The 57,671-nt window shown below is 38.8% G+C and carries 60 protein-coding genes (1 of these 60 only partly in view); 53 read left to right on the top strand and 7 right to left on the bottom strand.

The features are described 5' to 3' along the window. The 3 genes from MKY70_RS27705 to cls form a co-directional block, all read right to left on the bottom strand. A protein-coding gene (locus MKY70_RS27705; RefSeq protein ID WP_341026250.1) for a DUF4084 domain-containing protein crosses the window boundary here: on the bottom strand, positions 1 to 733 show its 5' end (the start). It extends 1,946 nt beyond the left edge of the window; the window shows 733 of its 2,679 coding nt (coding positions 1-733); the start codon lies at positions 731 to 733; its stop codon lies off the left edge, out of view. A 126-nt stretch (positions 734 to 859) separates the two neighbouring features. Then, complete coding sequence (gene uvsE / locus MKY70_RS27700) at positions 860 to 1,813, bottom strand: UV DNA damage repair endonuclease UvsE (protein ID WP_341026249.1); 954 nt, start codon at positions 1,811 to 1,813, stop codon at positions 860 to 862. Positions 1,814 to 1,846: 33 nt separating this feature from the next. Further along, positions 1,847 to 3,040, bottom strand: a complete 1,194-nt coding sequence (gene cls / locus MKY70_RS27695) for a cardiolipin synthase (protein ID WP_341026246.1) — start codon at positions 3,038 to 3,040, stop codon at positions 1,847 to 1,849. A gap of 331 nt (positions 3,041 to 3,371) precedes the next feature. On the opposite strand from cls, the gene MKY70_RS27690 reads away from it, so the two are divergent. The 8 genes from MKY70_RS27690 (at position 3,372) to pyrG (ending at position 13,294) form a co-directional block, all read left to right on the top strand. Further along, positions 3,372 to 5,483: a heterodisulfide reductase-related iron-sulfur binding cluster gene (locus tag MKY70_RS27690; protein ID WP_002016324.1), complete on the top strand. Its 2,112-nt coding sequence runs from the start codon at positions 3,372 to 3,374 to the stop codon at positions 5,481 to 5,483. A 9-nt stretch (positions 5,484 to 5,492) separates the two neighbouring features. Then, entirely contained in the window at positions 5,493 to 6,776 is a 1,284-nt protein-coding gene (locus MKY70_RS27685; RefSeq protein WP_081085905.1) for an acetyl-CoA C-acetyltransferase, read from the top strand. 49 nt (positions 6,777 to 6,825) lie between these two features. Then, positions 6,826 to 7,677 (top strand): 3-hydroxybutyryl-CoA dehydrogenase, encoded by an 852-nt coding sequence (locus MKY70_RS27680; RefSeq protein ID WP_002016322.1) that lies wholly within the window; start codon positions 6,826 to 6,828, stop codon positions 7,675 to 7,677. Positions 7,678 to 7,749: 72 nt separating this feature from the next. Beyond that, positions 7,750 to 8,880: an acyl-CoA dehydrogenase gene (locus MKY70_RS27675; RefSeq protein ID WP_341026242.1), complete on the top strand. Its 1,131-nt coding sequence runs from the start codon at positions 7,750 to 7,752 to the stop codon at positions 8,878 to 8,880. 22 nt (positions 8,881 to 8,902) lie between these two features. After that, positions 8,903 to 10,042: an acyl-CoA dehydrogenase AcdA gene (gene acdA, locus MKY70_RS27670; protein ID WP_002016320.1), complete on the top strand. Its 1,140-nt coding sequence runs from the start codon at positions 8,903 to 8,905 to the stop codon at positions 10,040 to 10,042. A 64-nt stretch (positions 10,043 to 10,106) separates the two neighbouring features. Continuing rightward, entirely contained in the window at positions 10,107 to 10,736 is a 630-nt protein-coding gene (locus tag MKY70_RS27665; RefSeq protein WP_002034889.1) for a TetR/AcrR family transcriptional regulator, read from the top strand. 165 nt (positions 10,737 to 10,901) lie between these two features. Beyond that, positions 10,902 to 11,429, top strand: coding sequence for a DNA-directed RNA polymerase subunit delta (gene rpoE, locus MKY70_RS27660; RefSeq protein WP_002143883.1), 528 nt, complete (start codon positions 10,902 to 10,904; stop codon positions 11,427 to 11,429). Positions 11,430 to 11,686: 257 nt separating this feature from the next. Then, a complete protein-coding gene (pyrG, locus tag MKY70_RS27655) occupies positions 11,687 to 13,294 on the top strand; it encodes a CTP synthase (protein WP_002016314.1) in 1,608 nt (535 codons plus the stop codon). Positions 13,295 to 13,326: 32 nt separating this feature from the next. Here pyrG and MKY70_RS27650 read toward each other — a convergent pair whose 3' ends face one another. Further along, complete coding sequence (locus tag MKY70_RS27650; RefSeq protein ID WP_002143880.1) at positions 13,327 to 13,851, bottom strand: DUF2529 domain-containing protein; 525 nt, start codon at positions 13,849 to 13,851, stop codon at positions 13,327 to 13,329. A 202-nt stretch (positions 13,852 to 14,053) separates the two neighbouring features. Here MKY70_RS27650 and spo0F point away from each other — a divergent pair, with 202 nt between their 5' ends. The 15 genes from spo0F to MKY70_RS27575 all read left to right on the top strand — a co-directional run bounded on the left by spo0F (position 14,054) and on the right by MKY70_RS27575 (position 27,732). Next, entirely contained in the window at positions 14,054 to 14,422 is a 369-nt protein-coding gene (spo0F, locus tag MKY70_RS27645) for a sporulation initiation phosphotransferase Spo0F (protein ID WP_000398592.1), read from the top strand. A 211-nt stretch (positions 14,423 to 14,633) separates the two neighbouring features. After that, positions 14,634 to 15,491 (top strand): class II fructose-bisphosphate aldolase, encoded by an 858-nt coding sequence (locus MKY70_RS27640; RefSeq protein WP_002016312.1) that lies wholly within the window; start codon positions 14,634 to 14,636, stop codon positions 15,489 to 15,491. A 347-nt stretch (positions 15,492 to 15,838) separates the two neighbouring features. Next, positions 15,839 to 17,128, top strand: coding sequence for a UDP-N-acetylglucosamine 1-carboxyvinyltransferase (gene murA, locus MKY70_RS27635; RefSeq protein ID WP_002034893.1), 1,290 nt, complete (start codon positions 15,839 to 15,841; stop codon positions 17,126 to 17,128). Between the two features lie 183 nt (positions 17,129 to 17,311). After that, entirely contained in the window at positions 17,312 to 18,277 is a 966-nt protein-coding gene (gene glpX, locus MKY70_RS27630; protein ID WP_002016310.1) for a class II fructose-bisphosphatase, read from the top strand. 504 nt (positions 18,278 to 18,781) lie between these two features. Next, a complete protein-coding gene (gene rho, locus MKY70_RS27625; protein WP_002016308.1) occupies positions 18,782 to 20,053 on the top strand; it encodes a transcription termination factor Rho in 1,272 nt (423 codons plus the stop codon). 445 nt (positions 20,054 to 20,498) lie between these two features. Next, positions 20,499 to 20,744 (top strand): type B 50S ribosomal protein L31, encoded by a 246-nt coding sequence (locus MKY70_RS27620; RefSeq protein ID WP_000643447.1) that lies wholly within the window; start codon positions 20,499 to 20,501, stop codon positions 20,742 to 20,744. Between the two features lie 110 nt (positions 20,745 to 20,854). Next, a complete protein-coding gene (locus MKY70_RS27615; protein ID WP_002016305.1) occupies positions 20,855 to 21,439 on the top strand; it encodes a thymidine kinase in 585 nt (194 codons plus the stop codon). Positions 21,440 to 21,914: 475 nt separating this feature from the next. Further along, entirely contained in the window at positions 21,915 to 22,982 is a 1,068-nt protein-coding gene (gene prfA / locus MKY70_RS27610) for a peptide chain release factor 1 (protein ID WP_002113060.1), read from the top strand. Further along, a complete protein-coding gene (gene prmC / locus MKY70_RS27605) occupies positions 22,982 to 23,833 on the top strand; it encodes a peptide chain release factor N(5)-glutamine methyltransferase (protein WP_341026235.1) in 852 nt (283 codons plus the stop codon). The genes prfA and prmC overlap by 1 nt, the downstream gene beginning before the upstream one ends. Positions 23,834 to 24,077: 244 nt before the next feature. After that, entirely contained in the window at positions 24,078 to 24,938 is an 861-nt protein-coding gene (gene spoIIR, locus MKY70_RS27600) for a stage II sporulation protein R (protein ID WP_341026233.1), read from the top strand. A 49-nt stretch (positions 24,939 to 24,987) separates the two neighbouring features. After that, positions 24,988 to 25,446, top strand: coding sequence for a mechanosensitive ion channel protein (locus MKY70_RS27595; RefSeq protein ID WP_002016300.1), 459 nt, complete (start codon positions 24,988 to 24,990; stop codon positions 25,444 to 25,446). 108 nt (positions 25,447 to 25,554) lie between these two features. Then, positions 25,555 to 26,595 (top strand): L-threonylcarbamoyladenylate synthase, encoded by a 1,041-nt coding sequence (locus MKY70_RS27590; protein ID WP_002016299.1) that lies wholly within the window; start codon positions 25,555 to 25,557, stop codon positions 26,593 to 26,595. Between the two features lie 77 nt (positions 26,596 to 26,672). Then, on the top strand, positions 26,673 to 27,221 hold the full coding sequence (locus tag MKY70_RS27585; protein ID WP_002016298.1) for a manganese efflux pump MntP: 549 nt from the start codon (positions 26,673 to 26,675) through the stop codon (positions 27,219 to 27,221). 19 nt (positions 27,222 to 27,240) lie between these two features. Further along, on the top strand, positions 27,241 to 27,372 hold the full coding sequence (locus tag MKY70_RS27580; protein ID WP_341026230.1) for a hypothetical protein: 132 nt from the start codon (positions 27,241 to 27,243) through the stop codon (positions 27,370 to 27,372). 81 nt (positions 27,373 to 27,453) lie between these two features. Beyond that, entirely contained in the window at positions 27,454 to 27,732 is a 279-nt protein-coding gene (locus MKY70_RS27575) for a DUF3935 domain-containing protein (protein ID WP_002130068.1), read from the top strand. A gap of 298 nt (positions 27,733 to 28,030) precedes the next feature. Here the strand turns inward: MKY70_RS27575 and MKY70_RS27570 are convergent, their stop codons facing one another. Continuing rightward, positions 28,031 to 28,642 (bottom strand): flavin reductase family protein, encoded by a 612-nt coding sequence (locus MKY70_RS27570; protein ID WP_088031720.1) that lies wholly within the window; start codon positions 28,640 to 28,642, stop codon positions 28,031 to 28,033. A 161-nt stretch (positions 28,643 to 28,803) separates the two neighbouring features. Further along, entirely contained in the window at positions 28,804 to 29,190 is a 387-nt protein-coding gene (locus MKY70_RS27565) for a DoxX family protein (RefSeq protein ID WP_002113051.1), read from the bottom strand. A gap of 387 nt (positions 29,191 to 29,577) precedes the next feature. On the opposite strand from MKY70_RS27565, the gene MKY70_RS27560 reads away from it, so the two are divergent. The 19 genes from MKY70_RS27560 to MKY70_RS27470 all read left to right on the top strand — a co-directional run bounded on the left by MKY70_RS27560 (position 29,578) and on the right by MKY70_RS27470 (position 44,016). Continuing rightward, a complete protein-coding gene (locus tag MKY70_RS27560) occupies positions 29,578 to 30,075 on the top strand; it encodes a PTS sugar transporter subunit IIA (RefSeq protein WP_002016294.1) in 498 nt (165 codons plus the stop codon). A 313-nt stretch (positions 30,076 to 30,388) separates the two neighbouring features. Beyond that, positions 30,389 to 30,829, top strand: a complete 441-nt coding sequence (locus MKY70_RS27555) for a low molecular weight protein arginine phosphatase (protein WP_088031721.1) — start codon at positions 30,389 to 30,391, stop codon at positions 30,827 to 30,829. A 96-nt stretch (positions 30,830 to 30,925) separates the two neighbouring features. Beyond that, the gene (rpiB, locus tag MKY70_RS27550) at positions 30,926 to 31,369 is read left to right on the top strand and encodes a ribose 5-phosphate isomerase B (protein ID WP_000869917.1); all 444 of its coding nucleotides are present in this window, start codon (positions 30,926 to 30,928) and stop codon (positions 31,367 to 31,369) included. Between the two features lie 66 nt (positions 31,370 to 31,435). Further along, a complete protein-coding gene (locus MKY70_RS27545; protein ID WP_002130064.1) occupies positions 31,436 to 32,008 on the top strand; it encodes a TIGR01440 family protein in 573 nt (190 codons plus the stop codon). A gap of 253 nt (positions 32,009 to 32,261) precedes the next feature. Then, positions 32,262 to 33,503 (top strand): serine hydroxymethyltransferase, encoded by a 1,242-nt coding sequence (glyA, locus tag MKY70_RS27540; RefSeq protein ID WP_002034906.1) that lies wholly within the window; start codon positions 32,262 to 32,264, stop codon positions 33,501 to 33,503. 273 nt (positions 33,504 to 33,776) lie between these two features. Next, on the top strand, positions 33,777 to 34,406 hold the full coding sequence (gene upp, locus MKY70_RS27535) for a uracil phosphoribosyltransferase (RefSeq protein WP_002034907.1): 630 nt from the start codon (positions 33,777 to 33,779) through the stop codon (positions 34,404 to 34,406). Between the two features lie 375 nt (positions 34,407 to 34,781). Beyond that, positions 34,782 to 34,895: a DUF4024 domain-containing protein gene (locus MKY70_RS27530; RefSeq protein WP_000232963.1), complete on the top strand. Its 114-nt coding sequence runs from the start codon at positions 34,782 to 34,784 to the stop codon at positions 34,893 to 34,895. A gap of 26 nt (positions 34,896 to 34,921) precedes the next feature. Beyond that, complete coding sequence (locus tag MKY70_RS27525; RefSeq protein ID WP_002089742.1) at positions 34,922 to 35,146, top strand: AtpZ/AtpI family protein; 225 nt, start codon at positions 34,922 to 34,924, stop codon at positions 35,144 to 35,146. Next, positions 35,146 to 35,538: an ATP synthase subunit I gene (locus MKY70_RS27520; protein WP_002016288.1), complete on the top strand. Its 393-nt coding sequence runs from the start codon at positions 35,146 to 35,148 to the stop codon at positions 35,536 to 35,538. The genes MKY70_RS27525 and MKY70_RS27520 overlap by 1 nt, the downstream gene beginning before the upstream one ends. Positions 35,539 to 35,545: 7 nt before the next feature. Next, a complete protein-coding gene (gene atpB, locus MKY70_RS27515) occupies positions 35,546 to 36,265 on the top strand; it encodes a F0F1 ATP synthase subunit A (RefSeq protein ID WP_000399874.1) in 720 nt (239 codons plus the stop codon). 56 nt (positions 36,266 to 36,321) lie between these two features. Next, positions 36,322 to 36,540 (top strand): F0F1 ATP synthase subunit C, encoded by a 219-nt coding sequence (atpE, locus tag MKY70_RS27510; RefSeq protein ID WP_000052064.1) that lies wholly within the window; start codon positions 36,322 to 36,324, stop codon positions 36,538 to 36,540. 129 nt (positions 36,541 to 36,669) lie between these two features. Further along, positions 36,670 to 37,176: a F0F1 ATP synthase subunit B gene (gene atpF / locus MKY70_RS27505; RefSeq protein WP_002016287.1), complete on the top strand. Its 507-nt coding sequence runs from the start codon at positions 36,670 to 36,672 to the stop codon at positions 37,174 to 37,176. Then, a complete protein-coding gene (gene atpH / locus MKY70_RS27500) occupies positions 37,173 to 37,715 on the top strand; it encodes a F0F1 ATP synthase subunit delta (RefSeq protein ID WP_002130060.1) in 543 nt (180 codons plus the stop codon). Before atpF ends, atpH begins: the two co-directional genes overlap by 4 nt. 11 nt (positions 37,716 to 37,726) lie before the next feature. Beyond that, positions 37,727 to 39,235, top strand: coding sequence for a F0F1 ATP synthase subunit alpha (atpA, locus tag MKY70_RS27495; protein ID WP_002034911.1), 1,509 nt, complete (start codon positions 37,727 to 37,729; stop codon positions 39,233 to 39,235). Between the two features lie 204 nt (positions 39,236 to 39,439). After that, positions 39,440 to 40,300: a F0F1 ATP synthase subunit gamma gene (gene atpG, locus MKY70_RS27490; RefSeq protein WP_002034912.1), complete on the top strand. Its 861-nt coding sequence runs from the start codon at positions 39,440 to 39,442 to the stop codon at positions 40,298 to 40,300. A gap of 69 nt (positions 40,301 to 40,369) precedes the next feature. Beyond that, the gene (atpD, locus tag MKY70_RS27485) at positions 40,370 to 41,779 is read left to right on the top strand and encodes a F0F1 ATP synthase subunit beta (RefSeq protein WP_002034913.1); all 1,410 of its coding nucleotides are present in this window, start codon (positions 40,370 to 40,372) and stop codon (positions 41,777 to 41,779) included. Positions 41,780 to 41,799: 20 nt separating this feature from the next. Beyond that, entirely contained in the window at positions 41,800 to 42,201 is a 402-nt protein-coding gene (atpC, locus tag MKY70_RS27480) for a F0F1 ATP synthase subunit epsilon (RefSeq protein WP_002016279.1), read from the top strand. 331 nt (positions 42,202 to 42,532) lie between these two features. Then, positions 42,533 to 43,318 (top strand): DUF975 family protein, encoded by a 786-nt coding sequence (locus MKY70_RS27475; protein ID WP_002016277.1) that lies wholly within the window; start codon positions 42,533 to 42,535, stop codon positions 43,316 to 43,318. A 44-nt stretch (positions 43,319 to 43,362) separates the two neighbouring features. Beyond that, positions 43,363 to 44,016, top strand: coding sequence for a DUF975 family protein (locus tag MKY70_RS27470; protein ID WP_002143866.1), 654 nt, complete (start codon positions 43,363 to 43,365; stop codon positions 44,014 to 44,016). Between the two features lie 16 nt (positions 44,017 to 44,032). On the opposite strand, the gene MKY70_RS27465 is transcribed toward MKY70_RS27470, so the two are convergent. After that, positions 44,033 to 46,762 (bottom strand): putative bifunctional diguanylate cyclase/phosphodiesterase, encoded by a 2,730-nt coding sequence (locus MKY70_RS27465; RefSeq protein ID WP_341026220.1) that lies wholly within the window; start codon positions 46,760 to 46,762, stop codon positions 44,033 to 44,035. Positions 46,763 to 47,069: 307 nt separating this feature from the next. On the opposite strand from MKY70_RS27465, the gene nuoA reads away from it, so the two are divergent. The 11 genes from nuoA to nuoN are packed head-to-tail and all read left to right on the top strand — an operon-like array spanning position 47,070 to position 57,590. Then, on the top strand, positions 47,070 to 47,438 hold the full coding sequence (gene nuoA / locus MKY70_RS27460; RefSeq protein ID WP_000179270.1) for an NADH-quinone oxidoreductase subunit NuoA: 369 nt from the start codon (positions 47,070 to 47,072) through the stop codon (positions 47,436 to 47,438). Further along, positions 47,429 to 47,947 carry an NADH-quinone oxidoreductase subunit NuoB gene (nuoB, locus tag MKY70_RS27455; protein WP_002089729.1) on the top strand — a complete coding sequence of 173 codons (519 nt, stop codon included), beginning with the start codon at positions 47,429 to 47,431 and terminating at the stop codon, positions 47,945 to 47,947. The genes nuoA and nuoB overlap by 10 nt, the downstream gene beginning before the upstream one ends. Continuing rightward, a complete protein-coding gene (locus MKY70_RS27450; RefSeq protein ID WP_341026218.1) occupies positions 47,944 to 49,299 on the top strand; it encodes an NADH-quinone oxidoreductase subunit C in 1,356 nt (451 codons plus the stop codon). The genes nuoB and MKY70_RS27450 overlap by 4 nt, the downstream gene beginning before the upstream one ends. Before the next feature lie 3 nt (positions 49,300 to 49,302). Then, a complete protein-coding gene (nuoD, locus tag MKY70_RS27445; RefSeq protein WP_063219445.1) occupies positions 49,303 to 50,403 on the top strand; it encodes an NADH-quinone oxidoreductase subunit NuoD in 1,101 nt (366 codons plus the stop codon). Then, a complete protein-coding gene (gene nuoH, locus MKY70_RS27440; RefSeq protein ID WP_002068471.1) occupies positions 50,403 to 51,404 on the top strand; it encodes an NADH-quinone oxidoreductase subunit NuoH in 1,002 nt (333 codons plus the stop codon). Before nuoD ends, nuoH begins: the two co-directional genes overlap by 1 nt. A 25-nt stretch (positions 51,405 to 51,429) precedes the next feature. Then, positions 51,430 to 51,849, top strand: coding sequence for an NADH-quinone oxidoreductase subunit NuoI (gene nuoI / locus MKY70_RS27435; protein ID WP_002016193.1), 420 nt, complete (start codon positions 51,430 to 51,432; stop codon positions 51,847 to 51,849). Continuing rightward, complete coding sequence (locus tag MKY70_RS27430; protein ID WP_001012819.1) at positions 51,846 to 52,370, top strand: NADH-quinone oxidoreductase subunit J; 525 nt, start codon at positions 51,846 to 51,848, stop codon at positions 52,368 to 52,370. The genes nuoI and MKY70_RS27430 overlap by 4 nt, the downstream gene beginning before the upstream one ends. Further along, complete coding sequence (nuoK, locus tag MKY70_RS27425) at positions 52,363 to 52,677, top strand: NADH-quinone oxidoreductase subunit NuoK (protein WP_000100081.1); 315 nt, start codon at positions 52,363 to 52,365, stop codon at positions 52,675 to 52,677. The genes MKY70_RS27430 and nuoK overlap by 8 nt, the downstream gene beginning before the upstream one ends. Before the next feature lie 29 nt (positions 52,678 to 52,706). Continuing rightward, positions 52,707 to 54,569, top strand: coding sequence for an NADH-quinone oxidoreductase subunit L (gene nuoL, locus MKY70_RS27420; protein ID WP_088031726.1), 1,863 nt, complete (start codon positions 52,707 to 52,709; stop codon positions 54,567 to 54,569). Then, the gene (locus MKY70_RS27415) at positions 54,566 to 56,068 is read left to right on the top strand and encodes an NADH-quinone oxidoreductase subunit M (protein ID WP_078184881.1); all 1,503 of its coding nucleotides are present in this window, start codon (positions 54,566 to 54,568) and stop codon (positions 56,066 to 56,068) included. The genes nuoL and MKY70_RS27415 overlap by 4 nt, the downstream gene beginning before the upstream one ends. 7 nt (positions 56,069 to 56,075) lie before the next feature. Then, the gene (gene nuoN, locus MKY70_RS27410) at positions 56,076 to 57,590 is read left to right on the top strand and encodes an NADH-quinone oxidoreductase subunit NuoN (protein ID WP_085313028.1); all 1,515 of its coding nucleotides are present in this window, start codon (positions 56,076 to 56,078) and stop codon (positions 57,588 to 57,590) included. Positions 57,591 to 57,671: the final 81 nt, after the last annotated feature.

Here is a 57,671-nt window from a genome sequence, read left to right as displayed (position 1 = left end):
AAATGTACAGTATGGACGATAAACCGATTAGTAAAATCGAAGCAGTATGTATTAAATAAGAGACTTCAGAAGAGGTTTCCATCCCTGAGTTTATCTGAAGCAAGTGTATATATCCGTAAACAAGTATGATAGTAAAGCCAATAATTAATGAGATTCTACTAGAAGAATACCGTTCTCTTCTATATAGGCTAATAACGGCGTAAATTACTAATGATTGTGCAATAAAATACCCAATCAAAATCCACGCTTCCTTGGTTAACATACGAAAGCTTGAAATATCTAAAATAAAGGTTAAGGTAAAATAAATATTCATAATAACAATAAAGATGCTATCGAATGAAAATTGGGCAAGACCTCTAATGGAGTAATGTTGTATAAACTTTATAGCAAAGCCAGAAAAGAGCAAAATATATTGTACGATGAAAAAGGGTAGTGCTTTATATGAAAATATGACTTGGTCATAAATAGAAAGAGAATGAAGAAATAAAGTTATTTCCATAGTTAGCCCACATAGGCAAGTACATAGTAGTAAAACCCAAAATAGTTTATCACCGCGCTTCATTTTTTTAATTGCTTTATATAAACAATAGCAAGAAAAGAGTGCAGCAAAACAAAATAAGAAGAGAATTCCAATTTCTTTTATATTCAAGTCCTTAGGGATAAGGAATATCCAAAGAGAAAATATAATAATATACATCATGACAAATTGTACATATTTTTTTTGATTGATCATATAATGGCTCCGTTTCAATAAAGTTGAATCACAGGGGGAAAATGCTAATTTAAATAATAGCATATAAAACAGGAGCTTTTTTACTATAAGAAATACTTTTTGAAAAAAATAGCGCAACGTTACAATTTACCATTGTAATGTTGCGCCTTTTATTCTTTTCACTCCCCTAATAGAAGAGAGCTCTTCTATTAATTGAAGAAGTGCTAAATTCTTTTGTTTACTCTCAATCATAATATCGAAATTATAATCAACTTTTTTTGCGATGTGTAAAAAGGGTTTAATAAACTCTAAATCAATATAATCTGAGTGGGCCCTAAATTCTTTTTCTGATCTAGGAGAAGAAATATGAACTTTAGGAAGGACATTTGTATGTGACCAAGTTTTAAATATCATAGGAAGTAATTCTTCTAGCGGTTCATTACAAAGGTTCGCTATGTGGTGATGATAATCGAACACGAAAGGGATTTTTTCTTTTTGACAAATAGCCAAAGTTTCAGAAGTTGTATATGTTTTATCGTCATTTTCAAGAGTCATTTGTCTTTTTATATGGTAAGGAAGTTTTTGTATGTTTTCATGAAAACGCTCGATTGCCGTCTCCTTATTTCCATATGCGCCACCTACATGGATATTAATGTAGGAAGAATCTGCAATTCCCATAGCATTTAACACGTTATAATGATAGGTCATATCTGTAATTGCATTAGTTGTAATATGTGGTTTGTCGCTTGTAAATAGTGTGAATTGATTGGGATGGAAACTTATGCGCAAATTGTGTTCCTGAATTAATGCCCCTATTTTACGCCAAAGCGGTGCAAATATTTGGATGTAATCAAATTTAACTTCAGGATGTGTTGCAAGCGGGACGATAGAAGATGATAAACGATATAATGGAATTTCGTGTGCAATATTGTAATGAAGGATGCGTATTGTGTGTTCTAGATTTTGCAGTGTAACATTATACAATTTATCTGCACGCTCTTGTTTTTTTAGTTTTTTCCAGCTTGTAAATGTTATTGTTTTGGCAGGCGAACAGTCCCATAATGCCATAGCATGTGAGACATATCCAAATCGAATTATCATATGTGATGCACCTCTTTTGCTCTTGAAATTTCCCTATAAAAAGAACGCGAGTATCGTTCCTATCCATTCCTTTCCTCTACCGATAATGGAGAGAGGGCTGACATCTTCAAAGGAAAGTAATGAGGAGCGTCCCAAATCTTCCTCGAATTTACTTTTTACTTCTTGTATGAAATGTTTATCGTATAAAAGGCAATTGATTTCATGGTTAACATATAAACTTCTCATATCGAAATTAGCAGTTCCAATATCACAAATATGATCGTCTACTATAATAATTTTTGCGTGGAAAAATCCTTGCTGAAAAGCGTAAATATTACAACCAGCTTGTATTAACTTTCGGCAATATGGGAATTTTGCTTCTCGAACGAGGGCGTGATCAGCCTTTTGTGGAACGAGAATGGTTATTTGAACCCCACGTTTTCGCGCTTTTAATAATGCATTCATAATTTTTTTTCCAGGAATAAAATATGGTGTACCGATAAAGAGTTCTTTTTTCGCGCTTTCGATTAAATGTAAAAATGTATTTTGTAAATAGGCACCATCAGTAGGGATGAAACGATGTAGAACGGTCCCTGGTTGTTGCGTAGGAAAATAAAGAGATGAATCTAATAAATTTTGGTCTGTATCGTCGAGCCAATCATGTAAAAATTGTTTTTGTAAATCTTGTATCCCTTCTCCTGTAAGACGTAAATGATAATCTCGCCATAACCCTAACCTTTGATTATGCCCTAAATATTCCTCACCAATGTTAAATCCGCCAATATAACCAATTTCCCCGTCAATAACTGTAATTTTTCTATGGTTTCTTTGATTTGCAGAAAAGAAAGGAAAAGGAAATTTCACTTTGTGACAAAATGAAAAAGAGACACCATGCTTTTGTAGGGAGTACATCGTTTCTTTTGATAAATAATGACTTCCAAACCGGTCGAGTAAAAGTCTTACTTCAATTCCTTCTTGTGCTTTATCGATAAGTAACTTTAAAAACGTACGACTTATGTCATCGTTTTTTACAATGAAAAATAAAACGTGCACATGGTGTTTAGCTTGTCTTATATCAGTAAAGAGAGCATCGTACAGATCATTTCCGTATGTATAAAGGCGAAAATCACTTTGACGTAAAGGGAAAGAACGAGAACGTACACGCTTTAAGTGAACAATTCTCCCATATGAAAGGTCGATTGTAATCCAGAGAGCGCTGCCTAATAACAAGAGAGATAAGAAAAACATAAGTAAATTCCCTCCTTCACGGTCTTTTCACCATCAATTTTTTACAAATCAAAAATTCACTTTATCCCGCTATTTGCAGGCAGCCCGTAAAAGTCCGATTAGTTTGGGTTAATAATCATTGGGTATGAAGAGATCCGCCGATTAAAGTTTCACTTTATAGTTTCACCGAAATAAACAGCTTTATTAAAAAATGTGTTGTTGTATAACAAAAAACTGTTGACTGAATGCTCACTCATTATATAATGGGAATAGGGGATATAATTCAGAAAATTATATATTTTCGAAGATTCTAAAAAAGAAAGAGAGCTTACAAAGAGAGGGGTAGCATAAAATGAATAGCTTACTAATCATTAATTGGCTGGCTGCCATTGCTGTTATTGCTTATGCGGGGTATTTGTTTGTATATCTTATACGAACAAGGATGGCCTACATACAATTAGGAAAAAAGATCGAATTTGACCGTCGTTTTAAAGAGCGTTGGGATCTTCTTAAGGTCAATGTTTTCGGTCAGAAAAAGCTGCTGAAAGATAAAAAGAGCGGCATCATTCACGTTATGTTCTTTTACGGATTTATTCTTGTCCAATTTGGAGCAATTGACTTCGTTTGGAAAGGACTTGCACCAGGATCGCATCTTCCACTTGGACCACTATACCCTGCATTTACATTCTTCCAGGAAATTGTCACACTCGTTATTTTAATTGCAGTCTTTTGGGCTTTTCATAGACGCTATATTGAAAAGCTTGTTCGTTTGAAACGTAATTTTAAATCAGGACTTGTTCTTATCTTTATTGGTGGCTTAATGATTTCTGTGCTACTTGGTAATGGAATGGGAATTATATGGCACGGCGAGGAGCTTTCATGGAGTGAACCGATCGCTTCTGCAATCGCTTACGTTTTCTCGGGATTAAATGAAACCGTAGCCATTTCAGTGTTCTATTTCTCTTGGTGGGTGCATTTACTAATTTTGTTAACGTTTTTAGTTTATGTTCCACAATCAAAACATGCGCATTTAATTGCTGGACCAGTTAACGTGTTTTTTGGTCGTCTTTCAAATCCGGGAAAACTTGAAAAAATTGATTTTGAAGATGAAACACAAGAAACATTCGGTGTTGGTAAAATTGAAGACTTTAGACAAAATCAACTTATCGACTTATATTCCTGCGTCGAATGTGGTCGTTGTACAAATATGTGTCCGGCAACAGGAACAGGGAAAATGTTATCACCGATGGATTTAATTTTAAAACTTCGTGATCATTTAACTGATAAAGGCGCAGCGGTAACATCAAAAGCACCGTGGGTTCCAGTTGTTGCTTTTAATAATACACAAGGAAATCAGTTAGCGATGATGGCAGCTGGAAAAGGACAACAAGAATCAGCGGCTACAGCGCTAGCGTACGACCCAAGTTTAATCGGAGACGTTATTACAGAAGAAGAGATTTGGGCATGTACAACGTGCCGTAACTGTGAGGACCAGTGCCCAGTTATGAATGAGCATGTTGACAAAATTATTGATTTACGCCGCTATCTCGTTTTAACAGAAGGAAAAATGGACGCGGAAGCGCAGCGTGCAATGACAAACATTGAGCGTCAAGGTAATCCGTGGGGACTGAACCGTAAAGAGCGTGAAACATGGCGCCAAGGTGACGATGAAGTAACAGTTCCAACTGTAAAGGAGAAATCAAAAGCTGGCGAAGAGTTTGAATACTTATTCTGGGTTGGATCAATGGGTTCGTATGACAATCGCAGTCAGAAGATTGCGATATCATTTGCGAAGCTAATGAACGAAGCAGGCATTTCATTCGCAATTCTTGGTAATAAGGAAAAGAACTCTGGTGATACACCGCGCCGCCTTGGAAATGAATTTGTATTCCAGGAAATGGCGAATAAAAATATTGAAGAATTTGAAAAAGCAGGAGTGAAGAAAATCGTTACGATCGACCCTCATGCTTATAACACTTTTAAAAATGAGTACCCGGACTTTGGCTTACAAGCAGAAGTCTATCATCATACAGAATTACTAGCCCAGTGGGTGAAGGAAGGTCGTTTAAAACCTGTCCATTCTATTGAAGAGACAGTTACGTACCATGATTCCTGTTACTTAGGAAGATACAACGAAGTATACGAAGCGCCGCGCGATATTCTAAAAGCAATTCCAGGTGTAAACCTTGTAGAAATGGCGCGTAACCGTGAAACGGGAATGTGCTGTGGTGCGGGTGGCGGCCTAATGTGGATGGAAGAAACGACAGGTTCTCGTATTAACGTTGCTCGTACAGAACAAGCGCTAGCTGTACAGCCGTCAATTATCGGTACAGGATGCCCGTATTGCTTAACGATGATTAGTGATGGCACGAAAGCGAAAGAAGTTGAAGAAACAGTTCAAACTTTGGACGTAACAGAGATTTTAGAACGCTCAGTTATCGGACAGAAGAAAGAAGCAATGTAGTTTGTAGGAATGCATTCAAATTTAGAAAGAGGTGCAAAAATTGCACCTCTTCTAGGCGCAAGGATACCGAGCGAGCGCTCGGTGCTAAAAAAAGAAATGGGGGAAAGAAACATGAGTAAAACAGTTATTTTAAGTGCTGCAAGAACACCGGTTGGAAAATTTGGAGGAACTTTAAAAGACGTGAAAGCAACAGAGCTTGGAGGAATCGCAATTAAGGCAGCGCTTGAAAGGGCGAATGTTTCCGCTAGTGATGTTGAAGAAGTTATATTTGGAACGGTTATCCAAGGAGGGCAAGGACAAATTCCATCACGCCAAGCAGCAAGAGCGGCCGGCATTCCTTGGGAAGTGCAGACAGAAACAGTAAATAAAGTTTGTGCATCAGGGCTTCGCGCAGTTACGTTAGCAGATCAAATTATTCGTACTGGTGATCAATCACTGATTGTAGCTGGTGGAATGGAATCGATGAGTAACAGCCCTTACATTTTACGAGGGGCAAGATGGGGATACAGAATGGGTAACAACGAAGTTATCGATTTAAACGTTGCAGACGGTTTAACATGCGCATTTTCAGGTATACACATGGGTGTTTATGGCGGAGAAGTTGCGAAGGAAGATGGAATCTCTCGCGAAGCACAAGATGAATGGGCATATCGTAGCCATCAACGTGCGGTTTCGGCACATAAAGAAGGGCGTTTTGAAGAGGAGATTGTACCAGTAACAATTCAGCAAAGAAAAGGCGATCCTATCATCGTGGCTAAGGATGAGGCGCCACGCGCGGATACAACGATTGAAAAATTAGCGAAATTAAAGCCTGTATTTGATAAGACGTCAGCGGTGACAGCAGGTAATGCTCCGGGACTAAATGATGGCGGTGCTGCACTTGTATTAATGAGCGAGGACAGAGCGAAGCAAGAAGGAAGAAAACCATTAGCGACAATTTTGGCGCATACGGCGATTGCGGTAGAATCGAAGGATTTCCCAAGAACGCCAGGTTATGCAATTAATGAATTGCTGAAAAAGACAGGTAAGACAATTGAAGACATAGATCTATTTGAAATCAATGAGGCATTTGCGGCTGTAGCAATTGCAAGTACAGAAATCGCAGGGATCGATCCGGAAAAATTGAATGTAAATGGCGGTGCTGTGGCAATGGGGCATCCAATTGGAGCGAGCGGAGCACGTATTATCGTTACACTTATCCACGCACTGAAGCAGCGCGGCGGCGGAATTGGAATTGCTTCTATTTGTAGCGGTGGCGGTCAAGGTGATGCAGTGATGATTGAAGTTCACTAATTAAGATTAGAAGATATATAGTTTATTAACAATTAAGGGGGAAGAAAAAATGAGTGTACAAAAGATTGTTGTAATTGGTGCAGGGCAAATGGGTTCAGGTATCGCACAAGTGTGTGCAATGGCAGGCTATGATGTGAAAGTGCAAGATTTAAAGCAAGAGCAATTAGATAGAGGGCTAGCTGTTATTTCAAAAAATTTAGCCCGCCAAGTAGAAAAAGGCCGTATGAAGGAAGAAGAGAAAGATGCGACTTTAAATCGTCTTACATGGACGCTCGATTTAAATAGTGTCAAAGAAGCTGATCTTATTATTGAAGCAGCTGTTGAAAAAATGGATATTAAAAAGAAAATTTTTGCGAATTTAGATGAAATCGCTCCAGAACACGCAATTTTAGCGACGAATACGTCATCGTTACCAATTACGGAAATTGCAGCGGTAACGAAACGTCCTGAGAAAGTAATCGGCATGCACTTTATGAATCCAGTTCCAGTTATGAAACTCGTTGAAATTATTCGTGGTTTAGCTACAGATGATGCAGTGTACGAAACGATTGAGGATATTACGAAAAAAATCGGGAAAGTGCCAGTTGAAGTAAATGATTTCCCAGGGTTTGTATCGAACCGTATTTTATTACCGATGATTAACGAAGCGATTTATACGTTATACGAAGGAGTAGCGACGAAAGAAGCGATTGATGAAGTAATGAAACTTGGTATGAATCATCCGATGGGACCTCTTACGTTAGCTGACTTTATCGGTTTAGATACGTGTTTATACATTATGGAAGTGTTGCATGAAGGATTAGGAGATAGTAAATATCGCCCATGTCCATTATTACGTAAGTATGTGAATGCAGGATGGTTAGGACGTAAAACGGGTCGTGGTTTCTACGTTTACGAATAAAGGCCTCCCTTTATTGAAGTAGTGGTCTTACCAGATTGTTAAAAAGATATATAGCAAACGGAGGCGAAGTACATGAATTTTCACTTTACTGAAGAGCAACAAATGATGAGGAAAATGGTTCGAGATTTTGCACAGAAGGAAATAGCTCCCTTTGTTCCTAGTATGGAACAAGGGGTGTTCCCGAAAGAGATTTTGCAAAAGATGGGTGAGCTTGGACTAATGGGTATTCCAGCGCCTGCAAAATATGGCGGGGCAGAAATGGATTTTATTTCTTACATTCTAGCAATTGAGGAAATTTCAAAGGTAAGTGCAACGGTTGGTGTAATTTTAGCTGTACATACGTCAGTTGGAATGAATCCGATTTTATACTTCGGAACAGAAGAACAGAAGCAGAAATATGTTTCTAAATTGGCGACTGGTGAATATTTAGGCGCATTTGCTCTAACAGAACCGAATGCAGGATCAGATGCAGGTAGTTTGAAATCAAGAGCTGTAAAGAAAGACGATCACTACATCATTAATGGATCGAAAGTCTTTATTACAAATGGTGGTGAAGCAAGTACATACATTGTATTCGCTTCTACAAATCCAGAGGCGGGGAAAAGTGGTATTTCTGCATTTATTGTAGAGAAAGATACACCAGGCTTAATCATCGGAAAAGATGAGCATAAGATGGGGCTTCTTGGTTCTCGTACAGTACAACTTACGTTTGAAGATATGAAAGTACCGGCCGAGAATTTACTTGGTGAAGAAGGACAAGGATTTAAGGTGGCAATGGCGAATTTAGATGTTGGACGAATTGGGATTGGAGCACAGGCATTAGGAATCGCGGAAGCGGCGCTTGCATGTGCGATTGATTATGCGAAAGAGCGCGAGCAATTCGGCAAGCCAATTGCGGCGCAGCAAGGACTCGGATTCAAACTTGCAGATATGGCAACAAGTGTAGAAGCATCGCGATTACTTGTATATAGAGCAGCATCGCTAAGAGCACAAGGATTACCATGCGGTAAAGAAGCTTCTATTGCGAAATTATTTGCTTCTAAGACGGCTGTTGAAGTTGCGATTGAAGCGGTGCAAGTATTTGGTGGTTATGGTTATACGAAAGATTATCCAGTAGAAAGATTTTTCCGTGATGCGAAGATCACGCAAATATATGAAGGAACGAGCGAAATACAAAAGCTTGTAATTAGTCGAGCTTTATAAAAAGGCAGAGGGGGAGACGGGAATGCATTTTAAATTATCAGAAGAACATGAAATGATAAGAAAAATGGTTCGGGATTTTGCAAGGAATGAAGTAGCACCGACAGCAGCAGAGCGTGATGAGGAAGAGCGATTTGATCGCGCTTTATTCGATCAAATGGCAGAGCTTGGTTTAACCGGTATTCCGTGGCCTGAAGAATACGGCGGAATTGGAAGCGATTACTTGGCGTATGTAATTGCCGTTGAAGAATTATCCCGCGTTTGTGCTTCTACAGGTGTAACGTTGTCTGCACATACTTCACTTGCTGGATGGCCAATTTTTAAATTTGGAACGGAAGAGCAAAAACAAAAGTTTTTGCGCCCAATGGCTGAAGGGAAGAAAATTGGTGCATATGGCTTAACAGAACCAAGCTCTGGATCAGATGCTGGTGGAATGAGGACGACTGCAAAACGAGATGGAGACCATTACATTTTAAATGGTTCGAAAATTTTTATTACAAATGGCGGTATTGCTGATATTTATGTTGTTTTTGCATTAACAGATCCTGATTCGAAGCAGCGCGGCACGAGTGCATTTATTGTGGAGAGTGATACGCTAGGATTTTCGGTTGGGAAGAAGGAAAGTAAGCTGGGGATTCGTTCTTCGCCAACAACTGAAATTATATTTGAAGACTGCCGTATTCCTGTAGAGAATTTACTAGGGGAAGAGGGCCAAGGATTTAAAGTTGCGATGCAGACATTAGATGGCGGCCGTAATGGTATTGCGGCACAAGCAGTCGGTATTGCACAATCCGCTTTAGATGCTTCTGTAGAATATGCAAGAGAACGTCATCAGTTTGGGAAGCCAATTGCGGCGCAACAAGGAATTGGCTTTAAACTTGCGGATATGGCAACGGATGTAGAGGCAGCGCGTCTTTTAACATATCAAGCGGCTTGGCTTGAATCTGAAGGGCTTCCGTATGGGAAAGAGTCAGCGATGTCAAAAGTATTTGCAGGTGATACAGCGATGAAGGTAACGACTGAAGCGGTACAAGTATTTGGTGGTTATGGTTATACGAAAGATTATCCAGTAGAGCGTTATATGCGCGATGCAAAGATTACACAAATATATGAGGGAACACAAGAGATTCAAAGGCTTGTAATTTCTCGTATGTTAACGAAGTAGGAACAAAAGCGTAGGTATTTTCCTACGCTTTTTACTTCCAAAAATAATAGAGAGAGGTGAAGGGATGGTTAAACATAATGTACATGCGTCAGTGAAAGATGAAAAATTAGTTGCGTTAAGACGTGAACAAATGATTAAAGGTGCGGTGCAGCTGTTTAAGCAAAAAGGATTCCCGCGTACAACAACGAGAGAAATTGCGAAAGCGGCTGGATTTAGTATCGGAACACTTTATGAGTATATTCGCACAAAAGATGATGTATTATATTTAGTTTGTGATAGTATTTATGAACATGTAAAAGAGCGGTTAGAGGAAGTAGTGTGTACAGAGAAGGGAAGTATAGAAAGCTTAAAGATAGCGATAATGAATTATTTTAAAGTGATGGATGAATTGCAAGAAGAAGTATTAATTATGTATCAAGAGGTACGTTTTTTACCGAAAGAATCACTCCCATATGTATTAGAAAAAGAGTTTCAAATGGTCGGGATGTTTGAGGATATTTTAGAGCAGTGTACGGAAAATGGGACATTTACACTAAATAAAAAGGAAATACAGCTTCTTGCACATAATATTTTCATACAAGGACAAATGTGGGGATTTAGACGTTGGGCCCTGCAAAAACTGTATACTCTCGAAGAATATACAGAAATGCAAATTAGGTATGTACTGCAAGGAGCACATATGTCTCCGAAATAAAGAATGGACAAATTATAATTTTATTGCCCGTAAATAGCGGGATAAAAGTTTCACGTTTTTTTTGTAGCATATTTGTGCGACTTTTGTTTATAATGAATAGTATGGATTTTTTTAAGCAGACCGTTATATATAAGCTTATATTTGAAGAAAGGAAGTGCCGCATAAGTGGGTTTTAAGCAATATTCACCAGAAGAGCTAAAAGAATGTTCAATGATTGAAGTTGTACATAGTGTTTTAGGGAATAAAAGACAAGCAACGACATTCAACGAGTTGGTTCAAGAAATCGCTCAAGTGCTGGGACTATCTCAAGGGCAAGTTAATACGAAACTCGCACAATTTTATACAGATTTAAACATCGATGGACGTTTCATTAATTTAGGAGAAAATCGTTGGGGGCTACGTAGCTGGTACCCATATGAGCAAATTGATGAAGAAATTCTGCCTCAGCCAAAACCGAAGAAGAAACGCAAAGTTGAAGAAGACGGTTTTGACGACTACATTGAAGAAGATGATGTAGAAGAAGTAGAAGAAGAAGTAGAAGAAGATGTAGTAGATTTGGACAAAGTTCTTGAAGACGAAGACGCAGATGATGAAGATGATGATCTTGATGATTTAGAAGAAGATAATGAAGACTTCGCAGAAGAAGAACTTGAGTATGATGAAACTGAAGAAGAAGAAGAGGAAGAGCGGTAGTTCTTGACTTTTCATTATCGTCCATGTAGAATCATTTTTGGGCTCTTTAAAAAAAGACGATAATACTTTTAAAGTGTAAATATAAAAGAAAATTGCTCCCTACTTATTACTTTATGTGATGAGGGGAGCAATTTTCTTTTTTGTTTTTTGTTTAGAAAATAAAAAGAGTCTAACAATAAGATGGATACAGTGTTATCTACATACGTTGCGCTTTGCAACGGTGATTATATAACAGCAAAATAGGAGGGAGCTTTTTCATGACTAAGTATATTTTTGTAACAGGCGGTGTAGTATCGTCTTTAGGTAAAGGTATTACAGCAGCATCTCTTGGAAGACTTTTAAAGAATCGTGGTTTAAACGTAACTATTCAAAAGTTTGATCCATACATTAACGTAGACCCAGGGACTATGAGCCCCTACCAACACGGTGAGGTATTCGTAACAGATGATGGTGCAGAAACGGACTTAGACCTAGGTCACTATGAGCGTTTTATTGACATCAACTTAAATAAATACAGCAACGTAACAACAGGTAAAATTTACTCTTCAGTTCTTCAAAAAGAGCGTCGTGGTGAATATTTAGGAGGAACAGTTCAAGTTATTCCTCACATTACTAACGAAATTAAAGAACGTGTATATCGTTCTGGTCGCGAAACAAATGCCGACGTTGTTATTACAGAAATCGGTGGAACTGTTGGTGATATCGAGTCTCTACCATTCTTAGAAGCAATTCGTCAAATTAAGAGCGACATCGGTCGTGACAATGTAATGTACATTCACTGTACGTTAATCCCGTACTTAAAAGCAGCGGGTGAAATGAAAACAAAACCAACGCAACATAGCGTTAAAGAGCTTCGCAGCTTAGGTATTCAACCAAATATTATCGTTGTTCGTACAGAACTACCTGTTTCTCAGGACATGAAAGACAAGCTTGCATTATTCTGTGACATCGATACAAAAGCAGTTATCGAAGCACGCGATGCAGATACTTTATATGCGGTTCCATTATCTCTTCAAGAACAAAACATGGACCAAATCGTTTGTGATCACTTGAAGTTAGACAATCCAGCTGCAGATATGACAGATTGGACTGCGCTAGTTAATAAAGTACGTAACCTTTCTAAGAAAACAAAAATCGCTCTTGTTGGTAAATACGTAGAGCTTCAAGATGCATACATTTCTGTTGTAGAAGCGCTTCGTCATGCAGGTTATTCATTCGACACAGATGTAGAAGTGAAATGGGTAAATGCTGAGCACGTAACAGCAGAGAACGTAAAAGAATTAGTTGGCGATACAGATGGTATCCTTGTACCAGGTGGCTTCGGCGATCGTGGTGTAGAAGGTAAAATCGTTGCAATTCAATATGCTCGTGAAAACAAAGTTCCATTCTTAGGAATTTGCCTAGGTATGCAACTTGCATCAATCGAATTTGCACGTAACGTATTAGGATTAGAAGGAGCTAACTCTTCTGAAATTAATCCTGACACACCTTATGCAATTATCGATTTATTACCAGAACAAAAAGATGTAGAAGATTTAGGTGGTACACTTCGCCTTGGTCTATACCCATGTAAGCTTGCTGAAGAAACAAATGCTTACAATGCTTACAATGAGCCGGTTGTATATGAGCGTCATCGTCATCGTTATGAGTTCAACAATCAATTCCGTCCAGATATGGAAAAAGCAGGATTTGTATTCTCTGGTACAAGCCCAGACGGTCGTCTAGTGGAGATTATTGAATTACAAGATCACCCTTGGTTCGTGGCAGCACAGTTCCATCCAGAACTTGTATCTCGTCCAAACCGTCCACAACCATTGTTCCATGACTTCGTAAGTGCTTCTATTACGAATAAAGAGAGCAAGTAATAAAAAAAAGCGCCTGAAATAGGGCGCTTTTTTTAATATTCGTTTAACATTTCATCAATTGTAAATTTCAATCCGTGATAAGCAAATAAAGCTATAATTAAACTTGGGAACCCATAGCGGTTACCTTCATCATCTGGAATAAGACCTTTTAACAGCTTTGTATCAATATGTACATCTGTATATTGTTCCAGTGATTCAACACCTTCTTGAATAGCCGAGATTCCAACGATAGATTGGCCTTCTTCATGAAGTTTTTTCGCGGTTTTTATAATTTCTTCATCTGTCGAAAAACGACTAATAAGAAGTACGCGGTCCGCAGAAGTCACTGCCGCCGGTTCACCGTTTTCTATTAAACGTTTTGCTTGTTTCATTGGTTCGGCGCCAAATAATGCTTCTGAAACAATACCTTCCATTTCGTTTGTACCATGCAAGTAAATGAAGCCGTCGCCAACTAACGCCTGGGCAAGTAGACGAGCGCTATCTTCTATATTCATTTCCTCTTTTTGAGAAATTCGGGAGAAATATCCACTTAATTGAGTCGAGAAAATTTTTAACATGTTGTTGCTCCTTTCTTTCGTGTTAGCTGGTTCTCATTATAGCTTATTTTTTTTGGAAAGGGGAAATAGTAGGGTGGCATAACAAAATAGGAAACGGTAAAATAAGAAAGAATAGGAAGGGATTTGGCAAAGAGTAGCGAAAATAAACCGATAAGATATAAGAAGCTTTAAATCTTGTACTTACACAGAAAGGTTGGGAGTTATGGAAGGGAAAATTTTAATCGTTGATGATCAATATGGCATTCGTGTTTTATTGCATGAAGTGTTCCAAAAAGAAGGTTATCAGACGTTCCAAGCAGCGAATGGATTTCAAGCTTTAGATATCGTGAAAAAAGATAATCCGGATTTAGTAGTGTTAGATATGAAAATCCCAGGTATGGATGGTATAGAGATTTTAAAACATGTAAAAGAAATTGATGAGAGTATTAAAGTGATTTTAATGACTGCTTATGGAGAATTGGATATGATTCAAGAAGCGAAAGATTTAGGAGCTTTAATGCACTTTGCTAAACCGTTTGATATTGATGAGATTCGTCAAGCAGTGAGAGATCAGCTTGCTGTAGAGGCGTAAAAAATGAATTTTTTATAAAAAATATGGAAAAAAGCGTTTACATGGACTATTGAGCAGGTGAATACAGTTGAGTTTTTGAGTACAAGTTGTTATCCTATTGAGTGTAGAAAGAAGTCCGGTATGTAAATATACATATTTTACCTTATTCTGGTCATACTACCAGCGATAAGAATTTATCGGATACAAAAAACGTTTTTTAGGAGGATTCACCATGCCTTTAGTTTCTATGAAAGAAATGCTAAACACAGCACTAGAAGGAAAATACGCAGTTGGTCAATTCAACATGAACAACTTAGAGTGGACTCAAGCTATCTTAGCTGCTGCGGAAGAAGAAAAATCTCCTGTAATCTTAGGTGTATCTGAGGGTGCAGCTCGTCATATGACTGGTTTCAAAACAGTTGTAGCTATGGTTAAAGCTTTAATCGAAGAAATGAACATTTCTGTTCCTGTAGCGATTCACCTTGACCATGGTTCAAGCTTCGAAAAATGTAAAGAAGCAATTGATGCAGGTTTCACATCTGTAATGATCGACGCTTCTCACCACCCATTCGATGAAAACGTTGAAACTACTAAAAAAGTGGTAGAATACGCACACGCTCGTAACGTATCTGTTGAAGCTGAGCTTGGAACAGTTGGCGGACAAGAAGACGACATCATCGCTGAAGGCGTAATTTACGCTGATCCAGCAGAGTGTAAGCACCTTGTTGAAGCAACAGGTATCGATTGCCTAGCTCCAGCTTTAGGTTCTGTACACGGTCCTTACAAAGGTGAGCCTAACTTAGGATTCGCTGAAATGGAACAAGTTCGTGACTTCACTGGCGTACCTTTAGTATTACACGGTGGTACTGGTATCCCAACTGCTGATATCGTAAAAGCTATTTCTCTAGGTACTTCAAAAATTAACGTAAACACTGAGAACCAAATTGAGTTTACAAAAGCTGTTCGTGAAGCATTAAACAAAGACCAAGAAGTTTACGATCCTCGTAAATATATTGGACCTGGCCGCGACGCTATCAAAGCAACTGTTGCTGGTAAAATGCGTGAGTTCGGTTCTAACGGTAAAGCGTAAGAATAAAATTCCGTTTTGGAAACCGTCTAGTCTTTTAGACGGTTTCCTTTCGTTGTATAATGAAAGCGTGAACAAGTCTAAAGATTTTATAAAGTGAATTTTTGGTTTGCAAATATAGAAAATAATGTGCATAGTCCTATTAATAAATGTGGTAAGTATCTGAATTGAGTAATTTGATTCGATGAATAGTTAATCTTCATCTATTTGTACAGCAGGGGAGCTACAGGTGATGGTTTTCTACTTATTGAGTTTCGGGATGGAAAGAGTGATTGAGATTCTTAAGGGGGAATCTTCTACTTCTTATAAAGAAGTAGAAGATAAATACATTCACAAGAAGGGAGCTCAATATGGAAAAGTTGCTAATTGAAGGCGGAAGAGCTTTAAATGGAACAATTCGTGTGAGTGGTGCAAAGAACAGTGCTGTTGCACTAATTCCAGCGACAATTTTAGCAGATACTCCAGTAACTATTGGCGGTGTTCCTAATATTTCGGACGTGAAAATGTTAGGAGACTTACTAGAGGAAATTGGAGGGAAAGTAACTTATGGGCAGGAAGAAGAGATGGTAGTCGATCCTTCTAACATGGTTGCGATGCCTTTACCAAATGGAAAAGTGAAAAAATTGCGCGCCTCTTATTATTTAATGGGTGCAATGCTTGGCCGTTTTAAAAAAGCTGTTATTGGGCTTCCAGGTGGATGTCATTTAGGGCCACGACCGATTGATCAGCATATTAAAGGGTTTGAAGCGTTAGGGGCATATGTTACAAATGAACAAGGTGCCATTTATTTAAGAGCAGACGAACTACGTGGGGCACGTATTTATTTAGATGTTGTTAGTGTAGGAGCTACGATTAATATTATGCTAGCGGCTGTACGAGCGAAAGGTAGAACTGTTATTGAAAATGCAGCGAAAGAACCAGAGATTATTGATGTAGCTACATTGTTAACGAGTATGGGAGCACGTATTAAAGGTGCTGGTACAGACGTAATCCGAATTGATGGTGTGGATTCACTGCACGGTTGTCACCACACTATTATTCCAGACCGTATTGAAGCTGGTACGTATATGATTTTAGGGGCTGCGTCAGGAGGAGAAGTAACAGTTGATAATGTTATTCCTCAGCATTTAGAATCCGTTACTGCGAAGCTAAGAGAAGCTGGTGTTCAAATTGAAACGAACGATGACCAAATTACAGTGAACGGCAATAGAAGGTTAAAAGTAGTTGATGTAAAAACGCTTGTATATCCAGGGTTTCCAACGGATTTACAACAGCCGTTTACAACGCTTTTAACAAAAGCGCATGGAACAGGAGTTGTAACTGATACAATTTACAGCGCACGTTTCAAGCATATTGATGAATTGCGCCGTATGAACGCGCAAATTAAAGTAGAAGGCCGTTCAGCAATTGTGACTGGACCGGTTTTATTGCAAGGTGCGAAGGTGAAAGCGAGTGACCTCCGAGCTGGTGCGTCCCTTGTTATTGCGGGTTTAATGGCAGATGGCATTACAGAAGTAACGGGACTTGATCATATTGATCGAGGTTACGAAAATATAGTAGACAAGCTTAAAGGGCTTGGTGCAAACATTTGGCGAGAACAAATGACAAAGCAAGAAATTGAAGAAATGAAGAATGCATAAAGTGAAACTTTAATCAGTATGGGGTATCCCACGCCGATTATTAACCCTCACCAATCGGGATAAGGTGGTGATACTTCCGTTAATGGGGAGCGAAGAATCACTACTAACGGAAGTACACTTTATAGAAAAACAAGGTTCACAAAATACGGCAGAAATATAAAGACTTAAAGGAGAGGGATTATCGTGGAAAGAAGTTTATCTATGGAGTTAGTACGTGTAACAGAGGCTGCAGCATTATCATCAGCGCGTTGGATGGGGCGCGGAAAAAAAGATGAGGCAGATGGTGCAGCAACATCAGCTATGCGTGATGTATTTGATACAATTCCGATGAAAGGTACAGTTGTAATTGGCGAAGGTGAAATGGATGAAGCGCCAATGCTATATATCGGAGAAAAATTGGGTACAGGATATGGACCACGCGTAGACGTTGCAGTTGATCCTTTAGAAGGGACAAATATCGTAGCGGCTGGCGGCTGGAATGCGCTTGCTGTTATTGCAATTGCAGATCACGGCAATTTGTTACATGCTCCTGACATGTACATGGATAAAATAGCGGTTGGTCCAGAAGCAGTTGGTGCAGTTGATATTGACGCACCTATTATCGACAACTTACGTGCAGTTGCGAAAGCGAAAAATAAAGATATCGAAGATGTTGTAGCGACAGTTTTAAACCGTCCACGTCATCAAGCAATTATCGAAGAAATTCGTAAAGCTGGTGCTCGTATTAAATTAATTAACGATGGAGATGTAGCTGGAGCAATCAATACAGCATTTGACCGTACTGGTGTAGATATTCTATTCGGTTCTGGTGGAGCACCTGAAGGTGTATTAGCTGCGGTCGCATTAAAATGCTTAGGTGGAGAAATTCACGGGAAGCTCTTACCTCAAAACGAAGCTGAACTAGCTCGTTGTAAAAGAATGGGTATTGAAGATATCAATCGTATCCTTCGTATGGAAGACTTAGTAAAAGGTGACGATGCAATCTTTGCAGCAACAGGTGTAACAGACGGAGAACTATTACGAGGCGTTCAATTTAAAGGTAGCGTCGGAACAACACAATCCCTTGTTATGCGTGCAAAATCAGGCACAGTACGCTTCGTAGACGGCCGCCATAGCTTAAATAAAAAACCGAATTTGGTTATTAAATAAAAAGCGTAAGCGGCTCATTTAGAATCGCAGGGCATTGGAACTCTCGACCTTGAAGCGTTTTTTGCTTCGAGTGAGAGAGTGAAATGACCGGAGATTCTAGCCGCTGGAACTGGATTAAATAAAAAGCGTAAGCGGCTCGTTCAGAATGGGAGGGGGATGGAGCTCCTGACGAAGAGGCGCTTTTTGCCTCGCAGGAAGAAGCGAAACCACCGACCATTCTAGCTGCTGAAGCTGGCTTAAATAAAAGCAGAAATGCCTTATCTATTCTGCCTTAAAATCAGGTGAGTAGAAAAAAAGAAAGAAATATGAAAAGGCGAAGACAAATTTTCTTGTCTTCGCTTCTTGTATTTGTGTTTCAACGTATTGATTAAAACTAGATAAAAGGGTTACAATAGTGAATATTATCCTACTTGAACTTATTGCCTTTCATTATTATTTATTTGCCTTCCGTATTTTTCCCTTTACCCATGTGAAAAGAGAATAAAGTTAAAGTGTGGTGTCTGAATGAATTTGTCAATTGCAGCATTAGAAAACATGAAATTAAAAGAGTTATACGAGCTTGCGAAGGAATTTAAGATTTCGTATTACAGCAAGTTAACGAAAAAAGAGCTAATCTTCTCTATCTTAAAAGCTCGAGCAGAAAAAGAAGGTTTCTTTTTCATGGAAGGCGTATTAGAAATTATTCAATCAGAAGGATTTGGATTCTTACGTCCTATCAATTATTCTCCAAGCTCAGAAGATATTTATATCTCGGCTTCGCAAATTCGTCGTTTCGATTTACGTAATGGAGATAAGGTTTCTGGTAAAGTACGACCTCCGAAAGAAAATGAGCGCTATTTTGGATTGCTACAAGTTGAAGCTGTAAATGGAGATGATCCAGACTCAGCAAAAGAGCGTGTACATTTCCCTGCATTAACACCGTTATACCCAGATCGCCAAATGAAATTGGAGACGGAAACGAAAAAGTTACCGACACGCATCATGGATTTAATCGCACCAGTTGGATTTGGACAACGTGGTTTAATTGTTGCGCCTCCAAAGGCTGGTAAAACAAGTCTGTTAAAAGAAATTGCACACAGTGTCACAACAAATCATCCGGAAGCAGAATTAATTGTACTTTTAATTGATGAGCGTCCAGAGGAAGTAACAGATATTGAACGTTCTGTTAAAGGTGATGTTGTAAGTTCTACTTTTGATGAAGTGCCAGAGAATCATATTAAAGTAGCGGAGCTTGTATTAGAGCGTGCAATGCGTCTTGTAGAACATAAAAGGGACGTTGTCATTTTAATGGATAGTATTACCCGTTTAGCGCGTGCTTACAACCTTGTTATTCCGCCAAGTGGTAGAACCTTATCGGGTGGTATTGATCCTGCTGCTTTTCATAGACCGAAGCGTTTCTTTGGGGCTGCGCGTAATATCGAAGAGGGCGGTAGCCTAACGATTTTAGCAACAGCGCTTGTTGATACAGGGTCTCGTATGGATGATGTAATTTACGAGGAGTTTAAAGGAACTGGAAATATGGAACTTCACTTAGATCGCTCATTAGCTGAGCGCCGTATCTTCCCAGCGATTGATATTCGTCGCTCTGGTACGCGTAAAGAAGACCTATTAATTCCGAAAGAACATTTAGACAAGCTGTGGGGTATTCGTAAAACAATGCGTGATACACCAGACTTTGTTGAAGGCTTCTTACGTAAACTTCGTCAAACAAAGACAAATGAAGAATTTTTACAAAACATTGTTGCAGACTCAAAAAGGTATGTAACCACTAAGTAAGGGAAAAGATGGGGACTCGCTTATTTCGTAGTAAGCGAGTTTTTTATGTTTTTAAGGGAATATTAGAGAGAGTAATATATGGAAAAAATTGTTTTTTAAGATGGAAATCGTATTTGGATTGAGAGCTTGAAGTGCCCTACGATTCTGGGCGAGCCGCTTGCGCTTTAAGGGGTATCTAGTTCCATCTCCAGCGGCTAGAATGGTCGGTGGCTTCGCTTCTTCCTACGAGGCAAAAAGCGCCTCTACGTCAGAAGCTCCATCCCCCTCTCATTTTGAACGAGCCGCCTCCACTTTTAATTTTAAAAAGACAAAAACAGGTAGTTGCAAAATGGAGTTAGCCTTGTTATAATTTCATCATATGTGTTTCATCAATATAGTTGTGTAAGCAGCTGAAGATGAAAAACTCTGTTTCGAAAATGATTCAGGGCGGAAGGAGATGAAAAGAATGAAAGCAGGAATCCATCCAAATTACAATAAAGTTGTATTTATGGACACGAACACTGGCTTCAAATTCTTAAGCGGGTCTACAAAAGGCTCTAGCGAAACTGTTGAGTGGGAAGATGGTAACACTTATCCATTACTAAAAATTGAGATCAGTTCTGATTCTCACCCATTCTACACTGGACGTCAGAAGTTTGCTACTGCAGACGGACGTGTTGACCGCTTCAATAAGAAATACGGCATCAAGTAATAAAGAACATAAAACAGGCAAGTGTATGTATTCGCTTGTCTGTTTTTTTTGTGAAAATATTAAACCTTTACCCTACTTTGGATTAGGAAAGTAGATGAAAGGAGAGCTCAATGTACTTAATGAATCAAAATGGTTGGATTGAAGTGATTTGCGGGAGTATGTTTTCTGGGAAATCAGAAGAGCTCATCCGCCGTATACGCCGTACACAATTTGCGAAACAACATGCGATTGTATTTAAACCATGTATTGATAATCGTTATAGTGAAGAAGATGTTGTATCACATAATGGATTAAAGGTTAAAGCAGTTCCTGTTTCAGCTTCAAAAGATATATTTAACCATGTAACAGAAGAAATGGATGTTATTGCAATCGATGAGGTACAATTTTTTGATGGGGACATTGTGGAAGTGGTGCAAGTATTGGCAAATCGTGGCTATCGTGTCATTGTAGCTGGATTAGACCAAGATTTCCGTGGTCTACCATTTGGACAAGTTCCTCAGCTGATGGCGATTGCTGAACATGTAACTAAATTGCAGGCAGTTTGTTCTGAATGTGGATCTCCTGCAAGTCGTACGCAACGTTTAATCGATGGAGAACCAGCGGCATTTGATGATCCAATTATTTTAGTTGGGGCTTCAGAATCGTATGAACCACGTTGTCGTCATTGTCATGCAGTACCTACAAAACAAAGATAAGTGAAACTCGCTATGTAGAGCGGGTTTTTTTCGAAAATAGATGAAGATTGGTGGCAAGCTCTTCGTGTCTAAGAACCGCCGCTACTCAAGGTGAAAAGCACCTTTTGTGCGAGAGAACCTTAGCCAGTCAGAGCTTAGCGAGCCGCTTGCGCTTTAAATATTATCTAGCTCCAGCGGCTAGAATGGTCGGTGGTTTCGCTTCTTCCTGCGAGGCAAAGAGCGCCTCTCTGTCAGAAGCTCCAACCTCCTCCCATTCTGAGCGAGCCGCTTGCGCTTTAAATATTATCTAGCTCCAGCGGCTAGAATCTCCGGCCATTTCACTCTCTCGCTCGAAGCAAAAAGCGCTTCAAGGTCGAGAGTTCCAATGTCCTGCGATCCTGAGCAAGCCGCTTACGCTTTTAAATATAATTTGCGTTTTTTTGATTAAGTACCATATACTATTTGTATTAGATACTAGGATGTAGAGGTGAATGGTGTGTTAGATCGTTTGCAAGCTGTAGAAGATCGTTATGAGAAGTTGAATGAATTGTTAAGTGACCCAGAGGTTATTAGTGATACAAATAAGCTTCGTGAGTATTCAAAAGAGCAATCTGATATTCAGGACACGGTAGAGGTGTACCGTGAGTATAAAGATGTTCGTGAGCAATTACGAGATGCAAAAGCAATGTTAGAAGATAAGTTAGACGCTGATATGCGTGATATGGTAAAAGAAGAGGTTTCTGAATTAGAAGGACAAGAGAAAACATTATCAGAACGTCTGAAGATTTTACTTGTTCCAAAAGACCCTAATGATGATAAAAACGTTATCGTTGAGGTTCGTGGCGCTGCTGGTGGTGACGAGGCAGCTTTATTTGCTGGTGATTTATATCGTATGTATAGCCGTTATGCTGAGGTGCAAGGTTGGAAAACTGAAATTATCGAAGCGAGCTATACAGAGTTAGGTGGATATAAAGAGATTATCTTTATGATTAACGGTAAAGGTGCTTTCGCGAAGCTGAAATTCGAGAATGGTGCTCACCGTGTACAACGTGTTCCTGAAACGGAATCTGGCGGACGTATTCATACATCTACAGCAACTGTAGCTGTACTACCAGAGGCAGAAGAAGTAGAAATTAATATTCATGAAAAAGATGTTCGTGTTGATACGTTTGCTTCTAGTGGTCCTGGTGGACAAAGCGTTAATACAACGATGTCAGCGGTACGTTTAACGCATTTACCGACTGGTGTAGTTGTATCTTGTCAGGATGAGAAATCACAAATTAAGAATAAAGAAAAAGCGATGAAAGTATTACGCGCACGTGTTTATGATAAATTTAGACAAGAAGCGCAAGCTGAGTATGATCAAAACCGTAAACAAGCTGTTGGTACCGGAGATCGTTCAGAGCGTATTCGTACGTATAACTTCCCGCAAAACCGTGTTACAGACCATCGAATCGGTTTAACGATTCAAAAGCTAGATCAAATCCTACAAGGTAAGTTAGATGATTTCATCAATGCCTTAGTGATGGAAGATCAGGCGCAAAAGATGGAGGCAGCTGAGTAATGCGTGTCTATGAAGCCCTGAAATGGGCTTCTTCTTTTTTACAGGAAAATGGACGAGATGAAAATGCGGGAGAAATCGTCCTTTGTCATGTATTAAAGACGAACAGAACCGGAATGCTCATGAATATGCGTGAAGAAATAACTGCGGAACAAGAGAAAAGTTTTGCACAATTTATCCACAAGCACGTAGAAGGTACTCCGATCCAATATATGCTCGGTTATGAAATGTTTTATGGCCGAGCATTCTTTGTAAATGAAGAGGTATTGATACCAAGACCGGAAACAGAGGAACTTATAGTTGGGGTGCTAGAGAGAATTGAGCGCCATTTCGGTAATGAGGAGCTTCACATAGCGGATATTGGAACAGGTAGTGGAGCGATTTCTATTACGCTCGCTTTAGAAAATAAAAATCTTCATGTGTATACAGTAGATATCGTGCAGGAGTCGATTGAAGTTGCAAAAGAAAATGCAAAAACTTTAGGGGCGGATGTAACTTTCTATCACGGCGATTTACTGTCTCCGTTTTATGAAACAGGTCAGAAGTTAGATGTTGTTGTTTCCAATCCACCGTACATACCAGAGGAAGATTGGCGTGGTCTTTCTACTGTTGTGAAGGAGCATGAGCCGAAGCGTGCGCTTGTTGGTGGGGAAGATGGACTAGATTTCTATCGTCGTTTTATGGAGGAATTGCCGAATGTATTACAGAACAAGGCGATTGTGGCGTTTGAAATTGGTGTAGGGCAAGGTGAAGATGTGAAAGCATTATTACAGCAAACTTTCCCGCGCGCTCAAGTTGAAGTTGTATTTGATATTAATGGAAAAGATCGCATGGTATTTGCAGAGATGGAGTAAGGCATAAGCCTTACTCTATTTTTTGTATGAAAAATTCGTAACTACTCAGCCATACATTTTATTTAGAATTTTGGTAAGGGGGATTATTTCAGCGAAAATACGCACCTTATTACCTATACATAGCCAGTTCCTCTCGCCAATTAAAAAAATGCTTTTCTATCGGTTTTTTATATAGATTTTGAATTTAATAGTTTAGAAAGATGAAAGTCTGTCCACACTGTTTCTAGAGGGGACGGTGGAGGAAATGAAAAAACAAGTTATTGCTTATTTTCTTTTATTATTAATTGGTGCACAGTTACTTGTGCAGTTTGGATATATGAAAGCTGATGCAAAAGGGCCTACTGTTATTCCGAAAGAGGCCGTTCGATTACGTATTTTAGCTAATAGTGATTCCGATAAAGATCAGGCGTTAAAGCGTAAAGTACGCGATGAAGTAAAAGTGCAAATTGATGGATGGGTAGCGGATTTAACGTCATTTGAAGAAGCTCGAAAAGTAATTCAAAATCATATTCCTGAAATTGAAAAGACAGTGGCAAATACACTGAAAAGAGAAGGAAGTAAAGAGGCGTTTCAAGTGAAATTCGGTAAGAATGTGAAATTTCCTACAAAGGTATATGGGAATTTTATTTATCCAGCAGGAGAATATGAAGCGGTACTTATTACAATTGGAAAAGGTGAAGGTGCAAACTGGTGGTGTGTATTATTTCCACCGATGTGTTTCTTAGATTTTTCAAGTGGTACAGCTGTAAGGAAAGAAGAACATGTTGTGAAAGCTGAATCTCCTGAAGAGGAGCAGGTGAGACAATTAGATGAGGAAGTAGTGGATGTACCGGAGAAGAAAGAGGATAAGGTGAAAGAAAAGAAAGTAGTAAAGCCGGAAAAAGCTGAAAAAGTAACAGCACAGGAAAAGAAAGTAGTAAAACACGAAACACAAGTAGAAGAACAGCCTGTAAAAAAAGTAGAAACAAAAACTGTGGAAAAAGTGGAGAAACCTGTGGAGCAAAAACAAGAAAAGCAAAATGAGTATGTAACAGTAGATGAGGAAGAGAAACCAGAGGTTAAATTATTTATCGTCGAAGCTTTTACATCTTTATTCTCTAAATAGTGCTATTAATAAATCCTTCCTCATATATATCAATGAGGAGGGATTTATTATGAAGAACGTGTATTTTGCTACGAAAGCAGATGTAGAAAGATTACATTCTTTTTTCGGACAAGCTAATAAAAAAGATGATAAAATAAATGAGTTGTACGCACAATTTATGATCTTGGAAGAGGCGGGAGAAATACGAGCGGTAATTGGATATGAACAAAGTGGAGAAAATGCACTTATCCGTTCTTGTTTATTCACACCTAATGTGGATAAACAGACTTTCTTATATTTTTTCGAGATGTTTTTGCAGTATATGAAAGAAAAAGATATTCGACAATTGTACTTACTCACAAATCATCCACAATCTGTGACCATCTTTCAGTTTTTTAACTTTGTCATTATAGAGAAAGAGGAAGTGCCAGAGGAAATTCGACAGTTAGAACACTTTTGTAAAAATATAAAAGAGCTAAATGCAATAATACTAAATTGTCAGCTATTCACAAAGTTATCCACGGATTAACAAGGTTTATCCACATTTTGTGGATAAACCTTGTTTGTCTTTTGGATAAATCTCATAGTAAACTAAAAATAGACAAGTATTTCATGGTAGAAAAGGACGTGGGAAAAAATGCATACAAATATGTGGGTTGTGGATAATGTTGTGGAAAGAAAAAAATATTATCCACAATTAAAAGAAGCAGCGAGATTATTAAGAGAAAATGAAGCGGTGGCCTTCCCAACGGAAACGGTATATGGGTTAGGAGCAAACGCAATGGATGATGAAGCGATAGCGAAAATTTTTGAAGCGAAAGGGAGACCGAGCGATAATCCACTGATTGTCCACATAGGAACAAAATCTCAGTTAGATGGTATCGTAAGAGAAATTCCGCCGGTTGCAGAAAAGTTAATGGAGCATTTTTGGCCAGGACCATTAACAATCATTTTACCGAGAAAAAAAGGGATTTCAGAGAGGGTTACGGCAGGACTTAATACAGTCGGAGTGAGGATGCCGGATCATCCAGTAGCGCTCGCCCTTATTGAAGAGGCAAACGTGCCTGTTGCGGCACCGAGTGCGAATCGTTCAGGACGCCCAAGTCCAACGTTAGCTTCTCATGTGTATGAAGATTTAAATGGGAAAATTGCTGGTATTGTTGATGGCGGGGCAACAGGAGTAGGCGTTGAATCAACTGTAATTGATTGTACGAGCGAGGTTCCGACGATTTTACGTCCAGGTGGGATTACGAAGGAGCAATTAGAGGCCGTGATAGGAAATGTTTCTTTAGATCCAGCTTTAAAGGATGAGAAAGAAAAACCAAAATCACCTGGAATGAAATATACACATTATGCACCGAAAGCGCCACTTAGTATTGTTGAAGGGTCCCGTGAGTTTATTCAACGTATTGTGGATGAGAAAAAGAAAGAAGGGTTTAAAGTAGGTGTATTAACGACAGAAGAGTATCAGCATGTGTATAGTGCAGATGTTGTATTGTCTTGTGGTGTGCGAAGCGATTTAGCCAGCGTTGCGACTAAGTTATATGATGTGCTTAGAACGTTTGATGCAAGTGAAGTAGATGTTATTTTTAGTGAATCATTCCCGAATGAAGGCATAGGAAATGCAATTATGAATCGTTTAACAAAAGCTGCGGGACATCAGATTATTATTGAATGATAATGTACCTTTAGCAAACAGAATATTTCTCCTCGGATAAGCATATTGTGAAGTAGCACGTCCGAGGGGGGATATGAATGACACTTGAACAATTAATACCTTTAATAATTATGGCATTTGCCCTGGGGATGGATGCATTTTCAGTGAGCCTCGGTATGGGGATGGTAACATTAAAGTTAAGACAAATCCTTTATATAGGTATGACGATTGGGATATTTCATATTATTATGCCATTTATCGGAATGGTACTAGGACGTTTTCTATCAGAGAGGTATGGGGATGTCGCAAATTTTGCAGGAGCTATTTTATTAATTGGGCTAGGGTTCTATATCGTATATTCGTCTATTTTAGAAGGGGAAGAGACTAGAACTGCTCCAATTGGAATTAGTTTATTTGTATTTGCATTTGGTGTCAGTATAGATAGTTTTTCAGTAGGTCTTAGTCTTGGAATTTACGGAGCAGAGACAATTATTACGATATTATTGTTCGGACTAATAAGTATGTTACTGGCTTGGATGGGTTTATTGCTTGGTAGCCATGCCAAAAATATACTTGGCACATACGGTGAAATAGTAGGTGGTATTATTCTTGTTGGGTTTGGATTGTATCTCCTTTTTCCTATATAATTTTATGTAGGAGGGAATTATGAACAAGCTATTGGAATGGTATGTTAAGTTTTTAACCTTCTTTCCTCGATGGCTAAGAAGACTTATAATATTGGGTGTTATTTTGCAAATTTCGATGTTAGGTTGGATTAAGTTAATTCGTGAATGGTGAGATAGTTCCTTTCTGTGCATAGTTTCGTTTGTACTATATTGATCACACTAAAAAATTACAAATATAGAAAGGATGAGATGAATGACGAGATTGAAGCAAGTTTTTGGTATTATTATTAGTTTTTTTGTTTTTTGGTTCAGTATGCTCGGTGTACAAATGTTTGCTGAGTTTTTAGATATTGAGTCATTGAAGTTTGTTGCAGGAAAATCGGAGGCGGCGCGTACTTTTTATTCTCCGTACCCGTTTTTAATTGTTTTCCTTATTACGTTACTTTCCTTATATTTCTTTGTAATAAAGCTTAGTAGATCTAAAAAAGAGAAATTCCCGGCATTAGAGGAGAAGAACGAAGAATTACGATAAAAAATCCCCCGCTTTCAGCGGGGGGTTATGTTTGAGTGATGAAGCTGGAGCTTTTCGGTGGTATCCAGCTTCACCTCCCAGGCCCTTGAGTCTAAGAACCTTCCCCACGAGAAGATAAAAAGCATCTTCTGTGAGGAAGAACCTTAGCCACCGGGCCTGGGCAGTCGGTTCCGCTTTTAAATGTATCCAGCTCCAGCGGCTAGAATGGTCGGTGGCTTCGCGCCTTCCTGCGAGGCAAAAAGCGCCTCTACGTCAGGAGCTCCATCCCCCTCTCATTCTGAGCGAGCCGCTTCCGCCTTTAAATGGGCCTCACTAATTCAAATTGTTCTCCTAGTTTTGCGTAGTTGTGTCCTGCTAGGCGGCTTATTGGTTTTAGTTCTTCGGCGTGAATTCGACCGTTTTCGTATAAGTGTTCAGCGACGTGAAAGCGAACGACGCGGCCGATTAGTAGGTCACAAGCTGGCGAGTCTTCGGTTCCGCCGAGTGGGATAGCACGTTCTAATATGCACTCCATTCGAATGTTTGCTTCTTTAACCCCTGGTACTGAAATGACATCACTGTCAATCGGTGTTAGTTTTGCTAATTCGATTTCACTTTCATTAGGAGGTAGGTTCGCTGCTGTTTCGTTGATCGCTTCTACGTAAGATTCATCAGAAATATGTACGACAAATTCCCCTTTTTCTATTGCGTTTCTGGAAGTGTCTTTCGGTTTTCCTTCTTTGCGTTGTACTGAAACTGAGATAAGTGGTGGATTGGCAGCGACGATATTGAAATAACTATATGGCGCACCGTTCAATATGCCATCTTTAGTTACAGAAGTAACGAATGCAACAGGACGTGGAATGATACTTCCTGTTAGTAATTTGTAATTATCTTTTTCGGTTTGTTCGTTTGGATTAATGGATAACATGTTGTAATCCCCTTTCTAAATATGAATACTTATTGTTTGTTTACAAGATATCAATGGGAATCTCCTGCTGAAAATAATATTTTTTTGATGATGTGAAAAAGAGATTACCTCAATTTGAAGTAATCTCTTTTTTGGTAAATATCTCGAAATAGAGATAAATATTAAAGTAAAACGTATGCGCCAGGACCGATTAAAGCTACACCAACTGCAACGGCGATTAAAATTAAATTATATTCAAATCCGTCTTGTGTTACCCAGTAACCATTTTTTCCGTGAACAGTGAAGATTGCCATTAACATTGTTCCAACGATAAATAATGAACCAATTACAGTGAAAATACCTGCTGCAAATAAGAAACCACCTAATAATTCAGTTGCGCCAGCCATAAATGCCATGAATACACCAGGGCGTAACCCGATTGATTCCATCCAGCCACCTGTTCCTTTTAAGCCATAACCGCCGAACCAACCGAATAATTTTTGAGCGCCATGACCCATGAATGTAATACCTATAATAAGACGAATAATAAGAAGACCGATATCCATCATTTAAAAAAACCTCCTAAAAGTTATTAACTTATCTTATGTAAGTAATAATAAAATAGTTACTTACTTTAGTCAAGTGGATTTTGAAAAAAGTTTGAAATTAATTTTACAAATTAACAACAAAAAATAAAATGTAGTAAAGACCTCTAGACAAGTAAGTGAAAAAAAGAGAAAATATAAGTAGAAGTTAACTTCTTATTGTTATTCAGACAATCAGAATTGACTGGAATTTTGTGAGGCGCTACAATAAGAGTCTAGTAGTAATGACATGATTTATTTCGAAAGCGTTTTTACAGTATAACATTCGAAGTATGAAGTCTTACGTGTATTTCGATCTTGAATAGAGATTGCCCTATAAACTTTTAGGTAAATTATAAGGAGGACTATCCTATGTTTAAAAAATTATTCGGTTTTGGTTCAAAAACAAATGAAGAAACAATCGTAGCTCCATTAACTGGAGCAGTGAAAAATATTGAAGAAGTACCAGATCCAGTATTCGCTGGTCGTATGATGGGTGACGGTGTTGCGATCGATCCTACTGAAGGTGTAGTTGTATCTCCAGTTGATGGTGAAATCGTACAATTATTCCACACGAAACATGCTATTGGAATTAAAGCGAAAAACGGTACAGAAATTTTAATCCACGTTGGATTAGAAACTGTAAAAATGGAAGGTGAAGGTTTCGAAGCTCACGTTTCTGAAGGACAAGCTGTAAAAGCTGGAGATAAATTAATCTCATTTGACTTAGAATTAATTCGTGAAAAAGCGAAAAGCACAATTACTCCAATCGTTATTACAAACACAGATGCAGCTGAGTCTATTAAGACAACTGTAGGTGTAACAGCTACAAAAGGTTCAACAGAAGTAATGAAAGTTACAATGAAATAATTATTTGATAGAAGGAATCCGTTTCATATGAAATGGATTCCTTATTTTGTTTCGTAGTGTGTTCGTTATGTATGGTAAAATACTTTGGGCACTTGGAAATAGGGTTTCATATATGTGGATAAGGCGCATTTTTCTTAGAAAAAATATAAGAGAAATGCGCCTTTCGTATATTCACATTTCTTTTGTTCTATTCTAATGTACGCTATGATAAAGTGAAGGCTAATAATCAGCGGAGGGTGTTCATCCCCCGCTGATTATTAGCCTTCACCAATCGGGATAAATGTAGGAAACAGAAAAAAAGGGGTGGGTTTAGATGAAACGGGTGTTATTTGTTTGCACTGGAAATACATGCCGTAGTCCGATGGCTGAGGCTTTGCTTCGTCATTATGGAGAAGGTAAATTTGAAGTGCAATCTGCTGGTGTCTTCGCCTATCCTGGAAGCGATGTGTCGATACATGCAAAGGAAGCTTTAGCTGAAAAAGGAATTGTAATCGATCATGCCGCGCAGCAGGTAAACGATACTTTGGTTGATTGGGCGGATATTGTAGTAACAATGACGGAAAACCATAAGCAAATTGTACTTGGGTATTATCCGAGCGTGGAAAAGAAATTGGATACATTATATGGATTAACTAAGGGTGTAAGTAAGGATATTTCAGATCCATTTGGCGGATCGCTTTCTATTTATAAAGAAACGTTAGAGGAGATGGAAAAACTTGTACAAACTTTACTGAAAAAACATTCAGAAGGTTGATGTTTCGTGTATAATACGATATTGGAGATCACTTTGTTCCATTAAGGTAGCGAGTGTGAAATGAAGATAATTGATTGAAACTTCGGAGGGGTAAAAATGAAAGTAGTAGTAGCATCTGATCACGGCGGTATGAATATCCGTAAAGAACTTGTAAGTTTATTAGAAGAGTTAAATATTGAATATATTGATTTAGGTTGTGAATGTGAAGCTGGTTCTGTTGATTACCCTGATTTTGCGTTTCCAGCAGCAGAAATGGTCGCGAATGGTGAAGTGGATCGTGGTATTTTAGTTTGCGGGACAGGCATTGGTATGTCAATCGCAGCAAACAAAGTAAATGGTATTCGTTGTGCATTAGTTCATGATACTTTCAGTGCGAAAGCGACGAGAGAGCATAATGACACTAACATGTTAGCGATGGGCGAGCGTGTAATTGGAGCTGGTCTAGCGCGTGATATCGCGAAAATTTGGCTAACAACTGACTATGAAGGTGGCCGTCACGAAAACCGAGTAGGAAAAATTAAAACGTACGAAACAAAGTAATAGATTCTAACTATAAGTAGTATGAAATATAATTTGGTGAACCAACCTGTGAAAGGAAGAGGCGTAATGACAGAAATCGTAAAGGTAAGAGAACAGCTACAAATGTCGCTTTCTGATTTCCAAGAACAAGCCACGCTGCAAAGTGGTCAAATTTTTGTAGTGGGGTGTAGCACGAGCGAAGTGCTAGGTGAAAGAATTGGAACATCAGGAACGATGGAAGTGGCAGAGGCGATTTTTTCTGAGTTAAAACAATTTCAAGAGAGAACAGGTATTGAATTGGCGTTTCAATGTTGTGAGCATTTAAATCGTGCTTTAGTAGTTGAGAGAGATGTAGCGATGAAATATCAATTTGAAATTGTAACAGTTACGCCTGTTAGATCAGCAGGTGGTGCATTAGCGACGTATGCGTATCACAATTTTAAAGATCCGGTAGTAATTGAGTTTATTAAAGCAGATGCAGGAATGGATATCGGCGATACATTTATCGGTATGCATTTAAAGCATGTAGCTGTACCGGTTCGTACAAGTGTGAAGGAAATAGGAAGTGCGCATGTAACGATGGCGAAAACACGTGGGAAACTAATAGGTGGAGCACGTGCCGTTTATGCGGCAAATGAAGAAGCTATTCCTTGCCGTTAAACATGAAAAATTATAAAGTCTTATAACAGCTGTATATCGAAAGGTAAAAGGTATGTAGTCTGACCTTATAATAGAAGAAAGAAAAGACCAATTTTGGTCTTTTTTTTTCTTTTATGATATAGAAAGTCATGTTAGAATGTAGTTGAAAACATGAAGGTTCGAAAGAATTACAACCTGAATTTTCGTTTTTTCTGAATAAATGAGAAAAAACTATTGGGAATTGATGTAATTCGTTCAGAAAAGGGGGATTTTGGTGAATCATTTAAAACGTCAAGATGAAAAGGTATTTGCTGCAATTGAGGCAGAACTAGGAAGACAGCGTTCAAAGATCGAGTTAATTGCTTCGGAAAACTTCGTAAGTGAAGCAGTAATGGAGGCGCAAGGTTCTGTTCTAACGAATAAGTATGCTGAAGGATATCCTGGAAAACGTTACTATGGTGGTTGTGAACACGTAGACGTAGTAGAAGATATCGCACGTGATCGCGCGAAAGAAATTTTTGGCGCAGAGCATGTAAATGTTCAACCACATTCTGGTGCACAAGCGAACATGGCAGTATACTTCACGATTTTAGAGCAAGGCGATACAGTACTTGGCATGAATTTATCTCATGGTGGTCACTTAACACACGGAAGCCCTGTTAACTTCAGTGGAGTACAATATAATTTCGTAGAATATGGCGTGGATGCTGAATCTCACCGTATTAATTACGATGATGTATTAGCAAAAGCGAAAGAACATAAACCAAAATTAATCGTTGCAGGTGCAAGTGCATATCCTCGTGTTATCGATTTCAAACGATTCCGTGAGATTGCAGATGAAGTGGGCGCGTACTTAATGGTTGATATGGCACATATCGCCGGTTTAGTAGCAGCTGGTTTACATCCAAATCCAGTACCACATGCACATTTTGTTACAACAACAACACATAAAACATTACGTGGCCCACGTGGCGGTATGATTTTATGTGAAGAGCAATTTGCAAAACAAATTGATAAATCAATCTTCCCTGGTATTCAAGGTGGCCCACTTATGCATGTAATTGCTGCAAAAGCTGTTGCATTTGGTGAGACACTACAAGATGAGTTTAAAACATATGCACAAAATATCATTAATAATGCGAATCGTTTAGCTGAAGGCCTTCAAAAGGAAGGACTTACACTTGTTTCTGGTGGAACAGACAATCATTTAATCTTAATTGATGTTCGTAACTTGGAAATTACAGGTAAAGTAGCAGAGCACGTATTAGATGAAGTTGGTATTACAGTGAATAAAAATACGATTCCATTTGAAACAGCAAGTCCATTTGTAACAAGCGGTGTACGTATCGGTACAGCGGCGGTAACATCACGTGATTTCGGTTTAGAAGAAATGGATGAGATTGCAGCAATTATTGCTCATACATTAAAAAATCATGAGAATGAAGCTGAACTAGAAGAAGCGCGCAAACGTGTAGAAGCGTTAACGAGCAAATTCCCAATGTATACAAATCTATAATAGATTAAAAAAGACTGCTGAAACGTAATTGTTTTAGTAGTCTTTTTTTGTGGACATATATTGTTTTTAAAGTATGTATACAAATGATGAATAAATTTTGGCGATATAATGAAGGATACAGCTCCCATAATTGGTAAAGATACTAGATAGATTCATCGTAAAATCATGATTTTACCAAATTTGCCCTTGAATATTAGTAGCGTTTTCTTTACAATCGTAAATAGTGTAAAGAAGCGTGTAAACGCATGAATATCATCTAAAGGAGAGATTCACATGGGAAAACTGTATGTATTTGATCACCCGTTAATTCAACATAAGATTACATATATTCGCGATAAGAATACAGGTACGAAAGATTTTCGTGAATTAGTGGACGAAGTAGCAAGCTTAATGGCTTTCGAGATTACTCGTGACCTTCCACTTGAAGACATTGAAATTGAAACACCTGTAAGCAAAGCGACAACAAAAGTGATCGCTGGTAAAAAACTTGGTTTAATTCCGATTTTACGTGCAGGTTTAGGAATGGTTGATGGAATTCTGAAATTAATTCCAGCAGCAAAAGTAGGACACGTTGGTTTATACCGTGACCCTGAAACATTGCAACCGGTAGAATACTATGTGAAACTTCCAACGGATGTAGAAGAGCGTGACTTTATCGTACTAGATCCGATGCTAGCAACAGGTGGTTCTGCGGCTGAAGCAATTAATTCTCTGAAAAAGCGCGGTGCAAAGCAAATTAAATTAATGTGTATCGTAGCTGCTCCAGAAGGAGTAAAAGTAGTGCAGGAAGAGCATCCTGATGTTGATATTTATGTAGCGGCATTAGATGAGAAGTTAAATGACCATGGTTATGTAGTTCCAGGTCTTGGTGATGCTGGTGACCGTTTATTCGGAACGAAGTAAGACAACAGACGAGAGGGGGATTCCCCGCTCGTTTTTTTTTCGCCCTCAGCGCACGGGGGAGGGGGAGATAAATATACAGGGTATATACAACATAAGTTATATACACATCACATATAATATAGAAGTCTTACGTCTCGGGGACACTATATTATGGAAGGAAAGCGCTATATCTTAAAAATATAATAGTGACAAACTTGTGAACATTTTCTTCTATTATAAAGAGAAAACTGTTAGAAATTGCATATCTCTAACCAGTATTTAGAAGGGGAACGTTTTCATTTTTGGGAGGAAATGCCTAATACTCAAATTTTTTGATTTTTTACGATTTCTCGTTGACACTATTAATACCCTATTGTATGCTAACAACGGGGATAGATGGTAGGGCTTTCAGTGACAAAAATGCATCTATTCCGTGACGAAAATGTAAACTTTTTATTTTGTATAGAATTTATGCAGAAAAATGAGTTATTATTAACACATCGTGAATGAGGGTTACATATTGGAGGGATGAATCCTTGCAAAAAAACGATCGCAGCCATATAAAAGCGTATGCTTTAATGTCAGGAATACTTGCTCAGTTAGTTGGTTCTATTCTTATCGGAATCTTTGGTGGGCAATGGATTGATAATAAGGTTGGAACGTTTCCGTTGTTTCTTATTATAGGGTTATTACTCGGGTTAGGAACAGGGGTATACGCAATGATTCGACTCATTCAACATTACTATTCGGGAGAGCAATGATGATAGACGTACATGGACTTGTCCAACGACAAAAGAAATATATGTACTACTTGCTTGCGCTTCTAGTGCTAGGATGGGGAATTACCTCTTACAAGGATGTATTTCTTGGGCTGATTATCGGAACGATTTTCAGTTTTCTTAGTTTGCGCATCATTGCACGTAGAACAGACAAGCTATTAGATCGCGTAACAAATGGAGAAAACGTGAAGTTTAAGGCGACAGCGGTAAGTACATATTCAAGATTCGCCACGATTGGGTTATTAATTTTATTTGCAGCCAAATATCAAGAGTTAATTGCGATGTGGGGCTTAGGTGTAGGATTGCTGACAGGATACCTTGTCATGATCATAGATTTTCTTTATTTAGAGTATACGAGCAGGGAAGAGAGGTGAATTACTAGTGGAACACGGTAAATTAGTTGAATTTCTAGGTTTAACGTTCGATTTGTCATCAGTTATGATGGTTACTGTAGCAGCAGTTATTGTTTTCTTAATCGCTGTTATCGGAACTCGCAGCTTAGCGCTTCGCCCAACCGGGATGCAAAATTTCATGGAATGGGTGTTTGACTTCGTGAAAGGGATTATCAATAGTACGATGGATTGGAAAACAGGTGGACGTTTCTTAACGCTTGGCGTTACGCTTATCATGTTTATCATCGTATCGAACTTCCTTGGTTTACCATTCATGTATTCAACAGTTGAGGCTGGCGAACATATTGCATGGTGGAGATCACCAACGTCTGATCCAGCAGTTGCATTAACATTAGCCGTGATGGTAGTTACCCTCACCCATTATTATGGAATTAAGATGAAGGGTACGAAAGAATATGTTAAAGGTTATTTCCAACCTATGAAATTCTTATTCCCATTAAAGGTTATTGAGGAGTTTGCTAACACATTAACGTTAGGTCTTCGTTTATTTGGTAACATTTACGCAGGTGAAATCTTATTAGGATTACTTGCTAAGTTAGGCGGGGCATCATTCTTAGGAGCATTAGGTGCACTTGTACCGATGTTAGCATGGATGGGATTCAGCGTATTCGTTGGTTCAATCCAGTCATTTATTTTCGTAATGTTAACGATGGTTTATATGGCCCATAAAGTAAGCCATGACCATTAATATAATTTAAGTAAGAAAAAATTTATTTTTTTATAATACAAAGGAGGACAAATTAAATGAGTTTAGGTGTAATCGCAGCTGCAATTGCAATTGGTTTATCAGCATTAGGTGCAGGTATTGGTAACGGTCTTATCGTATCACGTACAATCGAAGGTGTTGCTCGTCAACCAGAATTAAAAGGCGCACTTCAAACAATTATGTTCATCGGGGTTGCATTAGTTGAGGCACTTCCAATTATCGGTGTAGTTATTGCTTTCATCGTAATGAACAAATAAGGGAGACTCCCCTTACATAGATGGCGAAGAGTGTTTTTCCGAACTTTCTTCGCCATTGCTTTATGAACGAAACGTATGTCTTTTTTTTTCATATGATCAATTTAGATATTTTGAAGGGAGTGAATCCTTGTGCCAACTTTATTATTAGGGGCTTCCATTCCATTTGGAACGATTGCTTATACATTGTTCATTTTCTTACTTCTATTAGTAATGCTACGCAAATTCGCGTGGGGTCCTTTAATGGGAATTATGAAAGAACGTGAAGAGCATGTTACTAATGAAATCGACGCTGCAGAAAGAAGTAATGCTGAAGCGAAGAAATTAGTAGAAGAACAACGTGAAATGTTAAAACAATCGCGTGTTGAAGCACAAGAGTTAATCGAAAGAGCGAAGAAACAAGCTGTAGATCAAAAGGATGTTATTGTTGCTGCTGCGAAAGAAGAAGCAGAATCAATTAAAACATCTGCTGTACAAGAAATTCAACGCGAAAAAGAGCAAGCGATTGCTGCTTTACAAGAACAAGTTGCTTCTTTATCTGTTCATATTGCTTCTAAAGTAATTGAAAAAGAATTAAAAGAAGAAGATCAAGTGAAGTTAATTCGCGATTATATTAAAGAAGTAGGAGAAGCGCGATGAGCAATGGGATTGTAGCAAAACGTTATGCTGTCGCTCTTTTCAAAATTGCAAAAGAAAAACACGTATTAGAAATGTTTGAAGAGGAATTACGCCTTGTACAAAACGTTTTTACAAAGAACGGAGAACTACATAGCTTTTTAACGCAACCGAACATTTCAAAAGAGCAGAAGAAAACGTTTCTTGCAAACGTATTCGCATCTGTTTCTGAATCTATTTTAAATACGTTATATATTTTAATTGATAACAAGCGTATTGATATCCTACCTGAAATTGCAAATGAATATGTTGTTCTTGCTAATGAAGAACGTAATGTAGCGGATGCAACTGTATATTCTATTCGTCTTCTATCGGAAGAAGAAAAACTTAACATTGCAGAAGCATTTGCAAAAAAAACAGGAAAAGATGCAATTCGCGTGAAAAATGTTGTGGATGAAGATTTACTAGGCGGCATTAAAGTACGTATAGGAAATCGCATTTACGACGGAAGCTTACAAGGAAAATTAGCACGTATTCAGCGTGAATTAATGAAGAATAGATAGGGGTGAAGCACATGAGCATCAGAGCTGAAGAAATTAGCGCACTGATAAAGCAACAAATCGAGAACTATCAGTCTGAAATCGAAGTTAGTGATGTTGGTACAGTTATCCAAGTCGGTGACGGTATTGCGCGTGCTCATGGTCTTGATAACGTTATGGCTGGTGAACTTGTAGAGTTCTCTAACGGCGTTATGGGACTAGCACAAAACTTAGAGGAAAACAACGTAGGTATCATTATTTTAGGACCTTACACAGAAATCCGTGAAGGTGACGAAGTTCGTCGTACTGGTCGCATCATGCAAGTACCAGTAGGAAAAGAACTAATCGGTCGTGTTGTAAACCCATTAGGTCAACCAGTTGATGGTTTAGGCCCAATCAATACAACAAACACTCGTCCAATCGAAAGTCCAGCACCAGGTGTAATGGATCGTAAATCTGTTCATGAACCACTTCAAACAGGTATTAAAGCGATCGATGCTCTTGTACCAATTGGCCGTGGTCAACGTGAGTTAATCATCGGTGACCGCCAAACAGGTAAAACAGCAGTTGCACTTGATACAATCATTAACCAAAAAGATGAAGATATGATTTGTATCTATGTAGCTATAGGACAAAAAGAATCAACAGTACGTAACGTAGTAGAAACACTACGTAAGCACGGTGCATTAGATTACACAATCGTTGTAACTGCATCAGCTTCTCAACCAGCTCCATTATTATACCTAGCTGCTTATGCTGGTGTAACAATGGGTGAAGAGTTCATGTACAATGGTAAACACGTATTAGTAGTATATGATGACTTATCAAAACAAGCAGCGGCTTACCGTGAGCTTTCATTACTATTACGTCGTCCTCCAGGTCGTGAAGCATATCCAGGGGATGTATTCTACTTACATTCTCGTTTATTAGAGCGTGCAGCAAAATTAAGTGATGCAAGAGGCGGCGGTTCTTTAACTGCACTACCTTTCATCGAAACACAAGCAGGGGACGTATCAGCTTACATCCCAACAAACGTAATTTCGATTACGGATGGACAAATCTTCTTACAATCTGACCTATTCTTCTCTGGCGTACGTCCAGCGATCGATGCGGGTACTTCTGTATCTCGTGTTGGTGGATCTGCTCAGATTAAAGCAATGAGTAAAGTATCAGGTACACTTCGTCTTGACCTTGCATCTTACCGTGAGTTAGAAGCGTTCGCTCAGTTCGGTTCTGACCTTGATAAAGCAACACAAGCGAAATTAAACCGTGGTGCTCGTACAGTTGAGGTATTAAAACAAGGATTACACAAACCATTGCGTGTAGAGAAACAAGTTATCATTCTTTACGCTTTAACACGTGGATTCCTAGATGATATCCCAGTAGCAGATATCACTCGTTTCGAAGAAGAATTCCATGCTTGGTTAGATTCAAATGCAACTGACTTATTAGAAGAAATCCGCACAACTAAGAAACTTGCGGATGACGACAAGTTTGCAGCAGCAATTAACGGATTTAAAAAAGTATTCGTAGCTTCTGAATAATAATAAAAAGTGAAGCCGACTGTGGCTTAGCTAGATCATATAAAGGCATCTCAGCTTTTGAGATTGCTGACGGTTATGTAAAGGAAAAGAGTAGGTGCACCTATTCTTTTCCTTCAATCATGAGCAAGAATATCTTGCAACGTAGATTAGAAAGAGGATTCTTACTAATCGTGCCAACTTCCGGAAAAAAGGTGGTGAAAACCTGTGGCATCTTTACGCGATATAAAAGCGAAGATTACCTCGACAAAGAAAACGAGTCAAATTACGAAAGCGATGGAGATGGTATCTGCATCTAAGTTAAACCGTGCAGAGCAAAATGCTAAATCTTTCGTTCCGTATATGGAAAAGATTCAAGAAGTAGTAGCGAGCATTGCGCAAGGAAGTAAAGGAATTAATCATCCAATGCTAAATGCGCGTCCTGTAAAGCGTACAGGATACATCGTTATTACATCTGATCGCGGACTAGCAGGTGGTTATAACAGTAACGTATTACGTACAGTAAGTAACGTAGTTCGTGAACGTCATAATATGGATTCAAACCAATATTCAATTATTGTGCTTGGACGACTAGGACGTGATTATTTAAAACGTCGCGGCTTTAACATCATTGATGAAGTAGTTGGATTATCTGACCACCCATCATTTACTGATATTAAAGATCTTGCTTCTCGAGCAATTGCGATGTTCGCAGACGGTGCTTATGATGAGCTGTACATTTACTACAACCATTATGTAAGTAAAATTTCACAAGAAGTAACGGAAAATAAAATTTTACCGCTTACGGATGTGGCGTCTAATAAACCGACGACAGCTTATGAATTCGAACCTTCTGAAGAAGAAATTTTAAAAGTATTATTGCCACAATACGCAGAAAGCTTAGTGTACGGTGCATTACTAGACGGTAAAGCAAGTGAGCACGCGGCGCGTATGACAGCAATGAAGAGTGCTACAGACAACGCAATGGAAGTTATCGATTCACTTACACTTTCATTCAACCGTGCGCGTCAAGCAGCGATTACGCAAGAAATTACGGAAATCGTTGGTGGAGCAGCAGCGTTAGAATAGTAATAAAAAATTAAAAGCCGACTTCTCTTAGAAAGCTGGCTAATTAAAAGAAAGCTAGGAGGGAACCCGATGAATAAAGGGCGCGTTACGCAAATCATGGGTCCGGTTGTAGACGTTAAGTTTGATGGCGGAAAGCTACCAGCAATCTACAACGCCCTTACGGTAAAACAAAGCAATGAAAACGGAGCAAGCATCAACTTAACATTTGAAGTTGCACTTCATTTAGGTGATGACACAGTTCGTACAGTTGCGATGTCTTCCACAGATGGACTTGTTCGTGGCACAGAAGTAGAAGATACTGGTAAAGCAATCTCTGTACCAGTTGGTGATGTAACACTTGGTCGCGTATTCAACGTATTAGGTGATGCAATTGACTTAGATGGTGATGTTCCTGCGGATGTACGTCGTGATCCAATTCACCGTCAAGCACCTGCATTCGAAGAACTATCTACAAGAATAGAAATTCTTGAAACTGGTATTAAAGTAGTAGATTTACTTGCTCCTTACATTAAGGGTGGTAAGATCGGTCTATTCGGTGGTGCCGGTGTAGGTAAAACGGTATTAATTCAGGAATTAATTAACAACATCGCACAAGAGCACGGTGGTATCTCTGTATTCGCTGGTGTAGGTGAGCGTACTCGTGAGGGTAATGACTTATACCACGAAATGAGCGATTCTGGCGTAATTAAGAAAACTGCGATGGTATTTGGACAAATGAACGAGCCACCTGGAGCACGTCAACGTGTTGCATTAACAGGTTTAACAATGGCTGAACATTTCCGTGATGAGCAAGGACAAGACGTACTATTGTTCATCGATAACATCTTCCGTTTCACGCAAGCAGGTTCTGAAGTATCTGCCCTTCTTGGTCGTATGCCATCTGCGGTAGGTTACCAACCAACACTTGCAACAGAAATGGGTCAATTACAAGAGCGTATTACATCTACAAATAAAGGGTCTATCACGTCTATCCAAGCGGTATACGTACCAGCCGATGACTATACTGACCCAGCACCAGCTACAACGTTCGCTCACTTAGATGCAACAACAAACTTAGAGCGTCGTTTAACACAAATGGGTATTTACCCAGCCGTAGATCCATTAGCATCTACGTCTCGTGCACTTTCTCCAGAAATCGTAGGAGAAGAGCATTATGAAGTAGCTCGTCAAGTACAGCAAACTTTACAGCGTTATAAAGAGCTTCAAGATATCATCGCTATCTTAGGTATGGATGAGTTATCTGAAGAAGATAAGTTAGTTGTGCATCGTGCTCGTCGTATTCAATTCTTCTTATCTCAAAACTTCCACGTAGCTGAGCAGTTCACAGGTCAAAAAGGTTCTTACGTACCTGTGAAAAATACAGTTAGTGGCTTCAAAGAAATTCTAGAAGGAAAATATGATGACCTTCCAGAAGATGCATTCCGTCTTGTTGGTAGCATTGAAGAAGTTATTGAAAACGCGAAGAAAATGATGGCGTAAGGCCTTAGGAGGGACGAATTATGAAGACATTTCCAGTCAGTATTGTAACTCCTGATGGACCGGTTTACGAAAAAGAAGTAGAAATGGTAAGCGTAAAAGCAGAGAGTGGGGAAATGGGGATCTTACCAGGTCACATTCCAACTGTTGCACCGTTAAAAATTAGTGCAGTTCGTCTGAAAAATGGTGGGCACACTGATTATGTAGCAGTAAGCGGTGGCTTTATCGAAGTTCGTCCAGATAAAGTAACTGTATTATCATCATCTGCTGAAGAAGCAAACCATATCGATATCCATCGTGCAAATGAATCGAAACGTCGCGCTGAGCAACGTATGCAAGATAAACAAGCACATGTTGACTTTAGACGTGCAGAAATGGCCTTGCAGCGTGCTGTGAACCGTTTAAACGTTTCTGATATGAAGTAAAAAAATCCGTAAGGGCTCTGACCCTTACGGATTTTTTGTTATGGATATAAATTAAAAGAGGAAAAAAACGCCTCTTTTTTAGGTAGGAGAGAGCATCCAACCATGCATAGAAGCGGTCAGAGCCTTTTTCTGCCCGATGCCAAGTGAAAATCGAGAAATAAAAAGAACTGCAGGTTATCTTTTTGTTATGCATAGCTGTGTTTTATTTAAATGTCGAAACTGAAACTCAATTTATTAGATAGAATGAACTGACAAAATTGGTATAATTATATTGTTGTTTGTATAAGTAGAGAATATATAACAATTTATATTTCATAAAGGAGATGAACAAATGATCGGTGAAATGAAACGAGAAGCATTGTACTCTTTAAAAGGAAAATGGGGACTAGGTGTTGGATCAACAATTTTACATATTATTTTAAGTTATGTTGTTTCAATGGCTGCAATGCTTATACTTTTAATTCCAGGAATTATTATATTTTTCTTAGTTGTTGGTTTAGCGGGTTCAATTGAAGAGGAAGCAATATCAGTCGGTGCAGGTATTACATTTGGAATTTTTTATTGCATAATGATCATTTTGAGTAATGCATCTTATGGTATTACATCATACGGTTATACGAATGTGTTGCTACAAATTAGTAAACGAGAAGATGCTAGAGTAGATTATTTATTTGAAGGATTTCGTGGCTTTAAAAGAATGATGAAAACAATGTGGGCTATGCTTGCGATTTTGTTATATACAGGTACGTGGATTCCGATGTTGTTACTAGGTGTATTCGCATTTTTTGGTGAGGAAGGGAATGTATCATTAACGATTGCTTTCTTTGTACTATTAGCTATTTCGATTGTTGTAATGATTGTGATGTATTTTTCTTATGCGATGACGTATTATGTTATGGTTGAAAATCCAGATTATAGCGTTTCACAGGCGATGAAAGAAAGTAAGAACTTTATGAAGGGGCATAAACTAGATTTATTTCTTTTATGGCTTAGCTTCATAGGATGGGCTATTTTAGCAATTCTTACTCTTGGAATAGGATTTCTTTGGCTTAGTCCATATGTAGGTACAACGACAGCGCACTTTTATCGCTATATTGCAAAAGGTGAATTGCAGTAGGGACGTGCTATACTAATAGAATTGTTACGTATTGGAGGCTAATTATGATTAGTGATTTAAAAGGAGAAGCGCTAGATTCACTGGAAGGGAAATGGGGATTAGGTGTAGGGGCTACATTACTTATTTGGATTCTTACGTCAGCTTTTAGTGTTAGTATTAAATTTATTTTTTCGCAAGTATGGAACTGGGGAGAATGGAATAGTTCGCTTTCGATAGAGATTATTACAATTTTTATAGTGGGTCCATTAACGCTAGGTGGCTATTGTTTAGCGCTACATATAATTCGGGAAAAAGAAGTTCGTATTGGGCATCTATTCAGCTGGTTTACAGAAGGTACAAAGTTTCTAAAGTCATTTTTAGTATATATACTAGTAAATGTTTATATTTTTTTATGGTTCTTGCTTTTTATTATTCCAGGCATTATTAAATCATTTTCTTATGCGATGACGTATTATGTTTTAAATGATCATCCTGAGTACTCATTGAACCAAGCTATTACAGAAAGCCGTCATATGATGGCTGGACATAAAATGGAGTATTTCATTTTATGTTTAAGTTTTATTGGTTGGTTTATATTAAGCGTGATTACATTAGGAATTGGATTCTTATGGTTAACTCCATATTTTTATACAACAAAAGCAGCTTTTTATGAAGAGATTGCAGAAGAATATTATGAGAAAAAAATTCCAACAATATAAAAACACCCAGTGTGAGCTATTGGTTCATACTGGGTGTTTTTTGTAGAAATTTTATAAACTGTTTACTTGTTAGAGGTTTACTGAAATAGTAACCTTGCATGTATTTACAGTTGTTTTTTTGAAGAAACTTAAGCTGTTTTTCTGTTTCAATTCCTTCAGCAACGACAGAGAGATTTAAAGTATTTGCAAGGGAAAGGATAGTGGAAACGATGGCTCTTTCTTCAGGCCGATGATCGGCTAGTTGTGTAAATTCTTTTGGTACTTTTAATGTATCGATAGGGAAAATTGATAAATAAGCAAGAGAAGAGTAGCCGGTACCGAAGTCATCAATGGACGTTTGAATACCATATTCTTTTAATTGCTTTAGTCTCGATAATGTTTCTTTTTCATCAATCATCGCAATTCGTTCTGTTAGTTCAAGTGTTACATCTTTCGGGTCAATTTTAACGTCCTTTAGTATTTGTGAAATATTTTCGATTAATTGATTTTGTTGAAATTCTTTCGCTGATAAATTGACACTCATTTTTAAGTTTGTGTATCCAAAACTTTGCCATATTTTTAGTTGACGACAAGACTCTCGTAGCACCCAATGCCCAAGTGGGATGACCTGCGGAGTCTCTTCCACAATTGGAATGAACTCACATGGTGAAATGTCACCTAATAGTGGATGTTTCCAACGGATTAAAGCTTCGGCACCGATGATTTTATTCGTTGTAATGTCAACTTGTGGTTGATAGACGAGAAAGAATTCTTTATTTACTAAAGCAAGTGGTAAATCTTTTTCAATTCGAGCTTTTCGCTCCATTTTTTTATATAACTCTTTCGTATAAAGTGAGCTACCATTCTTTCCTTTATTTTTGGTTTCGTACATGGCCATATCAGCATGTTGTAAAATAGATAACGGATCTTCGCCTGCTTCTGGGTATATTGCAATCCCGATACTTGGCGAGATTTGTAAATGTTGATTTTCAATTTCGAATGGCTCATTCATAGATAGTACAATCATATCAGCTATTTTTTGTACATCTCTATCTTCTTTATAATCTTCTATAAGAATTGTGAACTCATCCCCAGCTAACCGAGCAAGTTTCATATTTGACGTCGATATTCGTTCTAGTCTTTTTGCTACAGCAATTAAAAGAAGATCTCCTACCCGGTGACCGAGAGTATCGTTAATAACTTTAAAACGGTCTAAATCGAGAAACATAACAGCAAAAGGTCTTTTCGATAGTTTTGCTCGTGCAATTGCTTTTTCTAACTGCTGATGAAATGAACGGCGATTTGCAAGTTCGGTTAAAGTATCGTGATATGCTAGGAAATTAATTTGTTCTTGTTGCTGCTTGCTTTCTGTAATATCTTTAATCATTAAATAGGCCCCAGAAATATGTTCCTTTAAAAAGATGGGAACAGCTGTAACGTGCAAGTAGTAAATATCCCTATTTTTATGATATGCCCGTATTTCTAAAGAAATAGATTTCCCTTTTTTAACGTGACGAAAGGCATTAATGATTTCTTCCAAATCTTCTTTATACATAAGTGAATAGTATGGTTGGTTTAATAATTCATTCGTTTGATAACCGAGTAAAGTAGTTCCAGCGTTGTTCACATTGAGAAAATTACCGTACAAATCTAATGTGAAAATTGGATCTGGATGATGCTCGTATAAAGATTTAAACATTTGTTGGTTATGATATAACTCATTTTTTTGTTCTACTAAATCTTCTGTACGTAGTTCGATTTGTTTCTCGAGTTCTAAGCTGAATTGCATTTGTGCTAGCAATAATATTTTATTTTGTCTTCGAACTAACATATGGCGTATGAGAACGAAGGCGAAAGTTACTATAAGTCCAATTACTACGATAGGTGCAAAAACATTTTCGACCAATATAAAAACGATTAGCATCACGACAGAAATATACGGTAATGATAATCGGATTGATTCACCGAGTTGAGGTGTTAGTAATACTTGTTCTTGTTTTTCAGGCTCTTTTGTGTGAAGTATGCAAGCGATTGCTACCAATAATAAGGTTACTTGATAGAATGGAGCAACTGTGAACATAGAGTGCTCAGGCTGGAAGTATTTTATATAAGCATAAATAGCATCCGTAGTAGCATACAAAATTAAAGCACTGCCAAGAAGAGCGCCAACTTGTTTTGGTAGTAAGAATAATGGTCTGAATAAAAGGTTGATTCCTATTAAAAGAAAGAGTAAATCAGCCATTGGATACGTGAGTTGAACAAACATGCCGATATATGATGTTGTAAAAATATGAATGGTTCTTTCAATAAGCAAATAGTAGCTTAAAGTAAATTGAGCTGTAACAATAATACAAATATCGCATATCGTAAAAAGCTGTTCCAATAAGTCTCGACCATAAATAATTTCATATAGAAAGGCAAATGCAAAGCTAATTAAAAATAATAAGTAAAAAAAGTCTGATGGATCAACGAATGTATAGTAGTCATGCAGAATTAAGCGTTGATAAGCAACTACTATATCGCCGATGAAATAAGAGAAGGATCCGATAGTTAATATTATCCAAAACAAACGAGATAACCCTTGTTTTATATTTGAAAAATAAAATATAAAACTGCAAATTGTAATATCAATTAATATGGTACTTATTCCAGTTAACATTTGAAATGGGAGTGCGTACTCATATAGAAAGGACATTGATACGTAATGAATAGCTATATACAACAATGAAATGCTTATAAGAATACTTACATGTGTTTGTTTTTTCATTTATATCACCCACTGTATATACATAAGAACCACCTTTTTTTAGTTTATGTTTTTTAAGATTGCTTGAAAAACATATAGGATTTCTATATTTATTTTACACATTTATAAGGAGTTGTAAAAATAGATTTGCTCAGCAAGTATTAATTGTTGTTTCTGTTCCCGATATATCGACATAGGAATTTGAAGTTTGCTATAATGAATTAAATAGTTGCATTATTTAGAAAAATTTAAAAATAATAAATAATGCAAGTAAGACATATTGTTTACTATGTGAACTTGTTCTTAATTCAGGGGGGAGGGTTTCACAATGGCAAGTGTATATGAAAATAGTTATATGATCGTTTTGATTTTCTTGCTATTAGGTATATTGTTGCCGGTAGTGGCTCTTACATTAGGGAAAATGCTGCGTCCAAATAAACCAAGTGCAGCGAAAGCGACGACGTATGAGAGTGGAATTGAGCCTTTTCATGATGCCAATATTCGGTTTCATGCTCGTTATTATATTTTCGCTTTATTGTTCGTCATCTTTGATGTAGAAACTTTATTTTTATACCCATGGGCTGTTGCATATGACAAGCTTGGTTTATTTGCACTGATTGAAATGCTCATTTTTGTTGTGATGTTGCTAGTTGGATTAGCGTATGCTTGGAAAAAGAAGGTGTTACAATGGTTATAAATTTTGAGGAATTACACCCACAGGAGCGAGCGGAATTAGAAAGAAATATCTTTTTTTCTACATTGGAACAGTTGAAGGGATGGGCGCGGAGCAATTCTTTATGGCCGATGACATTTGGACTAGCATGCTGTGCGATTGAAATGATGGGAGTAGGTTCATCACATTACGATTTAGATCGATTTGGGTCATTTTTTCGGACTTCACCAAGACAATCGGATGTCATGATTGTGTCAGGAACGGTAACGAAGAAAATGGCGCCTATTGTTCGGCGCTTATATGATCAAATGCCTGAACCAAAGTGGGTAATTGCGATGGGATCTTGTGCAACAGCCGGTGGTCCGTATGTGAATTCGTATGCTGTTGTGAAAGGTGTAGATCAAATTGTACCAGTTGATGTGTATATTCCTGGATGCCCTCCAAATCCTGCTGCTTTAATTTATGGAATTAATAAATTAAAAGAAAAAATTCGTTACGAGGCGAGGACCGGGAAGCAGGTGACGAATAAATGAGTGATCCAAATAAAGACTTAGAAAGTATGAAAAGAGAAGCAGCCCGTCATGCGAAAGAGGAAGCGCGAAAACGTCTTGCTGCGAAACATGGGGCGGAAATGTCTAAACTTGAAGGAGAACATCGAGAAAAAGAGAAAGCGCTACCAAAAGATAAGGGGATTAATGTAGAAGAAGCAAAGGCGAAAGCCGCAGCAGCTGCAAAGGCAAAAGCAGCGGTATTAGCGAAGCAAAAGCGAGAAGGATCAGAAGAAGTAACGGATGAAGAAAAAGCCAAAGCGAAGGCGAAAGCCGCAGCAGCTGCAAAAGCAAAAGCAGCGGTATTAGCGAAGCAAAAGCGAGAAGGATCAGAAGAAGTAACGGACGAGGAAAAAGTTAAAGCAAAGGCGAAAGCCGCAGCAGCTGCAAAAGCAAAAGCAGCGGCATTAGCGAAGCAAAAGCGAGAAGGATCAGAAGAAGTAACGGACGAAGAAAAAGCCAAAGCGAAGGCAAAGGCCGCAGCAGCCGCAAAAGCAAAAGCAGCGGTATTAGCGAAACAGAAGCGAGAAGGATCAGAAGAAGTAACGGACGAAGAAAAAGCCAAAGCAAAGGCGAAAGCTGCAGCAGCTGCAAAGGCAAAAGCAGCGGTATTAGCGAAGCAGAAGCGAGAAGGATCAGAAGAAGTAACGGACGAAGAAAAAGCCAAAGCGAAGGCCGTAGCAGCTGCAAAAGCAAAAGCAGCTGCGTTAGCGAAGCAGAAAGCCTCACAAGGTGAGGGGGATTCTGGAGATGAGAAAGCAAAGGCAATTGCAGCCGCAAAAGCGAAAGCCGCTGCTGCGGCAAGGGCAAAGGGATCTGTAAATAAGATAGAAGACGAACCGCAGCAGGAAGAAACATCAGTTAACCAACCATATTTAAATCGCTATGTGGAGGTTGTTAAGGAGAGGGTAGGAGAATATGCATTAGTAGATTCCTATATTAATAAGCTTTCAAAAGATGTTCCAACTCTTGTGGCGGAGCCTTCGAAATATTATGAAGTGATGGAATTAATGCGATTCCATGAGGGGCTTGCTTTTGATTATATGTCAGAGCTACATGCGACAGATTTTGTGACACATATGGAAGTATACGTTCATTTATTTTCATATGGAAAGAAACAGTCGGTAGCAGTGAAGGTAAAGCTGGATAGGGAAGCGCCGCAAGTAAAATCGGTGACGCCGCTTTGGAAAGGGGCAGATTGGCCGGAGCGTGAAGCGTATGATTTGCTCGGTATTGTATTTGAAGGTCATCCTAATTTATCTCGCATTTTAATGCCGGATGATTGGGTGGGGTATCCGCTTAGGAAGGATTATGAACCGTATGATGTGGAGGTGTAGCTTGTGATCCGTACGGAAGAGATGCTCTTAAATGTAGGGCCGCAGCATCCGAGTACACATGGTGTGTTTCGGCTTGTAATTAAGATTGACGGGGAAATTATTAAAGAGGCTACACCGGTTATCGGATATTTGCATCGCGGAACAGAAAAGATAGCTGAGAGCTTGCAATATACACAAATTATCCCGTATACAGATCGAATGGACTATTTATCAGCAATGACGAATAATTACGTCCTTTGCCACGCTGTAGAGACGATGATGGATCTTGAGATTCCAGAGCGTGCTGAATATTTACGGGTGCTTGCGATGGAGCTTGGGAGAGTTGCGAGCCATCTCGTCTGGTGGGGAACGAATCTGCTTGATATAGGAGCGGTTAGTCCATTTTTATATGCCTTTCGTGAACGAGAGATGATTATAAATTTATTAAGTGAATTGTGCGGTGCAAGGCTTACTTTCAACTATATGAGAGTCGGCGGCGTGAAGTGGGATGCGCCAGACGGCTGGATTGAAAAGGTGAAAGAGTTTGTTCCGTATATGAGAGAGCAATTGGCAGGTTACCACGACCTCGTTAGCGGAAATGAAATTTTCTTAAATCGTGTGAGGGGCGTTGGCGTATATAGCGCGGAAGAGGCGATCTCGTATTCTTTAAGCGGCGCAAATTTGCGGTGCACGGGAGTCCGCTTTGATCTTCGCAAAGATGAGCCGTATTCTATTTATGATCGTTTTGACTTTGATGTTCCTGTCGGGATCTCTGGAGATGCTTGGGATCGCTACGTTTGCCGGATGGAGGAAATTGAGGAGTCATTGAAAATTATTGAGCAAGCAGCCGAGCAGTTCCCGAAAGACGGCGCTGTGCTGGCGAAAGTGCCGAAAATTATTAAAGCACCTAAGGGAGAAGCGTTCGTCCGTATAGAGTCACCGCGGGGAGAGATTGGCTGTTATATTGCTAGTGATGGAAAGAAAGAGCCGTACCGCTTGAAATTTCGCAGACCGTCTTTTTATAATTTGCAAATCTTACCGAAGTTATTGAAAGGTGAAAACATCGCCAATTTAATTACGATTTTAGGTGGGGTTGATATTGTACTTGGGGAGGTTGACGGCTAATGATTGAGACGCTCTTACAATCACCTTCAAGCTGGACGAATTTCTTCATTTTTTTCGGATTAGCGGTGCTTCTATTATTTGCAGTCCTTGGCTTCGTTACATACGGTATTTTGGCAGAACGGAAAGTGATGGGATTTATGCAAGGGCGGATTGGACCAAACCAAGTTGGGGGCCGGTTCGGTTTACTCCAAACGGTAGCTGATGTTTTGAAACTATTATTAAAAGAAGATAGCATTCCGAAAGCTGCTGATAAACCGTTGTTTATATTAGCACCCGTTATTGCATTCGCACCAGCATTTATGGTGCTTGCGGTTATCCCGTTTACTGATAAATTTCAGTTCGCGGATATTGGCGTAGGATTGCTGTATTACATTGCTGTTTCTGGGATTACGACGATCGGAGTTGTAACTGGGGGATGGGCATCAAATAATAAATATTCCCTTTTAGGAGGGATGCGCGCAGCAGCGCAAATGATTTCTTATGAGATTCCACTTGTGATGAGTGTAATTGGCGTCGTTTTGTTAGCTGGTAGTCTTAACTTGAATGAAATTGTAGCGGCGCAGGAAAAGGTATGGTACATTTTCGCACAGCCAATCGGTTTCGTCATTTTCTTAATCGCGGCAGTTGCAGAGTTAAATAGGACACCGTTTGATTTACCCGAAGCGGAGTCAGAACTTGTTTCAGGATACCATACGGAATACTCAGGTTTTCGATGGGCGTTTTTCATGCTTTCAGAGTATGTGTATTTCTTCGGGATGTCATCTTTAATTACAGTACTCTTTTTAGGAGGCTGGAATCCAGTTATGTTCCTTGGGTTTATTCCAGGAGCCGTATGGTTTGCTTTGAAATTCAGCAGTGTGGTCTTTCTATTGATTTGGTTCCGCGTTACGTTCCCGCGCATAAGAGGTGACCAGTTAATGGAGTTTGGTTGGAAAGTATTATTACCAATCGCACTTGCAAATATTTTCTTAACGGCATTGATTAAGGAGCTATTCTTCTAATCTATAAAGGGGGTGCCAGTAAGAGATGAAAGGACTATTTAAAGGGTTAAAATATACGCTTAGTAATTTGAGTAAGAAAAAGGTGACGTATGATTATCCAAATCAACCGTTGCCATTACCAGACCGATTTCGAGGTATTCAAAAGTTTTATCCAGAGAAATGTATTGTTTGTAATCAGTGTTCCAACATTTGTCCGACAGATTGCATTCAATTAACAGGAAAAAAACATCCTGATCCTACGAAAAAAGGGAAAATTATCGACACGTATGATATTAATTTTGAAATTTGTATTCTTTGCGATTTATGTACAGAAGTTTGCCCGACAGAGGCGATTGTAATGACAAATAACTTTGAACTTGCAGAGTATTCACGTGATGATTTATTTAAAAATTTGCAGTGGCTTGACGAGAACGACGAGAACATCAGGAAGGAGAATAAAGCATGAACGGCGAGTTTGTAGCTTTCTTTATATTATCCTTGTCTGCGATTATCGGCGGCGTTCTTATGCTGAATTTAACGAAAGTAATGCATATGATGCTGGCCCTTGTGCTTACGTTCCTTAGCATTGCGGGTTTGTACTTTCTCTTATCAGCCGAATTTATCGGAGTGGCACAAATTTTACTTTACTCTGGTGCAATCACTATTATTATGATTTTTGGCATTATGTTAACGAAACATAACGCGGAAAATGAATCGCGCCTTACTCTTCGAAAATGGATTATCTTCTTTGCGGTTGTAGCATTTGGAGCAGTTATGTATTTCGCTGTTAATAGTATCGATTTTTCAAATCAAAGCACACAAGGAAGTTTACCTCTCCATGAAAATAACACACTTCAAATCGGTACACTTCTCTATTCAAAATATATTATTCCATTCGAATTAACCTCAGTTATTTTACTTGTAGCACTTGTAGGAGCGATTATCCTTGCGAAGAAGGATGAGGGAGAGGAGGATTCCCATGAGTAGCGTTCCGGCTTCTGCATATTTAACACTTGCGATTATTTTGTTTTGCATCGGCTTATTTGGAGCTTTAACAAAGCGAAATACAGTAATTGTACTAGTTTGTATCGAATTGATGTTAAACGCCGCCAATTTAAATCTAGTAGCGTTTAGTAAATTAGGCTTGTTTCCGAATTTAACAGGACAAATTTTTTCGCTGTTTACGATGTCTGTAGCGGCAGCGGAGGCAGCGGTAGGTCTTGCAATTTTGATTGCTTTGTACCGTAATCGCCCGACAGTTCATGTAGATGAGATGGATACGCTCAAAGGATAGCATTGTGACCGAAAAGGGGGAAGGAAACAATGATCGATTATGCATGGCTCATACCGCTTTTCCCGCTTGTTTCGTTTTTGTTACTTATTGTGTTCGGGAAGAAAATTAGAGAGGGAAGTAGTGTACTAGGTATTTTCTTTACCTTTCTCTCCTTTATATCCGCGGTAGTAGTACTAATAGAACGATTTTCATCCGAGGCAGTGAAGCATAAGTGGGTATGGCTTAGGGTAGGAGATATAGATATATCATTTGGTTTTGAAGTTACCGCATTAGGGGCTTTAATGTTGTTTATCGTTACACTTGTGAGTTTTCTTGTACATGTGTACTCAAAAGGTTATATGAAAGGTGACACCAGATTACCAACCTTTTATGCATATTTAGGGCTCTTTACCTTTGCGATGCTTGGGCTAGTTATATCGACGAATTTATTACAGCTTTATATATTTTGGGAGTTAGTCGGCCTTGGTTCGTTTTTACTTATCGGTTTTTATTTCTTTAAAGAAGAAGCGAAGGCTGCTGCGAAAAAGGCTTTTATTATGACACGCATTGGGGATGTTGGGCTATTTATTGGGATGATATTAATTTTTTGGCACGCAGGTAGTTTTGAATATGACGCGATTTTTAAAGCGATTCATACGGGCGACCTCTCTCCTTCTATGATTACAATAACGGCGATATTAATTTTTATCGGTGCGATGGGGAAATCGGGTCAGTTCCCGCTTCATACATGGTTGCCAGATGCAATGGAAGGACCGACGCCTGTTTCGGCGCTTATTCACGCGGCAACGATGGTTGCAGCCGGCGTATATTTAGTAGCGACGATGTTCCCGCTATTTTCAGCAAGTGCGGTAGCGATGCAAACTGTGGCAATCGTTGGGGCTTTCACCGCAATCTTTGCGGCCTCTATCGGTCTAGTGCAAACTGATATTAAGAGGGTTCTTGCTTACTCTACAGTTAGTCAGCTCGGGTATATGATGCTTGCGCTAGGCTCGGCTGGTTATGTAGCTGGTATCTTTCACTTAACGACACACGCCTTTTTTAAAGCGTTATTGTTCCTGGCAGCAGGAAGTGTAATTCATGCAGTCCATACGCAAAACATTAATAAAATGGGCGGTTTACAGAAAAAGATGAAAGTAACCGGTGCACTATTTTTAATAGGCACACTTGCAATTAGTGGTGTTCCCCTGCTTTCCGGATTTTTTAGTAAAGATGAAATTTTAGCGGCGGCTTGGATGAATGGCAATTACTTTCTATTCGTTTTAGCAGTAATTGCGGCATTTCTAACAGCGTTTTATATGTTCCGTCTATACTTTCTTGTTTTTACAGGGGAAACGAAGACGGAGGAAGAGGTGCATGAATCACCTCGCACAATGACGTATCCGATGATTGTCCTTGGTGTTCTTGCGGTAGTGGCAGGCTATATAAATACACCGTGGTTCGGAACGTTTCTTGGGGATTGGCTTACGAAAGATTTAGGATTCAAAGTGCAGGAAGTACATGGACCTGTTTGGATTATGATTGTTGCAACGCTCGTTTCATTTGCGGGAATTGCCCTCGCATATTTCATATATGGCAAGAAATCTATCTCTAGAGATTGGGCCGGCGGAGAAGGGACGTCTCTTTATAACCTTTTGAAAGAAAAATATTATGTGGATGAACTATACAATGCGGCAGTACTTCCTATTACGAAAGGAATCGCTCATGTGCTTCGCTTATTTGAAGTATACGTTGTAGAAGGAATCGCAGTTTTAATTGCTGGACTCGTTAAAGGTATGAGTGGACTAGGATCGCGGCTTCAAAACGGGAATGTACAAGTGTATGGAACTGTAACAGCAGTTTCGCTCGCAGTGCTCCTAATTATTTTGTTATATACGGGAGGGGATTTACGGTGAATGGATTGCTATTAACGTTCTTCATTTTTTCCCCGCTTTTAGGAATTCTCTTGCTTTTATTAACGCCGAAACGAGAATCGCGTACAGTGCAGGCGCTTGGTTTATTCGGAACGGCGCTTCCATTTGGAATTGCTACCGTCCTTGCTTGTACATACGCTTCAGGAAAGAGCTTATCGATATTTGATGAAAAAGTGAAATGGATTAAATTTGGGGATTTTACAGCAGTGGACAAAAGGTGGTTTTCAATTTATTACGAGCTCGGCATTGATGGTTTATCGCTTGTAATGATGGTGCTCACAGCCCTTCTAGCGATGCTTGCAGCTATTGCGGCATTTTCTATTAAAAGAAATTTGAAAGCATTCTACATGCTGTTACTCATGTTAGAAATAGGTATGCTCGGTGTCTTCGCTGCTCAAAATTTAATGTTGTTCTTCATGTTCTTTGAGATTACGTTGCCACCAATGTTTTTATTAATTGGCAAGTGGGGGAAATTGTCGAGTGAAAAGGCTGCATATAGTTATTTAATATATAACGGTATTGGATCAGCTATTTTACTTATCGTTTTCTCGGTTTTATTTGCGAAAACAGGTACAACAAATATTGCGGAGCTTAAAGAAATATTAACGAGTGTAGGCGCTGGGGGAGGAATGGCCGTCTCAAGTAGCGTACAGTTCGGCTTGTTTCTTGCCATAATGATTGCTTTTGCGATTAAACTCCCTGTTTTCCCTTTGCATCGCTGGATGGTCAATGTACACATAGAAGCGCATCCTGCTGTAGTTATGCTTCACGCGGGGGTTTTGCTGAAGATTGGCGCGTACGGTATTGTTCGCTTCGGGAAAGGATTATTCCCAGAATATTTTCGTGATTTTGCAACGCTAATTGCGGTTTTAGGGGTAATTAATTTATTGTATGGGGCCTTTCTAGCACTCATCCAAACGGACTTTAGAAAGGTACTTGCTTACTCTAGTATTTCGCATATGGGCATTGTATTAATGGGGCTGGCGGCGTTAAATGCACCAGGTATACAAGGGGCATTGTTCCAAGTTGTGTCTCACGGTTTAATTGCGGCCTTACTCTTCTTCTTGCTTGGCATTATTGAAGAGCGTTTCGGGACTTCGGATATTACAGCACTTGGTGGACTTGCAAAAAGTGTTCCGGTGCTTAGCGGTTTCTTCTTAGCGGGCGGTATGGCATCGCTTGGAATGCCAGGGATGTCTGGATTTATTAGCGAATTCCTTGCCTTTCTCGGTTTATTCCAAGGGAAACCTGTTATCGCCGCCGTCGGTGTAATTGGAATTATTTTAACCGCTGTATACGTATTAAGAGCGACACTTCAAGTGATATTTGGTAAGAAAGAATGGGAAGCGAAATTTGATATACACGGATGGGAGTACGTTCCTGTTATAGTGCTTATCGTTTGTATTATTGCAATTGGGGTAATGCCAGAACTACTAGGGGATCCACTTCAAACTACATTGAAAACATTGGGGGTGAAGTAGGATGGATATGAACACGTTACTTAGCTTATCATGGCATCTCATGGTACCAGAATTCATTATTCTCGGGGCAGCCATCCTTCTTTCCATATGTGATTTGTTTTTTAAGCTGAACCATAGGTACGTTGCGATTGGTGCAATTGCCGCTGCCTTGTTAGCGATCGTGTCATTAATGACGCTATATAGCGAACCGGCAGGAGATATTTTAAATGGATCGTTTGTACTAGATGGATTTTCAAAAGGATTTAAAACGTTGTTATTAGGCGGAGCAGCTCTCGTTTTATGTATGGCAATAAGCGATGACAAGAAGGAGCCTATTCAAGATAAAGGAGAATATTATTATTTGTTTTTAATGGCGCTTCTTGGAGCGATGTTCATGGCGTCTAGCGTTGATTTCATCACATTGTTCGTTGGTTTAGAGTTGCTTTCGCTTTCTTCCTATATTTTAGTAGGAATCCGAAAAAGAAACCGCGCATCGAATGAGGCTGCAATGAAATATGTCATTAACGGAGGAATTGGAACCGCAATTACACTCTTTGGAATGAGCTATTTATACGGTATTACAGGGTCGACCAACATAGTGGAGATGCAAAAGGCATTTACGCAAGGATTGGCCGGGGGCATTCAGTTATTGTTAGCCCTCGCATTTCTACTTTTGCTCGTTGGACTCTCATTCAAAATTGCAACAGTGCCATTTCATATGTGGGCACCAGATGTGTATGAGGGAGCGGCTACACCTGTCACTGCTTTTCTCGGAACGATTTCTAAAATTGCTGGTTTTCTACTCATTACGCGTTTGTTTCTTATGGTATTTGCAGGTGTGGCAATCCAAGGAGACGCACAATCTTTGTACGGTCGTATGAGTATATACATTGCGGTACTAGCTAGTATTACGATGATTGTTGGGAACGTAGTAGCATTAAAGCAATACAACGTAAAACGTCTATTTGCCTATTCAGGTATCGCGCATGCTGGGTATTTGCTAGTCCCTCTTGTAGCGCTATCGCAGTTTACGATGGATAGTATGTGGTTTTATATGCTTGCATATATGCTTATGAATATAGGAGCATTTGCAATCATCCACGGATTAATCTTACAAAATGATAAGGAAAACATGACGATTTTTACAGGGTTATATAAGCGATCCCCCTTTACAGCTATAGTGATGACGGTCTTTATTTTATCGTTAGCTGGAATACCGGGGACAGCAGGTTTCATCGGAAAAATTAACATTTTTTTAGGGGCACTTCATGTTGAACCTGCTCATTACGTATTAGCTTCTATTATGATGGGGACGACGGTTATTTCATTCATATATTACTTCCAAATATTACAGCAAATGTTTTTCCGCAAGGGAGAGACAGAAGAAAAGCTCCGGTTACCGTTAAATATAAAGATTGTCATGAGTCTTTGCGCAATTTCGATTGTAATACTAGGGATTATGCCGATGATTGGTTACAATTTCTTTTATGAACATTTTCCATTAATGAAGGATTTCTTCTTCTTGGGGAACGTGGTACAATAGTGGAAATAAAAGGTGTAGAGTCCGTACTCTACGCTTTTTATTTTGGAGTAACAGCAAATGAAAACGTCTATAGGTATATGT

Source organism: Bacillus sp. FSL R9-9492 (assembly GCF_038007365.1).
In the GTDB taxonomy this organism is placed as follows: domain Bacteria; phylum Bacillota; class Bacilli; order Bacillales; family Bacillaceae_G; genus Bacillus_A; species Bacillus_A mycoides.
This window is presented reverse-complemented; position numbering and strand designations above follow the sequence as displayed.

Coding starts and splice junctions, on each gene's coding strand:
- MKY70_RS27530 (WP_000232963.1), top strand. CDS start 34,782: ATGGTAGGGCTTTCAGTGACAAAAATGCATCTATTCCGTGACGAAAAT.
- MKY70_RS27475 (WP_002016277.1), top strand. CDS start 42,533: ATGATCGGTGAAATGAAACGAGAAGCATTGTACTCTTTAAAAGGAAAA.
- nuoB (WP_002089729.1), top strand. CDS start 47,429: ATGGTTATAAATTTTGAGGAATTACACCCACAGGAGCGAGCGGAATTA.
- MKY70_RS27580 (WP_341026230.1), top strand. CDS start 27,241: ATGAACAAGCTATTGGAATGGTATGTTAAGTTTTTAACCTTCTTTCCT.
- MKY70_RS27570 (WP_088031720.1), bottom strand. CDS start 28,642: ATGTTATCCATTAATCCAAACGAACAAACCGAAAAAGATAATTACAAA.
- spo0F (WP_000398592.1), top strand. CDS start 14,054: ATGGAAGGGAAAATTTTAATCGTTGATGATCAATATGGCATTCGTGTT.
- MKY70_RS27465 (WP_341026220.1), bottom strand. CDS start 46,762: ATGAAAAAACAAACACATGTAAGTATTCTTATAAGCATTTCATTGTTG.
- MKY70_RS27685 (WP_081085905.1), top strand. CDS start 5,493: ATGCATTCAAATTTAGAAAGAGGTGCAAAAATTGCACCTCTTCTAGGC.
- nuoK (WP_000100081.1), top strand. CDS start 52,363: ATGAGTAGCGTTCCGGCTTCTGCATATTTAACACTTGCGATTATTTTG.
- MKY70_RS27595 (WP_002016300.1), top strand. CDS start 24,988: ATGAAGAACGTGTATTTTGCTACGAAAGCAGATGTAGAAAGATTACAT.
- MKY70_RS27450 (WP_341026218.1), top strand. CDS start 47,944: ATGAGTGATCCAAATAAAGACTTAGAAAGTATGAAAAGAGAAGCAGCC.
- MKY70_RS27675 (WP_341026242.1), top strand. CDS start 7,750: ATGAATTTTCACTTTACTGAAGAGCAACAAATGATGAGGAAAATGGTT.
- MKY70_RS27560 (WP_002016294.1), top strand. CDS start 29,578: ATGTTTAAAAAATTATTCGGTTTTGGTTCAAAAACAAATGAAGAAACA.
- MKY70_RS27470 (WP_002143866.1), top strand. CDS start 43,363: ATGATTAGTGATTTAAAAGGAGAAGCGCTAGATTCACTGGAAGGGAAA.
- nuoI (WP_002016193.1), top strand. CDS start 51,430: ATGAAAGGACTATTTAAAGGGTTAAAATATACGCTTAGTAATTTGAGT.
- MKY70_RS27590 (WP_002016299.1), top strand. CDS start 25,555: ATGCATACAAATATGTGGGTTGTGGATAATGTTGTGGAAAGAAAAAAA.
- MKY70_RS27575 (WP_002130068.1), top strand. CDS start 27,454: ATGACGAGATTGAAGCAAGTTTTTGGTATTATTATTAGTTTTTTTGTT.
- MKY70_RS27665 (WP_002034889.1), top strand. CDS start 10,107: ATGGTTAAACATAATGTACATGCGTCAGTGAAAGATGAAAAATTAGTT.
- nuoH (WP_002068471.1), top strand. CDS start 50,403: ATGATTGAGACGCTCTTACAATCACCTTCAAGCTGGACGAATTTCTTC.
- atpH (WP_002130060.1), top strand. CDS start 37,173: ATGAGCAATGGGATTGTAGCAAAACGTTATGCTGTCGCTCTTTTCAAA.
- rpiB (WP_000869917.1), top strand. CDS start 30,926: ATGAAAGTAGTAGTAGCATCTGATCACGGCGGTATGAATATCCGTAAA.
- upp (WP_002034907.1), top strand. CDS start 33,777: ATGGGAAAACTGTATGTATTTGATCACCCGTTAATTCAACATAAGATT.
- MKY70_RS27555 (WP_088031721.1), top strand. CDS start 30,389: ATGAAACGGGTGTTATTTGTTTGCACTGGAAATACATGCCGTAGTCCG.
- prmC (WP_341026235.1), top strand. CDS start 22,982: ATGCGTGTCTATGAAGCCCTGAAATGGGCTTCTTCTTTTTTACAGGAA.
- murA (WP_002034893.1), top strand. CDS start 15,839: ATGGAAAAGTTGCTAATTGAAGGCGGAAGAGCTTTAAATGGAACAATT.
- cls (WP_341026246.1), bottom strand. CDS start 3,040: ATGTTTTTCTTATCTCTCTTGTTATTAGGCAGCGCTCTCTGGATTACA.
- uvsE (WP_341026249.1), bottom strand. CDS start 1,813: ATGATAATTCGATTTGGATATGTCTCACATGCTATGGCATTATGGGAC.
- MKY70_RS27615 (WP_002016305.1), top strand. CDS start 20,855: ATGTACTTAATGAATCAAAATGGTTGGATTGAAGTGATTTGCGGGAGT.
- rho (WP_002016308.1), top strand. CDS start 18,782: ATGAATTTGTCAATTGCAGCATTAGAAAACATGAAATTAAAAGAGTTA.
- pyrG (WP_002016314.1), top strand. CDS start 11,687: ATGACTAAGTATATTTTTGTAACAGGCGGTGTAGTATCGTCTTTAGGT.
- MKY70_RS27690 (WP_002016324.1), top strand. CDS start 3,372: ATGAATAGCTTACTAATCATTAATTGGCTGGCTGCCATTGCTGTTATT.
- nuoN (WP_085313028.1), top strand. CDS start 56,076: ATGAACACGTTACTTAGCTTATCATGGCATCTCATGGTACCAGAATTC.
- MKY70_RS27640 (WP_002016312.1), top strand. CDS start 14,634: ATGCCTTTAGTTTCTATGAAAGAAATGCTAAACACAGCACTAGAAGGA.
- MKY70_RS27430 (WP_001012819.1), top strand. CDS start 51,846: ATGAACGGCGAGTTTGTAGCTTTCTTTATATTATCCTTGTCTGCGATT.
- MKY70_RS27680 (WP_002016322.1), top strand. CDS start 6,826: ATGAGTGTACAAAAGATTGTTGTAATTGGTGCAGGGCAAATGGGTTCA.
- acdA (WP_002016320.1), top strand. CDS start 8,903: ATGCATTTTAAATTATCAGAAGAACATGAAATGATAAGAAAAATGGTT.
- nuoA (WP_000179270.1), top strand. CDS start 47,070: ATGGCAAGTGTATATGAAAATAGTTATATGATCGTTTTGATTTTCTTG.
- atpE (WP_000052064.1), top strand. CDS start 36,322: ATGAGTTTAGGTGTAATCGCAGCTGCAATTGCAATTGGTTTATCAGCA.
- atpA (WP_002034911.1), top strand. CDS start 37,727: ATGAGCATCAGAGCTGAAGAAATTAGCGCACTGATAAAGCAACAAATC.
- MKY70_RS27585 (WP_002016298.1), top strand. CDS start 26,673: ATGACACTTGAACAATTAATACCTTTAATAATTATGGCATTTGCCCTG.
- atpC (WP_002016279.1), top strand. CDS start 41,800: ATGAAGACATTTCCAGTCAGTATTGTAACTCCTGATGGACCGGTTTAC.
- MKY70_RS27565 (WP_002113051.1), bottom strand. CDS start 29,190: ATGATGGATATCGGTCTTCTTATTATTCGTCTTATTATAGGTATTACA.
- MKY70_RS27545 (WP_002130064.1), top strand. CDS start 31,436: ATGACAGAAATCGTAAAGGTAAGAGAACAGCTACAAATGTCGCTTTCT.
- atpD (WP_002034913.1), top strand. CDS start 40,370: ATGAATAAAGGGCGCGTTACGCAAATCATGGGTCCGGTTGTAGACGTT.
- MKY70_RS27650 (WP_002143880.1), bottom strand. CDS start 13,851: ATGTTAAAAATTTTCTCGACTCAATTAAGTGGATATTTCTCCCGAATT.
- MKY70_RS27520 (WP_002016288.1), top strand. CDS start 35,146: ATGATAGACGTACATGGACTTGTCCAACGACAAAAGAAATATATGTAC.
- nuoL (WP_088031726.1), top strand. CDS start 52,707: ATGATCGATTATGCATGGCTCATACCGCTTTTCCCGCTTGTTTCGTTT.
- spoIIR (WP_341026233.1), top strand. CDS start 24,078: ATGAAAAAACAAGTTATTGCTTATTTTCTTTTATTATTAATTGGTGCA.
- MKY70_RS27620 (WP_000643447.1), top strand. CDS start 20,499: ATGAAAGCAGGAATCCATCCAAATTACAATAAAGTTGTATTTATGGAC.